59 protein-coding genes and 1 pseudogene (2 of these 60 only partly in view) are annotated in these 57671 nt (G+C 44.2%); 29 read left to right on the top strand and 31 right to left on the bottom strand.

What is annotated here, in order from left to right:
- From NMD08_RS08225 to NMD08_RS08135, 19 genes are all read right to left on the bottom strand, one after another.
- A protein-coding gene (locus tag NMD08_RS08225; RefSeq protein WP_187253479.1) for a CZB domain-containing protein crosses the window boundary here: on the bottom strand, nucleotides 1-339 show its 5' end (the start). Its footprint begins 399 nt before the window's first position; only the first 339 of its 738 coding nucleotides appear in the window; the start codon lies at nucleotides 337-339; its stop codon lies beyond the left edge, outside the window.
- A 143-nt stretch (nucleotides 340-482) separates the two neighbouring features.
- Nucleotides 483-2321 carry a hypothetical protein gene (locus tag NMD08_RS08220; protein WP_370619947.1) on the bottom strand — a complete coding sequence of 613 codons (1839 nt, stop codon included), beginning with the start codon at nucleotides 2319-2321 and terminating at the stop codon, nucleotides 483-485.
- 17 nt (nucleotides 2322-2338) lie between these two features.
- Entirely contained in the window at nucleotides 2339-2968 is a 630-nt protein-coding gene (gene tadF / locus NMD08_RS08215) for a tight adherence pilus pseudopilin TadF (RefSeq protein WP_187253481.1), read from the bottom strand.
- Entirely contained in the window at nucleotides 2943-3425 is a 483-nt protein-coding gene (locus NMD08_RS08210) for a TadE/TadG family type IV pilus assembly protein (protein WP_370619945.1), read from the bottom strand. The genes tadF and NMD08_RS08210 overlap by 26 nt, the downstream gene beginning before the upstream one ends.
- Nucleotides 3426-3435: 10 nt before the next feature.
- A complete protein-coding gene (locus NMD08_RS08205; protein WP_151219962.1) occupies nucleotides 3436-3861 on the bottom strand; it encodes a prepilin peptidase in 426 nt (141 codons plus the stop codon).
- Nucleotides 3858-4316, bottom strand: coding sequence for a hypothetical protein (locus NMD08_RS08200; RefSeq protein ID WP_151219963.1), 459 nt, complete (start codon nucleotides 4314-4316; stop codon nucleotides 3858-3860). The genes NMD08_RS08205 and NMD08_RS08200 overlap by 4 nt, the downstream gene beginning before the upstream one ends.
- 22 nt (nucleotides 4317-4338) lie before the next feature.
- Nucleotides 4339-4890 carry a hypothetical protein gene (locus NMD08_RS08195; RefSeq protein ID WP_151224781.1) on the bottom strand — a complete coding sequence of 184 codons (552 nt, stop codon included), beginning with the start codon at nucleotides 4888-4890 and terminating at the stop codon, nucleotides 4339-4341.
- Nucleotides 4891-4892: 2 nt separating this feature from the next.
- Nucleotides 4893-5432, bottom strand: a complete 540-nt coding sequence (locus tag NMD08_RS08190; RefSeq protein ID WP_151224782.1) for an ATP/GTP-binding protein — start codon at nucleotides 5430-5432, stop codon at nucleotides 4893-4895.
- Nucleotides 5433-5469: 37 nt separating this feature from the next.
- Nucleotides 5470-5832, bottom strand: a complete 363-nt coding sequence (locus NMD08_RS08185) for a hypothetical protein (RefSeq protein WP_151217495.1) — start codon at nucleotides 5830-5832, stop codon at nucleotides 5470-5472.
- 40 nt (nucleotides 5833-5872) lie between these two features.
- The gene (locus NMD08_RS08180) at nucleotides 5873-7084 is read right to left on the bottom strand and encodes a tetratricopeptide repeat protein (RefSeq protein ID WP_286538900.1); all 1212 of its coding nucleotides are present in this window, start codon (nucleotides 7082-7084) and stop codon (nucleotides 5873-5875) included.
- Complete coding sequence (locus tag NMD08_RS08175) at nucleotides 7072-7914, bottom strand: type II secretion system F family protein (RefSeq protein WP_210904520.1); 843 nt, start codon at nucleotides 7912-7914, stop codon at nucleotides 7072-7074. The genes NMD08_RS08180 and NMD08_RS08175 overlap by 13 nt, the downstream gene beginning before the upstream one ends.
- Before the next feature lie 19 nt (nucleotides 7915-7933).
- The gene (locus tag NMD08_RS08170; RefSeq protein WP_210904519.1) at nucleotides 7934-8839 is read right to left on the bottom strand and encodes a type II secretion system F family protein; all 906 of its coding nucleotides are present in this window, start codon (nucleotides 8837-8839) and stop codon (nucleotides 7934-7936) included.
- On the bottom strand, nucleotides 8836-10125 hold the full coding sequence (locus NMD08_RS08165) for a CpaF family protein (protein ID WP_151224787.1): 1290 nt from the start codon (nucleotides 10123-10125) through the stop codon (nucleotides 8836-8838). Before NMD08_RS08165 ends, NMD08_RS08170 begins: the two co-directional genes overlap by 4 nt.
- 16 nt (nucleotides 10126-10141) lie before the next feature.
- Nucleotides 10142-11290 carry a hypothetical protein gene (locus NMD08_RS08160; RefSeq protein WP_252837802.1) on the bottom strand — a complete coding sequence of 383 codons (1149 nt, stop codon included), beginning with the start codon at nucleotides 11288-11290 and terminating at the stop codon, nucleotides 10142-10144.
- Between the two features lie 11 nt (nucleotides 11291-11301).
- Nucleotides 11302-12732, bottom strand: coding sequence for a type II and III secretion system protein family protein (locus tag NMD08_RS08155; RefSeq protein WP_187253488.1), 1431 nt, complete (start codon nucleotides 12730-12732; stop codon nucleotides 11302-11304).
- Nucleotides 12733-12779: 47 nt separating this feature from the next.
- Entirely contained in the window at nucleotides 12780-13664 is an 885-nt protein-coding gene (locus tag NMD08_RS08150; RefSeq protein WP_210904516.1) for a hypothetical protein, read from the bottom strand.
- A gap of 96 nt (nucleotides 13665-13760) precedes the next feature.
- Nucleotides 13761-14012 (bottom strand): Flp family type IVb pilin, encoded by a 252-nt coding sequence (locus NMD08_RS08145; protein WP_151217512.1) that lies wholly within the window; start codon nucleotides 14010-14012, stop codon nucleotides 13761-13763.
- Nucleotides 14013-14433: 421 nt separating this feature from the next.
- Entirely contained in the window at nucleotides 14434-14730 is a 297-nt protein-coding gene (locus NMD08_RS08140) for a PapB/FocB family fimbrial expression transcriptional regulator (RefSeq protein ID WP_187253491.1), read from the bottom strand.
- Nucleotides 14731-14786: 56 nt separating this feature from the next.
- Nucleotides 14787-15548, bottom strand: coding sequence for a hypothetical protein (locus NMD08_RS08135; RefSeq protein WP_370619942.1), 762 nt, complete (start codon nucleotides 15546-15548; stop codon nucleotides 14787-14789).
- A 376-nt stretch (nucleotides 15549-15924) separates the two neighbouring features.
- On the opposite strand from NMD08_RS08135, the gene NMD08_RS08130 reads away from it, so the two are divergent.
- The gene (locus NMD08_RS08130) at nucleotides 15925-16893 is read left to right on the top strand and encodes an IS5-like element IS903B family transposase (protein ID WP_268956767.1); all 969 of its coding nucleotides are present in this window, start codon (nucleotides 15925-15927) and stop codon (nucleotides 16891-16893) included.
- A 631-nt stretch (nucleotides 16894-17524) separates the two neighbouring features.
- Here the strand turns inward: NMD08_RS08130 and NMD08_RS08125 are convergent.
- Nucleotides 17525-18154 (bottom strand): DNA-binding protein, encoded by a 630-nt coding sequence (locus tag NMD08_RS08125; protein ID WP_286544153.1) that lies wholly within the window; start codon nucleotides 18152-18154, stop codon nucleotides 17525-17527.
- 192 nt (nucleotides 18155-18346) lie between these two features.
- On the opposite strand from NMD08_RS08125, the pseudogene NMD08_RS08120 reads away from it, so the two are divergent.
- Nucleotides 18347-18733: pseudogene (locus NMD08_RS08120) on the top strand (DUF1062 domain-containing protein); the annotation flags it as partial.
- A gap of 76 nt (nucleotides 18734-18809) precedes the next feature.
- On the opposite strand, the gene NMD08_RS08115 reads toward NMD08_RS08120, so the two are convergent.
- Nucleotides 18810-20708 carry a methyl-accepting chemotaxis protein gene (locus tag NMD08_RS08115; protein ID WP_278237765.1) on the bottom strand — a complete coding sequence of 633 codons (1899 nt, stop codon included), beginning with the start codon at nucleotides 20706-20708 and terminating at the stop codon, nucleotides 18810-18812.
- Nucleotides 20709-21227: 519 nt separating this feature from the next.
- Between NMD08_RS08115 and NMD08_RS08110 the strand changes: the two genes are divergently transcribed.
- The 6 genes from NMD08_RS08110 (at nucleotide 21228) to NMD08_RS08085 (ending at nucleotide 28033) form a co-directional block, all read left to right on the top strand.
- A complete protein-coding gene (locus NMD08_RS08110; RefSeq protein WP_151217521.1) occupies nucleotides 21228-21482 on the top strand; it encodes a DUF1471 domain-containing protein in 255 nt (84 codons plus the stop codon).
- Nucleotides 21483-21605: 123 nt separating this feature from the next.
- The gene (locus NMD08_RS08105) at nucleotides 21606-22199 is read left to right on the top strand and encodes a Slp family lipoprotein (RefSeq protein WP_151217523.1); all 594 of its coding nucleotides are present in this window, start codon (nucleotides 21606-21608) and stop codon (nucleotides 22197-22199) included.
- Between the two features lie 530 nt (nucleotides 22200-22729).
- Nucleotides 22730-23260, top strand: coding sequence for a LuxR family transcriptional regulator (locus tag NMD08_RS08100; protein WP_187253495.1), 531 nt, complete (start codon nucleotides 22730-22732; stop codon nucleotides 23258-23260).
- A gap of 48 nt (nucleotides 23261-23308) precedes the next feature.
- Complete coding sequence (gene crcB / locus NMD08_RS08095; RefSeq protein WP_088903225.1) at nucleotides 23309-23698, top strand: fluoride efflux transporter CrcB; 390 nt, start codon at nucleotides 23309-23311, stop codon at nucleotides 23696-23698.
- A gap of 36 nt (nucleotides 23699-23734) precedes the next feature.
- Nucleotides 23735-24889, top strand: a complete 1155-nt coding sequence (locus tag NMD08_RS08090; RefSeq protein ID WP_370619938.1) for an efflux RND transporter periplasmic adaptor subunit — start codon at nucleotides 23735-23737, stop codon at nucleotides 24887-24889.
- Nucleotides 24890-24913: 24 nt separating this feature from the next.
- The gene (locus tag NMD08_RS08085) at nucleotides 24914-28033 is read left to right on the top strand and encodes an efflux RND transporter permease subunit (protein WP_210904514.1); all 3120 of its coding nucleotides are present in this window, start codon (nucleotides 24914-24916) and stop codon (nucleotides 28031-28033) included.
- Between the two features lie 214 nt (nucleotides 28034-28247).
- Here the strand turns inward: NMD08_RS08085 and NMD08_RS08080 are convergent, their stop codons facing one another.
- Nucleotides 28248-28817 (bottom strand): HdeD family acid-resistance protein, encoded by a 570-nt coding sequence (locus NMD08_RS08080; protein ID WP_187253498.1) that lies wholly within the window; start codon nucleotides 28815-28817, stop codon nucleotides 28248-28250.
- A gap of 262 nt (nucleotides 28818-29079) precedes the next feature.
- Between NMD08_RS08080 and hdeA the strand changes: the two genes are divergently transcribed.
- The 12 genes from hdeA to NMD08_RS08020 all read left to right on the top strand — a co-directional run bounded on the left by hdeA (nucleotide 29080) and on the right by NMD08_RS08020 (nucleotide 38221).
- Entirely contained in the window at nucleotides 29080-29394 is a 315-nt protein-coding gene (gene hdeA, locus NMD08_RS08075; protein ID WP_057102354.1) for an acid-activated periplasmic chaperone HdeA, read from the top strand.
- Nucleotides 29395-29503: 109 nt separating this feature from the next.
- A complete protein-coding gene (gene hdeB, locus NMD08_RS08070) occupies nucleotides 29504-29794 on the top strand; it encodes an acid-activated periplasmic chaperone HdeB (RefSeq protein ID WP_370619936.1) in 291 nt (96 codons plus the stop codon).
- A 95-nt stretch (nucleotides 29795-29889) separates the two neighbouring features.
- Nucleotides 29890-31149, top strand: a complete 1260-nt coding sequence (locus NMD08_RS08065) for an ammonium transporter (protein WP_151217531.1) — start codon at nucleotides 29890-29892, stop codon at nucleotides 31147-31149.
- Between the two features lie 3 nt (nucleotides 31150-31152).
- Nucleotides 31153-31455, top strand: a complete 303-nt coding sequence (locus NMD08_RS08060) for an urease subunit gamma (RefSeq protein WP_003845045.1) — start codon at nucleotides 31153-31155, stop codon at nucleotides 31453-31455.
- Between the two features lie 18 nt (nucleotides 31456-31473).
- Nucleotides 31474-31902 carry an urease subunit beta gene (locus tag NMD08_RS08055; protein ID WP_151224796.1) on the top strand — a complete coding sequence of 143 codons (429 nt, stop codon included), beginning with the start codon at nucleotides 31474-31476 and terminating at the stop codon, nucleotides 31900-31902.
- Between the two features lie 9 nt (nucleotides 31903-31911).
- Nucleotides 31912-33630 (top strand): urease subunit alpha, encoded by a 1719-nt coding sequence (locus NMD08_RS08050; protein ID WP_370619934.1) that lies wholly within the window; start codon nucleotides 31912-31914, stop codon nucleotides 33628-33630.
- Between the two features lie 13 nt (nucleotides 33631-33643).
- Complete coding sequence (ureE, locus tag NMD08_RS08045; RefSeq protein ID WP_151217538.1) at nucleotides 33644-34207, top strand: urease accessory protein UreE; 564 nt, start codon at nucleotides 33644-33646, stop codon at nucleotides 34205-34207.
- 19 nt (nucleotides 34208-34226) lie between these two features.
- Nucleotides 34227-34928: an urease accessory protein UreF gene (locus tag NMD08_RS08040; RefSeq protein ID WP_187253501.1), complete on the top strand. Its 702-nt coding sequence runs from the start codon at nucleotides 34227-34229 to the stop codon at nucleotides 34926-34928.
- Nucleotides 34929-34940: 12 nt separating this feature from the next.
- A complete protein-coding gene (gene ureG / locus NMD08_RS08035) occupies nucleotides 34941-35600 on the top strand; it encodes an urease accessory protein UreG (RefSeq protein ID WP_151217540.1) in 660 nt (219 codons plus the stop codon).
- Nucleotides 35575-36525, top strand: a complete 951-nt coding sequence (locus tag NMD08_RS08030) for an urease accessory protein UreD (protein ID WP_370619932.1) — start codon at nucleotides 35575-35577, stop codon at nucleotides 36523-36525. The genes ureG and NMD08_RS08030 overlap by 26 nt, the downstream gene beginning before the upstream one ends.
- Before the next feature lie 34 nt (nucleotides 36526-36559).
- Nucleotides 36560-37552 carry an urea transporter gene (gene yut / locus NMD08_RS08025; RefSeq protein ID WP_151217698.1) on the top strand — a complete coding sequence of 331 codons (993 nt, stop codon included), beginning with the start codon at nucleotides 36560-36562 and terminating at the stop codon, nucleotides 37550-37552.
- 18 nt (nucleotides 37553-37570) lie between these two features.
- Nucleotides 37571-38221, top strand: a complete 651-nt coding sequence (locus NMD08_RS08020) for an MgtC/SapB family protein (RefSeq protein ID WP_151217543.1) — start codon at nucleotides 37571-37573, stop codon at nucleotides 38219-38221.
- Nucleotides 38222-38413: 192 nt separating this feature from the next.
- Here NMD08_RS08020 and NMD08_RS08015 read toward each other — a convergent pair whose 3' ends face one another.
- A complete protein-coding gene (locus NMD08_RS08015) occupies nucleotides 38414-38917 on the bottom strand; it encodes a helix-turn-helix transcriptional regulator (protein ID WP_370620202.1) in 504 nt (167 codons plus the stop codon).
- A 139-nt stretch (nucleotides 38918-39056) separates the two neighbouring features.
- Here NMD08_RS08015 and NMD08_RS08010 point away from each other — a divergent pair, with 139 nt between their 5' ends.
- Nucleotides 39057-39947, top strand: coding sequence for an AraC family transcriptional regulator (locus NMD08_RS08010; protein WP_187253505.1), 891 nt, complete (start codon nucleotides 39057-39059; stop codon nucleotides 39945-39947).
- A 113-nt stretch (nucleotides 39948-40060) separates the two neighbouring features.
- A complete protein-coding gene (locus tag NMD08_RS08005; protein ID WP_187253506.1) occupies nucleotides 40061-40600 on the top strand; it encodes a DUF2058 domain-containing protein in 540 nt (179 codons plus the stop codon).
- Nucleotides 40601-40690: 90 nt separating this feature from the next.
- On the opposite strand, the gene pgtA is transcribed toward NMD08_RS08005, so the two are convergent.
- From pgtA to pgtC, 3 genes are read right to left on the bottom strand one after another with little or no spacing between them, the layout of a single operon-like run.
- Nucleotides 40691-41938, bottom strand: a complete 1248-nt coding sequence (gene pgtA / locus NMD08_RS08000; protein ID WP_151224058.1) for a two-component system response regulator PgtA — start codon at nucleotides 41936-41938, stop codon at nucleotides 40691-40693.
- Nucleotides 41928-43922: a two-component system sensor histidine kinase PgtB gene (gene pgtB / locus NMD08_RS07995; RefSeq protein ID WP_187258864.1), complete on the bottom strand. Its 1995-nt coding sequence runs from the start codon at nucleotides 43920-43922 to the stop codon at nucleotides 41928-41930. Before pgtB ends, pgtA begins: the two co-directional genes overlap by 11 nt.
- 11 nt (nucleotides 43923-43933) lie before the next feature.
- Complete coding sequence (gene pgtC, locus NMD08_RS07990) at nucleotides 43934-45133, bottom strand: phosphoglycerate transport regulator PgtC (protein WP_187253507.1); 1200 nt, start codon at nucleotides 45131-45133, stop codon at nucleotides 43934-43936.
- Between the two features lie 413 nt (nucleotides 45134-45546).
- On the opposite strand from pgtC, the gene pgtP reads away from it, so the two are divergent.
- Nucleotides 45547-46938, top strand: a complete 1392-nt coding sequence (gene pgtP / locus NMD08_RS07985) for a phosphoglycerate transporter PgtP (protein WP_187253508.1) — start codon at nucleotides 45547-45549, stop codon at nucleotides 46936-46938.
- Nucleotides 46939-47046: 108 nt separating this feature from the next.
- Here pgtP and NMD08_RS07980 read toward each other — a convergent pair whose 3' ends face one another.
- On the bottom strand, nucleotides 47047-47289 hold the full coding sequence (locus NMD08_RS07980) for a DUF2545 family protein (RefSeq protein WP_151217556.1): 243 nt from the start codon (nucleotides 47287-47289) through the stop codon (nucleotides 47047-47049).
- A gap of 437 nt (nucleotides 47290-47726) precedes the next feature.
- Between NMD08_RS07980 and lpxP the strand changes: the two genes are divergently transcribed.
- Nucleotides 47727-48647: a kdo(2)-lipid IV(A) palmitoleoyltransferase gene (gene lpxP / locus NMD08_RS07975; protein ID WP_370619929.1), complete on the top strand. Its 921-nt coding sequence runs from the start codon at nucleotides 47727-47729 to the stop codon at nucleotides 48645-48647.
- Nucleotides 48648-48688: 41 nt separating this feature from the next.
- On the opposite strand, the gene NMD08_RS07970 is transcribed toward lpxP, so the two are convergent.
- Nucleotides 48689-49306: a lysozyme inhibitor LprI family protein gene (locus NMD08_RS07970; protein ID WP_151217558.1), complete on the bottom strand. Its 618-nt coding sequence runs from the start codon at nucleotides 49304-49306 to the stop codon at nucleotides 48689-48691.
- A 343-nt stretch (nucleotides 49307-49649) separates the two neighbouring features.
- Between NMD08_RS07970 and ypdK the strand changes: the two genes are divergently transcribed.
- Nucleotides 49650-49721, top strand: a complete 72-nt coding sequence (gene ypdK / locus NMD08_RS07965; protein WP_010723117.1) for a membrane protein YpdK — start codon at nucleotides 49650-49652, stop codon at nucleotides 49719-49721.
- A 65-nt stretch (nucleotides 49722-49786) separates the two neighbouring features.
- Here ypdK and alaC read toward each other — a convergent pair whose 3' ends face one another.
- Nucleotides 49787-51025, bottom strand: coding sequence for an alanine transaminase (alaC, locus tag NMD08_RS07960; protein WP_151217560.1), 1239 nt, complete (start codon nucleotides 51023-51025; stop codon nucleotides 49787-49789).
- A 387-nt stretch (nucleotides 51026-51412) separates the two neighbouring features.
- On the opposite strand from alaC, the gene NMD08_RS07955 reads away from it, so the two are divergent.
- The 4 genes from NMD08_RS07955 to NMD08_RS07940 are packed head-to-tail and all read left to right on the top strand — an operon-like array spanning nucleotide 51413 to nucleotide 54977.
- The gene (locus tag NMD08_RS07955; RefSeq protein ID WP_151217562.1) at nucleotides 51413-53110 is read left to right on the top strand and encodes a sensor histidine kinase; all 1698 of its coding nucleotides are present in this window, start codon (nucleotides 51413-51415) and stop codon (nucleotides 53108-53110) included.
- Nucleotides 53111-53124: 14 nt separating this feature from the next.
- Nucleotides 53125-53859 carry a two-component system response regulator YpdB gene (gene ypdB, locus NMD08_RS07950; protein WP_151217563.1) on the top strand — a complete coding sequence of 245 codons (735 nt, stop codon included), beginning with the start codon at nucleotides 53125-53127 and terminating at the stop codon, nucleotides 53857-53859.
- Nucleotides 53860-53874: 15 nt separating this feature from the next.
- Nucleotides 53875-54738 carry a helix-turn-helix domain-containing protein gene (locus tag NMD08_RS07945; protein WP_370619927.1) on the top strand — a complete coding sequence of 288 codons (864 nt, stop codon included), beginning with the start codon at nucleotides 53875-53877 and terminating at the stop codon, nucleotides 54736-54738.
- Between the two features lie 59 nt (nucleotides 54739-54797).
- Complete coding sequence (locus NMD08_RS07940) at nucleotides 54798-54977, top strand: hypothetical protein (RefSeq protein ID WP_151217566.1); 180 nt, start codon at nucleotides 54798-54800, stop codon at nucleotides 54975-54977.
- 43 nt (nucleotides 54978-55020) lie between these two features.
- Here NMD08_RS07940 and ptsP read toward each other — a convergent pair whose 3' ends face one another.
- Nucleotides 55021-57516 carry a phosphoenolpyruvate--protein phosphotransferase gene (gene ptsP / locus NMD08_RS07935; RefSeq protein ID WP_370619925.1) on the bottom strand — a complete coding sequence of 832 codons (2496 nt, stop codon included), beginning with the start codon at nucleotides 57514-57516 and terminating at the stop codon, nucleotides 55021-55023.
- Between the two features lie 23 nt (nucleotides 57517-57539).
- On the bottom strand, nucleotides 57540-57671 hold the end of the coding sequence (gene ypdE / locus NMD08_RS07930; protein WP_370619923.1) for an aminopeptidase. It continues 909 nt past the right edge of the window; 132 of the gene's 1041 nt are visible here — the last part of the coding sequence; the start codon falls outside the window, past its right edge; its stop codon occupies nucleotides 57540-57542.

The raw sequence follows: 57671 nt of genomic DNA, 5'->3' as shown, positions 1-57671 counted from the left end.
AACATCAGAGATATTACGTTTAAGCAAAGCAAGATTTGCACGCTCACGGCTTGCTACCAGGTAAATGAAGATATCTTTCATCCCTCGGCAAGGATACAACAGTTGATATTCGTCATCAGTCGTAATGAGTATATCCAGCACATCATCGTTAACTTCTAATAGTTTGATTGTCTTAAGCTCTGCTCGCATCACCCGTATAGAACAGTCGATAAGCGCATCACCATCTTTTAATAAACCGACAGAAGCCAGTTTCATCCCACTATTCATATCAACAAATGCAACATAACTAACTGAACTATCAGGGCGCAATTGTTCTAAAACATTGTCAAATTTGTTCATAAATTCAGGCTCCTTTATAACACTTTTTGATGATGCAATTTCTTGTTTGATAAATATTCGACTCAAAAATTTTAAAATCATTATAATTGCCGTAAGCAGCCCTCAATTTATATACCCATAAACAAAAGATGCCGCTTAAATTATTAAGGCACGATCATGTCTGATTTATTGATGAATTTTAAACCACCCGGTTCATTACTAAATATACTGGTTATCGCATCCTTCAGAGCAGAGTAGTCAGTAGCAACAAAGGCGCCATCTTCTCCAACGCAGTTCTTCTTCCAATCATATATTATTGAACTAGTTTGAAAGTCATTTACAATTGAGACAAAATAGATTTTAACTTCTTTAGTATTTTTTGAGTTGTTTTTTACACCATCCATTATTTTTTGGCATACTGCAGGCGTTCGAAATTTAAAGGCAACAGTTTGCTGCTCACCATATTCCTCACCATCTGTTACAACAATTATAATTTTCCGCGGGTTTTCTCCCTTAGCCACCTCTCGGGCAGAATAAAGCAGTCCAGCAACTATATCTGTACCAGCACCATCCATTGGCCACATTGACTGAAACTTATCAATCTCTGATTTATCAGATGATAACCCTATAACATATGCATTTTGTCTCACTTCACTTAAGTATCTAGAATAATAATTATCCGGACGCCCATAGGGGTACCCTTGAGGGATACTTTTATCTGGCCCCCATGCAGGAATTACGCCTGCAAAATTAAATCCCGTCAAGCATATTTGTTTAAAGGGATTACCCATGTCAAAACTGGCAAAAGGTCTCTCAAATTTATTATCCTTTTTCTCATCGAATAAAAAAGACTCATCTACAGTACCAGCGTAATCAATAGTTGTATCATTGGCAAAAGATTGACTTTTCATATCATTTATCAAAGGATGGAAATAGTCTTGCATTATCTGACTATAATTTTGTATTTCAATATAATTAGATGATGAGACAGCACTTACTTCTTTAATAGCTTCACAAGATAATGGATTAGAGTGTAGTTTCCCTGAGGATACAGAACTATCATATGATGTGTTAGATGCGCAAAATTTTTTGTAATTGACTCCTGCTGCATTGATATAATTAGAATAATATTCATAACGTTTAAGATCAAGATAGCTTCTGATAACGTCTTCTCGATCTGGACCAGATGTATTATTCCCAGAAGAAGTCCAGTCTGTTTTTTTATTAGCCCAGAAAGCATGATCAATATCATACTTGTTTTTAAACTTATAGGGGGTAGCACATCCTATACGATCACCGCCAGCCTCATTTTTTTCTTCCAGTTTGACCGGTATCCCAATATCAAAGGGAACAATAGCAATTTTTGACTTTGACTTTTCATTAGCAATTTGGGATGACAAATCATTAACTACGTCCCGTAAAACCTGAATTCGTAACTTTCCATCGGGTGTCCGTCCAAGCATAGAACCAGAAAAATCGACTGCGAAAGCGATATCGCTCTCAATATTTACCTCACCGATTGTTTTACGCACAATGCCATTGTTTTCATCAGCAATGATAGGTACATCTTTATTAAATCCAGGCAATGCCCTGCTGATTCCATCAATGATGGGGTGTGCAATTATTTTTGCAGTAGCCACATATTCAATAGAGTTAACTTTTGTTGAATCATCCGGATCAACATCAATATTAGCTGAGACAGCAAGCGTTGATTCGTCGAGTTCTTTGCTCGGAATATAATAATTAATATAACTTTTCACCAATTCTTTACCTTCAATTTTTTCAGGTTCAGTGGTGAGGTTGGAATTTGTGGAAGCTACCGCAAAACTTCCCTGAGATAAGGCATCTGCAAGACGTGCTCTTTTAATCAAAAAGCGTGAACCATCAATGCCTAAGGAAAAAGTTGCAATCAGCACAGGAAGAATGATAGCAAACATTATTGAGACACCTGCGTTACCACCCCGGATAAAGCGGCGAATATGAAACTTATTATACATTTTCATCACTATCACCTGTATGCTTATCTTGGAATAACAATGTTACTAACTGAAATAGTGTCTGCAATAATGCCAGTACTGGACAACGCATTCAAAAACAGACTATTTCTTCCTTTTGTACATAATGTGACCTGATATAGCGGGGCCCACTTTCCTTTATCTTCAGTTTCCTGCATCCACGGTGACATCTTGTAAACCTCAGCACTATTAATATCAAATGCCCCTTTACAATTTTGTTGCGCCACCGCGCCACTATTGGCAGCCTCATAAATATCTCTCGACTTCGTGGCATCTAAAATTTTGCCCGTTTTTGTGGAGGTATCAGAGAAATGAACCGTTTGCACCCTGACGTTGACAGTGCCCTTTAAAGCATCGGAACCAAGTAATAAGTCCACCGTTTTTTGAATATTTTTCACATCTTCAGACTCAACAACAAGGTTATTGGCATATAACGTACTGCGTTCTCTCAACATGGATGACATAGAATTACTTAATCTGGCAAGTTTACTTTCAGCTGAGAAATGAAAAGTAAAATCAATCAGCATAAGGCCCAGTAAAACGATGATGGGAAATACAAAAGCAAACTCAACCGTGGCGCTTGCCTGGCTCTTCTGCCAAAAAAAACGCTTATACTCTGTTGGGCTCTTGTACATAAACTATATTCCGTTCAAATATTGATGAAAAAAAACCAGTGCCAAAAAAAAAGAAAACGGGATGATAATTATATTTAAATGAATATACTGACAAAAAATGGTCTGTAGTAGTCGCCCCCGTAATACAACTATCTCTTAACAGGTCAGGTATATTTTTACAATGCTTAACGGTTACGGATATTTCGCTCCCACTGTAGAGCAAAGGCCAATTGCGTGCACTTGTTTTTATGTTTTGTTCGAATGCTTCTGAATGATCAGTTACAGTACTATCCAACGAGATATATCGTCCAGATTCAGCAAGCACTACATCTAAAGCCGATGTCAAATACATAACACGACACAACTCTATGATAAATAATATAGACACAAGGAATGGAATAATGACTAATGACAGCTCAACGGCGATCGCGCCGTCTTCACCTTTAATTTTTTTTATCATGCGCATTAAGGTGTGCAATCAAGCCTCCTTAAAAGGTTAATAAGTTCATGAAGTAGCCACAACCTATTGCTATGCCATAAGGTAGCGTTTTATATTTTCCGTACAAGCGCGGAGTAATTAGCATCAGGATAGCCATCACTCCACCAATAACAGAGGTCAATAAGAGGAATGCAGGTAAATTCACCCCGGGAATTGATAGTGATAAAGCAAAACATAGTTTTGCATCACCTGCCCCCCATATATTAAACACACTTAAGACAAATCCAACTATCAGAATTAGAGATGCTGATACATAAGATACATTAATATCTGAAAACACATTCAAAAATAGACTAACAGCAATGATAATCAACGGCACGCTGTTATATATTTTCCTGACCTTGATATCAGTATAAATACCATACAGTATGGTGCATATAATGATTGAATATCCAATGCCTGTAATCACCATCATTTCCTACCTTTACGGGGAAATCTTTTAACATTTTTTCTCCCCATAACTTTTGGCTTTTCCATAATAATAGATACAGATTTTTCAGGAAGTTCATCAAACGAGGTCGACATCGGTATATTGAGTATATTCATGTATTTTATAACAGACTCAACAATCATAGTCATACGATCGCAAAGAACAGGCGAATGACCAATAAAGTTTGATGCAATATCAGACTTTACTAATAAAAATGCAAACTCAATCAATTGGTCAGTTTGTGCTGTAGTATATCCCTTTTGAGTTCCTATTTTCTGCCATGTGCTTAGATTATCAGAAACTAAAGAAATATAAGTCTGTATTTGGTCCTGAATTAATTCATTACGATTATCAAGCACAGGTTTTAACGGAATATATTCGGAGATAATATCTGCGGCGACTAATTCCATTGAGAGCCTGAAAACTAATACACTATTCATTTATTAAATCCTTAACTATCCGTTATTGAATCAACTCTTTAACTTCATCAACTAATTTTTGCATCATCCAAAGAGCCTGGCCCAAAGAATCAATCTCACCTGAAACGGCCATCAGAACAACATCCAGTTGATTACCAGAGATAAGATAGATAAATACCGAGCGTTTACCATTATTCAGATATAGATACTGATATCCTGGGGCACCAATCTCTCTTAATATTGCTGAACCTATAGATTGCAGAGAACTCGACATAGCTGAGACTTTTCGAATAATCTCTTCACCGCCCTGATCAAGCACAGAAGATATTTCAAAACCATCTACTGTTGAAAGCACGAGGTTCTGTATATCTGGGAATTTACTTACATAATTATTCAATGTCTTATCAATCTGTTCTTTAAGAGCAGAATCTACAAAACTTTTGTCGTTATCACTTATCTTCTCTTGCTTTTCATCAAGAGGTTGAAGAACGACCTCAGGCTCTATTATTTGCTCAGGATGGCCTTCTACACTTGCACTTTTATCCTTATCTGAGCTAACTGTAAACTTCAATGGAAAAGGAAGTCCATTCTTCATAACTACCTCCTGATTTGCTTTAATAACACACTTAATACTGATACAACGGCATCTTTATTTCTGGCATCTATCCAGAGTATTGGGGACAAAATATTTTCCTTTTGGATAGCCTCTTTTAATTTCGATAATGCCTCAAGATTCAGCAAATCACTTTTTACAACAGCAATAACTGTAGGAAGCATAATCCGCTCACAGTCAGAACTCGTAGCGGTTGTATAATAATGAATATCCTCAATAGCGAATTTATCAGTTGCATCTATCATTAAAATAAGACCAGAGCAACCTTGCTGTAGAATTTCCCATGAAAAGGAGAATCTGGATTGCCCAGGAACACCATATAAACGCAATCGGCACTGACCAGCACGATCTTCCACAAGTAGATCCCCATAATCCAGGCCCACTGTCGTTTCTTTTTTTTCGTCAGAGGCCATAAATGACATGGCCACATCCGTTGAAACGACATTAATCTGGCTTGCAGAATTTATGGCCGTTGTTTTTGCCGAACCACTACGGCCTATAAATAAAACTTTATAATCATCCATATCTTTTATATTCAGTATAGGGTACGTGAAGCGAGTATTAAATTGATTCTACAGAAGATTCAACATCCATAACCTTACGACGTGCTAATGCCAGGTTACTTTCGCGTTTGTCTAACACAAGATAAATAAATACAGATTCAACTTTCTGTAAAGGACGCAAAATGTGGTATTGTTTTTCCAGCGTAATAAGAATATCCTCAATCGTTTCATTCAAACCAAGGAGTTTGATTGTTTTGAGCTTCGCCTTCAACACATCGGTATTGCCTGCTGCTGCGATCTCAATATCAATACCTGTGCCCACATGACCTAAGATCATTCCATTACGCGTATCAACTACGGCAGCGCAAACTGCGCCATCAAGTTCCATTAGATTTTCAAGTGAATCACTTAACTTACTCATAAACAACTCCTACTTTGGTTTAACTACGCCTCAATAAGGCTTAGAAAATAATATCTAATACTAATCGATTACTAGATATGGATGATTTTGGTGAAATATAAGCCCTAACCTGTTTCACGACGCGCTTGGCATTAAATGTCAGATATAAGTCGTCACCGCGCTGCTGTATTGAAACATCATTTAATGACTTAGTGTATTTTTTAATATTACGAGTTAAATCGGCCATTTTTTTGTTTGTTTTTATATTTTTCAAAACAAACTCAACATGATTATCACGCCCACCAGTTACTTTCTCTCCCTTAATAAAAGAAGATGAAATAAACACCAGACGAACAAATTTACCATGTTCACCTATCACAATATTCTCCACCTGACCAGGGCCATCTGGTGATACGGCAACTTCTCGTGGAGCAATATTTTTATTTTCAGTTAGCACCTTAGTGTTATCTTCGCTCGCATTCAACAAACTTGAATTATTCTTTTTTGGTTGTTCGATAACACCTTGTGCTGAAACTTTCACACCGACGTCTGGCGACTTGCGTTCAGGAATCGTAGTCATAATACCATCAAGATCGGCAATTAAGCGTTGAGATGAGCCCTCCAGATTATTTTGCCGGATTAGCATATCTGCTGTGCTATAGTCGTTAAGCTTAACAAGTGTAAAAATCAGATTATGAACAATTTTTGGCGAATTATAACCTCTGGAATACAGGGGCATTAAATAAGATCTCGCGAGATTGTAATCCTTTTCTACAATAGCGATCATTGCCAGGTTATTATTTACAATATCCTCAGCAACAAACAAATTTCTTGCTTTTTCAAAACTTTCCTTCGCGTTTTCTAAATCGCCTAAATGTGCAAGGATTACACCTTTGAGGTTATAAGCCTCTCCCATTTTAGGATTTATTTTTATCGCTTCATCTATTTGCCTTAATGCGATCTCATCATGGCCAAGAGTGCTATTATTTTGTGCCGACAATAGCAAAGACTCATCCGTAGGAGAAGAACTTACCAACTCTTTAAGACAATTCTGCGAGGATTCATAATCTTCAATTTTGTTATAAACTTCACAGAGTTTCAGTCTAACTTCAGGTGTGTCATTCTTGCTAAGCTGTTCGCGATAAAATGCGATAAGTCCTTTATAGTTATTAACTTTTGTTAAGATAAATTCTCGTTCTTTATTATCAAGGTTGGTTTGTGAACTACACCCTACGAGTAACAAAGAAATTACTAAAACGCTTAACTTCCCCATATTGCCATCATCCTGATAAATCCGGGACCTGCTACGATCGCAAGTATCGGAAACATAATAAATAAAATCATCGGAGCCGCCATTTTAGCGGATAAACTAGCAACCTTTTCTTCAACGGATAAAAGCTGCATCTCTCGCATCTCCTTAGATAACTCAACAAGCACGGTACTGATTGATGCCCCATAAGTGATACTTTGTTGCAACGTGGTACAAAACATTCGTACCTCGGCGCTGGGAACTTCCTCATACAATTGGTCAAGCGCACTAACTATGCCACTCACCTCAATTTTAATAGCAGTTCTTTCTAATAAACTTGCGATATCGCTATTAATAAATTGGATGTTTTTCGAAATGTAAATTAAAGCATTCTCTATGGTCATTCCAGATTGAACACAGATAGACATAATATCTATAACATAAGGTAAATCGACATTTATTTTCTTTGTCTTTTTTTTCATTACATAATTCTTTATTCTTGGAGGAATAAGAATCACTAATACTAATGCCACACCAATAATTATAGCCTGTGTTTGTTTATCATATTTAAGTATACCAAGCGCACCGAGAATAAAAATAAGTAACGAAAAAGCAATCACTATACCGAATTTCAAAAAAATATTAGAATCTAAAAAATCAAAAAAAGTCACTGTCTTACTTGTTTTACGATAAATTTTTTCAATATTTGAAACTAACTCTTCATTTTTGGCGACGATATTACCCTGTCTTCCCAGTACAGAGGAAATTTTCTTTGTTTTTTTGTTTTTAGTCAACAAATACAAAAAAGCAAAAAATAAAGATACCACAAAAAAATACAGGACATATAAGGACATTTGTTATGTCTCCATAGTTTTAAACAGCTTTATTCATCATATTCCATATGATCGCAAGTCCAAGACAAACGCTTCCAACAGCATAATACAAAATATATTTCCCTGACTCATGATTTATTAATATATCAAAATTCTCAGGACTTAAAAAATTCAGGACAAAGATAAAACCGACAGGGATCATAGCCAATACTTTTACTGACATTCTGGCTTCAGACGTCATCGTCAGCTTCTTGCGGTCGGTAATTTTTGCATCCGATATCTGTTTAGCTAAACGAGTCATTACTTCCCTGACCTGGCCTCCCCCATTAATGTTTATCATTACAGCGAGAATGAAGAAATAATACTCACGATAGGGTAAACGTTCATATGAATCCATTAACACAGTATTGACATCCTCACCAATACTAAGTCTGCGAGATACAATCTTAAGCTCAGGGCCGACTACTTCACCACTTAACTTATTACCACACTGGGTAATCCCTACCACTATTGAATTTCCAGAGCTAATAGAGCTATTGATGATATTCAGCGCCTCCGAAAATTCAATTTCAAATAATGCCCTTTGTTTTTTTTGACTTGATTTGTAATGAACATAATTCAGCATTATGAGTAAGAGTAAGGACGCGATGATGATATTAAACTTTAAATAAACAAAGTTAATATAAACACCTGCCAAAAACAACCCGATAAACAAGAAAGCATCTTTTGGCTTCATGTTACGGTACGTTGATTTCACGCTTCTGACGTCCCCCGTTATAGCTTGCTTTAAGCGTTCAAACAGCTGGCTATTCCAGCTATTTTTTTTGGTGGTAATATGGAAACGTTGTTGACCGCCATCCAGTTTTTTTACTTTTTTGTAATAAATGAGCACCGCCAGAAAATTCACAGTACCAAGAACTACAAGTATAATAAAAAAAAGTGTCATTGAATCTGACTCCCAAATAATTCGTTCAAGGCATCAGTCATACCATAGATAACACCCTGACGGTAAACGACAGAGCGTTTCAAAAGACCATTAAACTTATAAACCCCCTGAATCCTACCGTTCGCATCTCTTTGAGATGAAGCTTCGAATGTGAATATATCCTGGATAATAATATTTTCCCCCTCCATCCCCATTACCTCAGATATATTCATAACCTTTCGCGAGCCATCCGGCATACGTGAAACCTGAATAATCAGATGTATCGCCGATGAAATATTTCTCCTGATAGCCATCAACGGCAAGGACGCACTTGCCATCATCACCATACTTTCCAGACGTGCTATGGCATCGCGCGGCGAGTTGGCGTGTAGAGTTGACATTGAACCATCGTGACCGGTGTTCATCGCCTGCAGCATCTCGAATGCCTCCTCACCACGACATTCGCCGACAATAATACGGTCGGGCCGCATACGGAGCGAGTTTATAACCAGTGAACGCATTGGGATCATCCCCTGCTGCTCCGCGCCGGCCATACGCGTTTCCATACGTACCACATGTGGTTTAATCAGACGGAGTTCAGCCGCATCTTCCAGAGTGATGATACGTTCTGTTTCACCAATATATTGCGATAATGCGTTCAGCAACGTTGTTTTTCCGGAACCGGTACCGCCGGATATAATAATATTGACTTTGCAACTGGCAGCAATAACCAGGAAGTTGGCCATCATTTCATCCATACTTCCATAGTTAATTAAGTCACCTAACGTTTTTTTGCCTTTACCAAATTTACGAATTGAAATCGATGTGCCATCAAGAGTAATTGGCGCAATAACAACGTTTAAACGACTACCATCAGGTAAACGGGCATCAACCAGTGGCTGCGAGTCATCAACGCGACGCCCAACCTTAGAAACCAGGCGCCGGGCAATCTCTGTCAACTGCTGGTTACTGAGAAAAAACGTACCAACCTTTTCCAGTCGCCCGCTGCGTTCGACAAATATCTGTTCTGGTCCATTAACGAGAATATCGCTAACGGAATCATCTTCCATTAAATCTCGTAATGGTCCATAGCCAGAAATTTCATCAGCCACGAGTTTAATGAGTTCCAGCCGAAGTTGAGTAGATAAATATTGACCTATCTCAGCAGATACCCGCTGTAAAATATCACTTATCTCTGTTTCCAGTGCTGTTCTATCATCCTTTATCGCATCAATACGATCCAGGTCCAGTTTCTTAAGAATATTTTCCCTAAATATTCTTAATGATGATAGTTCATTAGGTCCCATTTAGCCTCTACAACCTCTATTTTTTACTAAATCGATTGATAATACTGGACAAATTAAATGTTTTTTTATTTTGTTTAATTTCTATTTTTTCACGTCCCAGGATCGCTGCCGATAATTGAAGCGCACGCTGCGAGAAAATATCATTCTCTTTCCGACTTTGATAATAGGGGAGTATTGTACAAATCTCTTTACCCAAATAATCCACAATATCTTCATTAGAGAATTTTTGCTTGTTATCAGCAACATTATACTCATTAATGCTAATGATGATTTTTCGTTTTATAACATCATTCTTTTGTCGCTCAAACCTTGCATACTCATCCAGCACTCTTTTGGCTGTTCTGAAAGATGAAAAATTTCGGCCAAGAACTAAAACGATAGTATTCGAATTTTTAAATATTAACTCTAAATTTTCTGCGGAAATTGCACAAGCGTTATGGTCAAACAAAGCGATATTAAAGTGATTGAATACTGGGTCGCTATAATTTAATGTCTCATTTACTGATTCCATTTTTATCGAGCGATTATCAGAGATTTTTTGCACTTTACTATCTGAAGCATCAATTTCATTACCTGAGATTAAGTCGAAATCTTTACTACCAGTAGCCCCCTGAATCAAAAGACAAGGCGCAGTTGTGAAATTATTCAGTGACATCAAAACTTCGTTGCTGATAGTAGAGGTACCGCATCCCCCTTTACATCCCAGAATACTTATACGTAGCGTCGACTTATCGGCGCTTTGTACCTGAGATTTTAAGATAACATTTGGTAATTCATTAACTTGCGTATTGATGTAAAGATATTTACTGCCACTTTTTTCTAAGGTTTTGGCAAATGCAATGGAATCAGTATTACCGATCAGTACATAATAAACATCATAAGGAACAATCAAAGACGTTACTTCATTAATCACATTAATGTCGTTTTCATCTTCAATATCTAGGATCATCCAACCTGCATCTTTGGTATCCTGATCGTCAAGATATTCATTAACTGCAACTTCCTTTTGCACAATGCTGCTTATATTGTGCATCATCAGCACATTTTTAACATCGAGCTGGATCTTTTGATTCCGTGAAACTAAAACCACCTTGCTTCTGTCAAGAACCACCCGATTACTGTCTTCTTTAGTTTCTGTATCCGTTGTTGTGCTAAACAGTCTCATATTAAATCCCCTTATTTAGCAAAGCCAACTTGGTCAAGAAACTGAGCGGTATCCGTATTTAATCGATCGCTGCGCGTTTTTTCATCAACGCCAGTGTTAAAGAACAATCTGGTTGATGACGTTTTATTAAACTTAGGTAACGCTATTTTTTCACCAGATGACATAGGCTTCACCAAATTAACCGTTGCGAATACGACTAATTCTGTCTTGCTGCGCTCACTTCCAGCACGACGACCTAATGCCCCCAAAACCGGGATGTCACCAATGAAAGGTACCTTGGTTAAAGTTTCAAGATCGGATTCATTCAACAAACCACCAATTGCAAAACTATCCCCGTCACCTAATTCAATCGTTGAATTCGATTTACGCGTTTTCAGCGTTGGAATTTGGTAGGTATTGTAAGCATATGTACCCGTTACGCTACTAACTTCGTTAGAGATAAAAAGCTTAATTTTATTTTTTCTCTCAACCTTAGCAGCAATGTTAAGACGAATACCGTATTCTTTGTAAGTGACTGTTGTCGCATCACGATCCTGCATCAGGATCGGAATTTCCCCACCGACGAGAAAGTTAGCTGATTCTCCTGATAAAACAGTCAGGTTTGGTTGTGCAAGTACTCTGGCAATTTTATCATTATGCACTGCATTAATAAGAGTACTGATATTTCTGGCATCAAACCCGTTTTTGAAACCTAACAGATTGAACGTTCCTGCTGAGTTTGCCGTCGTCCCCCCGCCCATCATGCTGTCGAGAGTTAAACTACTCCATTCGATTCCCAGGTTATCGGTAAATTCTTTTGTCACCTCTACCACAGTCAATTTTACGTTGACCTGATTCGATGATGGCAGTTCGATACGATTAATAATATTGTCATAGGTTTTGTAGCTGGCAAAAGGAATCTTGTCACTTTTAACCATCATATTACTGCCACCAACACCGTTGCTACTGGTATCGTCTGCCTCAACTTTTTTCTCTTCTGCAGATGTCCCGACTAAACTTCCAACCAGTTGATATACACCATCTTTGATTTCTTCACTTGGTGCAGTACCTGATAAGATATAAGAAGCCTTGCCACCATTATCGTTAAAACGCTTAATGATAACATTACTACCCGGATATTCCTGTCTGATACGCTGGGAAAGCTCCGGTAATAATGGATCAACACCGAGACTGACGTTATAAATAACCTTCGAATTAGCGCCGTATACCGATATTTCAGCGGTACCTACCTTTTTACCATACAACACCACAGCCTTATTACTGATAACCTTATAGTCAGCAATCTCGGGCGATGAAATAAAAACAGTTTTAATAGGCTCACTGGTTTTAATCTGCTTTGACATGCCCGGCTTTATATACATTTGTTCTGCAAGGCTTATTGAACTTATAAAGACAGTTGAGAACAATACACTTACTTGCCATAAAAAAGTGGTCAGACGCATTAGATTATCCTTTTTCAATTTACAGAACTATCACATCGATTAAGCGCTTATCCGCGTAATTCAGTTACACCATCTCGGGCAGGACCATCGCTCAGGCCCGGTGCAGGATAATTGCCTTCAGGTAAGTAAGGAGCATCATCAGCCCAATTACTTTCTTGTAACAGCAACAAATTATCCAGTGTCAGTTCTTGTTGATCTTTATCACTCGCCGGGAATAAGACTAATTTAGTTCCTGTTTCTAACCCTTTCAGGATCTTCACATCATCGTTGTTCAGCTCAACGATTACCTGACTACCTTCGGCAATCGTATAAATGCCGTCTTTCTCTTTGCGTTTTGCTTTATTAATAGCAAGGACTCGTTTATTAGAAATAACTTTTTTTAAGCTACGACCAGTAACGGACGTGGGAGGTGAAACGATACTTTCCTTCATATCCCGACTAATTTCTCGACCATATATCAAATAGATATCTACGCCAGTTCCGGTTTTCACATTGTCGAGAAGATAATTTTCATTACTCTGTAAGGTAAATGTATAGACAACATTTCCAGGCAACAAGAAAAGCTCAAAGTATTCTGTCGTACCGGGTTTGGCAACATCATTAAGCGTAATCATCGTATCTTTACTGAGATCCGACTTCAACGCCCAACCAGTGATATTTTCCAGTCCTTCGATCGCTTTTTTCTCTGCAGCGGTGACTTCGCTTTCCTTTTTCCTTATCGCGTTAATGCGATAATCGTCAGTGGTTAAAATTTTACCACGAGTTAAATCTTTAATAACCTCGACGCGTTTAACTTCAATCGTTGGCTCTTCTGGCTTAGCTTGAGTTAATGGCTGGACCTCCGTGTCCGGCGCATTATTACTGAAAATAAAAATACCGACAATACCGACTAAAATCATCAAAATATAGATAATGACGAGTTTCCGCTTCATTCTAATCCCTTAATACTTAAATAATTAAAACCTTTCTAAAAAAGAAAGTTTAGTCAAATATTCTCAGTGTTCTTAAAATCTACTTATGCAAAAATTTTACGGAGTTGCTCCGCCACCATTTATCATTGATGTAATTTTTGTCTGAAGTGTAGTAAACGTAGTGTTTAACATCTCCCGCACAGGTCCACTTGAACCGAAGATAAACAGGACCACTGCAGCTACACCTGCCACCACAATTGCATACTCAACAGCGGTTACGCCTTCTTCTTTTTTGAAAAAGTCTTTTACGCTATTTTTTATGTATACTTCGGCACCACAATATGCCTTAAGTAAGGTATTATTTAACATATTTTTCTTCCTTTGAAAGAAATTTAAAAAACCAGTAAGAGCTTGCCCTTCTGGCGTTTACTGTAATCAGTCTCAGGCAACTGAGACTCTTTCCTACATTACCGCTTTCCCCTACAACCTTTTTTTAACAACGAAGCGATTTGCCATCTGCTTTTGATTGATATTGGGTTAAGAAGTATCCTTTGCTCACTATTGCCGTGTAAGTTACCTGCTGAATTTTTATAACATTTTTTCTTTTCATAGCTACCGCACGGATTTTGTATTTCACAGAATCCAATAACTTACTTTCTGAATAAAAGGTACAATCGCCCCTGGCATAAATGCCTTTTAAATACACTTAATAACTGAGGCTAAATAAAAATTTAACTTTACTAACAGTTTTAATACAGCCATCCCTATCAAATTAATGACTTCTGTCCTGTTATCCCGAACTGCATTCGAGTTCATCCTGTACATACGGGTAAATTCGTAACACAATCTGGTTTACGTCCTGCAGCCTGCGGTATTTCACCGACAAATGACTCTGAGATACACCGTTGCGTTCACATGCTTCCCGCCGCGACAGCCCATTAACCAGTACTTCTTCCAGCGCCAGCACCATTCGTGGATTACTGATGCTGCACAACACCATCAGCAATCGCAAATGACGAATATCCACCATCCCTGGCTGTAAATTACCTGGAATGGAATAACGCCTCTGATAATATTCATTACGCATCAGCATCCCCATAATCTTCTAACCCTGCTTCCCATTCTTTGATGAATTACTGGTGACTACGCGACAACTCTCATCTGGCATGTCATCGGGCGGTCTGAAGGTACCGGCCCCTCTTTCAAAGATAATGAGGCGATAAAGTCCCGCGGATGACCGGAAATTCTCAGTTCTTGTATAATCCGACTGCGATAGTGATATACCAATTTGTCGCTGCGGTTCAGACGCTTCCCCACCTCTTGTGCGGAGATCCCTCGTGACAACCATTCAGTCGCAACCTGCGCGCAGAGCCCTGAACCAATTCTTTCTGTCAGACGCCCGCACAACCATCGTTCCACGTGATTAAGGAGTATTGCATCACTCATTCGTCCCGGACATTCTGTCGAACAGGCCGCGGAGCTATATGTGCCCGCAAATTGCAGATCTGTCATGCAAGAACCGATCAACGCCCCCGGATATCCGGCCAATAGGCTGTCGTATTCACGTAGCCAAATATTGCCAAACCAAGAGGCTACCGCCCGGTCAGAGAATAATATTCGTGACTGTGTGATAACCACCGGCAATGCCGGATGCAAGCGACGAATATGGCATAGCAGACCGACATAATCCCTGGCAGGGATATCCAGAACAATAATATCGGGAACTTCAGTGCTTTTCGTACTTAAACAAGAAAATAAAGTTCTAAGATCTCCTGTAGTCTCTACATAAATTTCTTTTCCGCAAGCAGAATGCCCGCACAAATATTTCAATGCGATTGTTTTTGCCCACTCCGTGGAATAAACAATTGCACGTTGCAGAGCTTTTGATGTTTTCTCAGCACACATCCCAGGCAACCTCCTGTTGTCATGTACAAAAATACTGACAGGCCAGTTCTTTGTTACAAATATTCTTAAACAAATACTTAATGGGTAAAAATCAATAAAATCGATCGATAAGATCTTGAAAACTAATCAATACTACAAAACATTAGTCATACACTCAAATACAAAACTTTAAATAAGTGATGTTTCTATTTTTTTGTTTTTTGTCAAAAGCCATACAATTCATGTAATTAAGAATAATAATTACAATTTTTATATAATTTATATAAAATAAATAAAAAACCATTATTACAGCAAGTTAAATTATGTACTTCCCCCTCCTGTAAATCGAAGCTTAAGATATTACGGGCTTTGTTGAATAAATCGAACTTTTGCTGAGTTGAAGGATCAGATCACGTATCTTCCCGACAACGCAGACCGTTCCGTGGCAAAGCAAAAGTTCAAAATCACCAACTGGCCCACCTACAATAAAGCCCTCATCAACCGTGGCTCCATAACTTTCTGGCTGGATGATGAAGCTATTCAGGCCTGGTATGAGTCAGCAACACCTTCTTCACGAGGCAGACCTCAGCGCTATTCTGACCTTGCCATCACTACTGTGCTGGTCATTAAACGCGTATTCAGGCTGACCCTGCGGGCTGCGCAGGGCTTTATTGATTCCATTTTTTCTCTGATGAACGTTCCGCTACGCTGCCCGGATTACAGCTGTGTCAGCAGGCGGGCAAAGTCGGTTAATGTCAGTTTCAAAACGCCCACCCGGGGTGAAATCGCACACCTGGTAATTGATTCCACCGGGCTGAAGGTCTTCGGTGAAGGCGAGTGGAAAGTCAAAAAGCATGGCCAGGAACGCCGCCGTATCTGGCGTAAGCTGCATCTCGCCGTTGACAGTAAAACACATGAAATCATCTGCGCTGACCTGTCGCTGAACAACGTTACGGACTCAGAGGCCTTCCCCGGGTTAATCCGGCAAACCCACCGGAAAATCAGGTCAGCCGCCGCCGATGGCGCTTACGATACCCGGCTATGTCACGATGAACTGCGGCGTAAGAAAATCAGCGCGCTTATCCCGCCCCGAAAAGGTGCGGGTTACTGGCCCGGTGAATATGCAGACCGTAACCGTGCAGTGGCTAATCAGCGAATGACCGGGAGTAATACGCGGTGGAAATGGACAACAGATTACAACCGTCGCTCGATAGCGGAAACGGCGATGTACCGGGTAAAACAGCTGTTCGGGGGTTCACTGACGCTGCGTGACTACGATGGTCAGGTTGCGGAGGCTATGGCCCTGGTACGAGCGCTGAACAAAATGACGAAAGCAGGTATGCCTGAAAGCGTGCGTATTGCCTGAAAACACAACCCGCTACGGGGGAGACTTAGCCGAAATCTGATTTATTCAACAAAGCCGATATTACGCTTAGGATTAATTAATCAAACTTATGTATTAGCAATCGCATACATTTCGTTAATGTCTTAACTTTGACTTTTTTCAGACAATTTCAAACAGCATGGCCGTTCAATGAAGTGGGATTTCATCCAGGTCATCCGATGAGATACTTAAAATTAAGGAAAAAATTGTTACAAGCTAGAGAAAATTGCAGAGATCCCTGCAAGGTTTGAGTTGATAGCGGACTCAGTACACTATAGATGTCGCCTGTTCGCACACCTCGACTCTTACATAGCGTGTAGCCAACCAACATCAGGGTGGGACGGTTTGATGAATTACGACATCGCCTATTACTATGTCCAAAAAGTAAAACGGTGCGTCATCGCAGGGTTAGCAGTAGAGCGTAGATCCAGTAAAGCAAGGCAATTTTGCCCTCAGATCACAATGGCACTCATAGCCTGCATACGTTAATATCATTATTTATCATATAGTTAATATGCTTTTGAGATGAGCCATAACTTTTAATGTCTATACCTAAGTACTCTGCAGCCCCCCCTGGAAAGGGTCTGTCAGACAAGTCGCTCATGTTCATTCATTAATTAGCCAGGCGATAAAACGGCACGTTTCTCACGGTTGCAGTCAGGTTATCGGACACACTCTTCTGTCCTGTAGCTATCCGCATCCCTGCTTTTCTTAGCCTCAGTACATCAGCAGCAATACGTTGGCTGCCAAACCAGAAGAGTCCATCCAGAGCAGTGACATCTAGACCCGATTCCAGCGCCAGCTTCAGACGTTCACGCGGTGCTTTCACTACTTTAGCAATCTGCTGATACGGCGCTTCGTTTAAGCCTGTGGGATCAATGCGCCGGATACGATGCGAGAGACGGTATTGGAATTCATCCGGTATTCCGCCAAGGCTCGCTTTCAGACTGTATACGCAGCCAAAGCGTTTGCCGTTAAAGAGGACGTTTTTCTGGCTAAGCTGTAGCTCATCACGCACGCTGGCGATCAGTTGTGGGGTGCGGAGTAGCAACAAGCGAAAGGGCAGCTCAAAGCTGGTCACATAGTCCACATTCAATAAAGCAATACGCAGACGCTCTTCCGAACCTGCCTTCATTTCCCGACATTCAGCAATAACATCAGCCCACTGACCGGTAAGACGAGAACTCTCAGCAGCCTCAGTAAAGCTGTACTTTTCAGTCTGATAATCAATACGTTCGGTCACACGGAATTCCTTTCTGGTCAAATATCGGTAAGGGTTGCTCACTTTACCAGCGACAGAATGCAACCGGAAGCCTGCTGGTAGAAGTCACCAGAGTGCCCGGCATCCGCAGTGACTTCAACCGTGACAACATAATGAATATTGATTGAACTCATATACTTAAAGGCTGCCACACTGGTAATCTCGCAAGATTCATTGTTTCATCGATTTATCACCAACGATGCCAGTACGGTTCACTATTTTGCCAATGATAAAGCGACCCTGAGCCGTAACAAGGCTGAACTTGCAGGTAAACCTGATTTTCGTATTCAGGAACAGTGGCAGGTCAGCATCAAAACCGGCCAGAAAGTCACCGTAACCATCAGACTTTCCCACTCTTTTCAGATTAGTGTGCTATCGATCTTGAAGCGCCAGCTTTTACTCAGCACCGCGGAGATAAAGAAACTGATAGATGAAGGCCATATTAGTGGTATTACGATGAAAGAACTCAAATCCCGAAAACGAATGACAGGATATTTGGATTTTCAGCTGTCAGCAGTCACATTATATGCTCGGCGAAAAGTTGTTCTGGGCCAACGTTAACAGTATGAAGCTCACAATAAGATTGTGAGATTTAACCGGCCCGGGATGTTGTCTGGGTCGGTTAAACGGTGTCATGTCAAACCACAAAACGGTTAACTAAATCCTTCATAGTCACCGACAGATTGTCCAGACGCTGGCTGTCGCTCGCGGCCTGAGAAACCAACGCCGCGTTTTGCTGCGTGACCTGCTCCATAGGCCGTAATGCCAGGTTTATCTGGGATACTCCTTGCGACTGTTCCGTCGCCACGCGAGCAATATCCGCAATATATTGCTTCATACTGGTGGTATTGTCTGCAGCAGCTTCCAGTGCGGTAGCAGATGCCGTAACCCGCTCAACGCCCTCACTGATTTTGACCATATTTTGCGCAACGAGCTCGCGGATCTGGTTAGCTTCTTTGGCGCAACGCTGCGAAAGATTCCGCACCTCACTGGCCACGACCGCAAATCCCCTCCCCATCTCTCCTGCGCGAGCAGCTTCCACTGCGGCATTCAGCGCCAGCAAGTTAGTCTGAAACGAAATATCGTCAATTGACGTCACAATATTCGAGATTTTCTCACTGGAAGCGCGAATATCTCCCATACTTTGATTTGCCGCGCTGGCGACGTAACTGGCCTGCCGAACCTCTTTTTCCAACCTGACTGTCAGATGCTCTGCTTCCCGGGCATTATCCGCCGTTTGCGTTATCGAGGTAGATAGTTGTTCCATGCTGGCTACAGCCTGTACGATTGATGCAGCCTGTTCATCTGTACGTTGGGCAAGATCCTGATTACCGGCCGTAATACTGCTGCTGGCATCAGACAAAACTACGGAGCCTTGTTTAATCTCCTGGACTATATGCTGAATACTTTCCAGCATCGTGTTGTAGGCGCGATTAAGTGACGAAAGCTCATCTTTCCCCGGGGTCGAAAGTCGTTGAGTCAGATCGCCGTTCATGCCCGCAATCTTGCGTAGCGTTTCACTGAATTGACGATGCATATTGATTGCGATTGCCCCAGCGAACGTCAGTGATGTCAGTAATGCTAACATGCTGACAATCATATACGTTTGCCAGTTTTTTCGTGCGTCCTGTGCAAGTTTTTCCGCATTCGCCAACAGAAGATTCGCCGTGACATTTTCTATCTGCCGCATCACTTCAATACGCTGGGTTTGTACCTTAAACCAGACGGTAGGATCGACATCAAATCCACCGTTCACTGCATGGTTAAACGCGGTTTCGCGCAATGAGAGCGCTTTTGACGCTTCTGGTGACTGCAGGCGGCTTTGCAACATGGCCGCCTGTTCAGGTGTGCTCAGGCGTAACGATTGTGCCAACCAGACATTCTGTTTACTGACGACATCACTGAGTTGATGTAACTGCCCTACGGCAAAATGACCGGAAGAAAAGATATTTGACAACAACGCGCGTTCAATACCTGCTTGTTCTTTTAAATTCAGCAAGTTGTAGTAGGCGGCAAATGCGTTCGCCATCTCGCCTGAATCCGTCAACTGCCCCAGTCGGCCCACAAAACTCAACACATCAGCAATGACATTAGTATAAAACGCAACCACATCGGATGCCGGAAGACCTAATTGCGTGACGTTTTCCCGGACAGTGGCAAGGGATAGAATGTTTTTCTTAAACGTGGCAACAGAAGCAGCGACATCCCCTTCAGGCAAAGCAGTATCGGACAGTGTACGCACAAAGACCTCGATCTCGCGATCGGTTAAAGCCCGCTGTACGTTTAATTCATCTTTAAACGTCTTCCCTCTAGCCCCCAGAAATCCGACGCTCATTCCGCGTTCTTTTTGCAATTCATGCACCACATTTCCAGCACTTCGTGCAAGCGCTGTTAGCTGGGCAATATTCTCCATCTGTCGTTCTGTTTCTATACGCGCCAATATTCCCGAACCTGCAAACCAACATAACGCCAATAACAGTGGTTGTAGCGCGATAATTAACTTCATTTTCATCGGCATTCGATAAACCCACCACATGTCACATCCCTCCATTAACCATATTTTCATCATGGTTATCGGCATCAAACAGCCTCTCTTTAAAATCCCCTATGAGGCAAGTGATTGTTTTTAGGCCTAATATTCACTAACATACCTCTATTGGACTATATTGATCAGAATTAATGTTTGATTTATGTGGATAATGCAAAATTATATATCAGCATTGAGTGTAATATAGATTATTATTTTATTCTTGTTGCGCGGTTATCCTTTCGATACAGGCACAGACATCCGGTTTATCTCGTGTTCCCTTAACCAATGATCAAAAGAGCAGTAATTTAATTGATGCAATACACAATACACTTTGCAAAGTGCTATTATCATTCTGCATTAAGATTATTATATTAAATATTCAACAAGAGAAAAATACATTCAAATCAACTAATTATTAGCATAATGAATTACTATTGGCAAATCCGAACAACATTTATATTGAATTAAAAAATAAGTTATCTAACATAATTATTGCTTATCACTAATCTATAAGAGAATAAACTTATGAAAAAACTCAGTATTATTGCACTGTTAGGTTCAGCATTAGCATTTTCAGCATATGCCGCTGAACAAATCTCACCAGAGCAAGCCAGCAAATATACAAAAATAGGAGAACTTAGCGTAACTGAAGACGGCTTTACAATGACAGATGACGGGCTCAGCAAAAAGGTGGATGAAAAGGGTGGCAAATACTATGTAATTACCTCAATTGAAGGGCAATCGGAACACAAAACGATCAATGCTGATATTTATAAATAAACCATAATAGAAATAAGTCATTACCAATTTGCACCGCCATGATTACTTGACCCTCCCTAAACAGGAGAGTCAAGTAATTGCATGTAATTATTGTTTTTGGTTGAATATATTTAAGGAGATAATATGCCCAGAATTTATATCTCTGGAAAACTGACGTATATCGCCTTCTGCGCGATGACACTCTTGCTATCAGGCTGTACCTCCATTCCTTCATCAATTAAAGGTAATGGCCAACCAGACCTGCAGAAAGATTTTCTAAAACTGAAGCAAACTCCCAATCTCTATGTAGGACAGCAAGCGCGACTGGGTGGACTGGTTATCAATGTCGTTAACCAACCGCATGAAACGTTGCTCGAAATAGCGGTACTACCGCTTAATTATAATGCGAAACCAGAAATCGGGACACCATATCAAGGACGATTATTAGCCCGGAGTTCAACTTTTCTCGACCCTGTTAATTTCCGCAATCACTATGTTACCGTTTTGGGTAACCTGACCGGGAGCCGTTCTGGTCGGGTCGGTAATTCCAGTTACCCATTTGTTACAATGAATATTCTTGGGTATCAGGTATGGCAGGAAGAAACACGTATTATGCCAGCACCGGGTTTTGATTACGGTATTGGACCCGTTTGGCCTGCCGACTGGAATGGTATGATGTATCCTGGCTGGGGATGGTACGATCCGCCGCTGCAAGTGGAAAAGACGCTATCTCCTTAAGTTTCGGTACCTCCCCCTTCATAACCTCGTCTCCATTCAATGCCTGGATGGCCCACGTTTCCGGGCATTATCAGTAATCATCCATTAATTATCTTGTTAAAGATGAATAAAAAAAGCTGGCGAATCCATCGCCAGCAAAAGTCTGTAAAGGAGTCTCGAGTTTGTCACCAATACAAGTGACATAGTAATCCTAATACTCTGGCAGATACACAACAAGTTACTCTTATATAAATTAATCCTGGATAAGATAAAACATAATATCTCATAGTAATACCTAAGGAGTATTTGTAACACCAGGATTATTCTTATACTAAAAACAAAAAACTATATATTTTTCAGGATTAAGAATTTTACTTAGGATTATTATATAGGTACATCTCTGGATAAATCATAAAAATAGATTATGTTTATATTATTATCTAAGCATAACACGGGATAATTACCCCTACACATCAAACTCGATCACCAATGTTAAAACTCTGTTTTCTACAAACATTATAACTAGACATCTGCACCAAAGGAGCATTTTTATGATTTTCATTATCACAAAGGATTTTTTCCTTTTCCAGGGTGTTTTTAACCTACAGGAAAAGGAAAAAACCATCAAAATCAATCAACTTTCAGACATTAACTTTAATGATCTGGATCACGATGTAAAAATCATTATTGACACTTATCATAATAATATTATTGATGAAACTACGGTCAAGCTACTCAATGACATCAATGTTGAAAGGATCATCATCCTGGCTCCCTTTCACATTAGCAAATTAAAAAGCCAGTCGCCTTTACTGTTCGTAAGCAGAAAAGAGCAGATATTAAATTTACTCTCCCTCATCATAGATGAAAAAATTTCATATCAAAAACCTAACGTGGCACTCTCGCACAACCAACTTAAACTTGTCAACTCCATAATTAACCAACATAACATACATGAAATCACTCAGTCCCTGAACATTTCAGAGCAAACAATGCGCATTCAAAAATTTAATATCATGCTCAAGCTAAAACTTAGAAGAATAAGCGATCTTGTTACCCTGAAGATATCACCTTATTTTTAGCATACAAGTGATTGACATTCAAAAACATCCATTAGAAAAGAAGGTTTTATGCTCGCATCTTTAATTGCCATTATGGTTGGTGGTGGTGTCGGCAGTGCTTTACGTTGGGGCATTTCCCAGCGATTGAATGCACTATTCCCTTTATTACCCCCCGGAACGCTCGTTTCAAATATAATTGCCGGATTTATTATTGGATTTGCTACAGTTTTTTTTACCCGACTAACATCATTTTCTCCGGCAGTGAAGCTGATGGTCACCACAGGGCTATGTGGTGGTTTATCGACATTCTCTACTTTTTCAGAGGAGGTATTTTCGCATTTGCAAAATGAAGATTACATTTGGGCCGGTACTGAAATTGCGGTTCACGTGCTGTTCTCCTTACTCGCCGTGTATACCGGCTTCTTAATTGCGTCATTTATTACCTATTGGTACCGATGAACCGTAAACCTTCGTAACGTATATGTGAGGGATATAATGCAGATAAAAAGAAAATTTGCGGTAATTGGCCTGGTTAATATTCTATTCGTTGTGGGGTGTGATGATAGTAAGAATGCCCCGCCACATACCGTAATACCGGATGTCGGTATTATTACGCTTAAAGAAGAATCCGTGAATATCACCAGTAAATTACCCGGGCGAATTGTACCTTATGAAGTTGCTGAGATACGTCCGCAGGTTGGGGGGATTATTCTCAGCCGTCAGTTTAAAGAAGGCAGCACGGTTAATGCCGGAGAACCGCTGTACCAGATTGACCCTGCCCCTTTACTGGTAGAACTGGATCGGGCGAAGGGAAGTCTGGCTAAGGCTCAATCAGCAGCAGATAACAGCCGCTTAACGTTGAATCGTTTTACGTCACTGCTTAAATCACATTATGTCAGCCAACAAGACTACGACGAGGCCCAGACTAACGCGAAGGAAGCGCAGGCAAACCTGCAAGTGGCGAAAGCGGCGGTTGAAAGTGCCAGAATCAACCTGAACTATGCCAGCGTCACCTCGCCGCTGAGTGGATTAAGCGGCAAATCAACTGTCACCATCGGCGCACTTGTCACCGCCAATCAGGGGCAAGCACTGGTCACAGTTCAACGTCTTGATCCTATATACGTGGATGTTACCCAGTCCGCCAATGATTTTCTCCGGCTAAAAACAGATATGGAGCAAGGCATAATAGAGCAAAGCCAGGGCCAGGCAACGGCCATATTAGAGCTTGATAACGGTAAGCAATATGCTCACACAGGGAAATTACAGTTTTCCGACCTCACAGTGGATGAAACAACGGGGTCTGTTACGCTCAGAGCAATTTTTCCTAATCCAGATAACACGCTATTACCTGGCATGTACGTTACTGCTGTGCTCAGTGAGGGTATCCAGCGCAATGTATTGTTGGTTCCACAAGAAGCGGTAACTCGCAATGCCAGCGGCAAAGCCACAACGCTTATTCTTGATCCGGAAAACATCGTCCAGTCGCGTGAAATTATTGCCACTAAAGCAATAGGAGATAAGTGGCTGGTAACTTCCGGTTTGCACCCTGGCGATAGGGTCATTATTTCTGGGCTCCAACAGATTCGGCCTGGCATTAAAGCTCATGCACTCCCCTCCCCTTTAGATTCAAATCCCCCTTTACCTCAGTAAGGCCGGGTAACAGGAGTTTTTTCTATGGCTAATTTTTTTATTGAGCGCCCGGTCTTCGCCTGGGTTCTTGCTATTATCATGATGTTAAGCGGCGTCATTGCTATTACTCAGTTGCCCATTGCTCAATACCCCAACATTGCCCCACCAGCGGTAACTATCAGCGCATCATACCCAGGAGCCGATGCACAGACTGTACAAAACTCGGTGACGCAGATTATTGAACAGAATATGAATGGTCTGGATGGATTAATGTATATGTCCTCAACCAGCGACGCCTCTGGCAATGCCGCCCTGACCCTCACGTTCGAGTCGGGGACCAACCCGGATATCGCTCAGGTACAGGTGCAGAATAAATTACAGTTGGCGATGCCGTCATTACCGCAGCAAGTACAACAGCAAGGCATTAGTGTTGATAAAGCCAGCAGCAATATTTTACTGGTTGCCGCATTTATTTCAGAGGATGGGGCGCTTAACCAGTACGATATTGCCGACTATGTTGCGTCCAATATCAAAGATCCGCTTAGCAGAATCGCAGGGGTGGGCAGCATTCAACTATTTGGTTCACAGCATGCCATGCGAATTTGGCTTGATCCGGTCAAACTCAACCAATATCAGCTTGTCCCTCAGGATGTCATTCAGAAAGTCAAAATACAGAATAATCAAATATCGGGAGGACAGTTAGGCGGCGCACCGCAGGCAAATAACCAGCAGTTGAATGCTTCAATTATCGTCCAGACCCGATTACAAAATACACAGGAGTTTGGAAATATTCTACTGAAAGTTCAACAAGATGGCTCACACGTTACATTGAACGACGTTGCTCACATTGAACTGGGTGCTGAAAGTTATGGCACTGTAGCAAAATACAATGGGAACCCTGCAGCAGGGATAGCGATTAAGTTGGCCACAGGTGCCAATGCCCTGGATACCGCAAAGTTAGTCAAAGAGGAAATAGCCCGGCTTTCGCCCTGGTTCCCGCCAGGTCTCAAAACCGTCTATCCCTATGACACAACGCCCTTCATTAAGATATCCATACAAGAAGTCGTTAAAACGCTGGTTGAGGCCATTGTTTTAGTTTTCATTGTTATGTATTTATTCTTACAAAATTTTCGGGCAACACTTATTCCAACAATAGCAGTCCCGGTTGTCATACTAGGCACATTTGCCGTTCTCTCCGTTGCTGGCTTTACCATCAATACTCTGACAATGTTTGGCCTTGTCCTGGCCATTGGTCTGCTCGTTGATGATGCTATTGTGGTGGTGGAAAATGTTGAGCGCGTGATTGCAGAGGAACACCTTTCCCCCAAAGAAGCTACGCATAAATCAATGTCACAAATACAAGGGGCGCTGTTGGGGATTGTGCTGGTCCTGTCGGCTGTATTTGTACCGATGGCGTTACTCGGCGGCTCTACCGGAGAGATATACCGGCAATTCTCAGTAACGATTGTCGCCGCCATGGCGCTTTCTTTATTAACCGCATTATCGTTAACACCCGCATTATGTGCCACGCTGCTCAAACCAGCGCATCATGATACCTCCCATTCTGCACCTCGTTTTTTCACACTGTTTAACCAGCACTTTGAGCGTTTTACCCAGCATTACAGCGACAGTACGCGCAAGATTCTGCGAGTCACTTCTCGATATATGATTCTGTATTTACTGATCATTATTGCCATGGTGCTACTGTTTCTACGCATTCCGACCTCATTTTTACCTGAGGAGGATCAGGGCGTTTTGCTGACCATGGCCCAACTGCCGCCGGGTGCTACGCTGGTTAAAACTAATAAAGTACTTGAAGACGTCAGCCACTATTACCTGACACAAGAAAAAAGTAATGTGGAATCAGTCTTTACTGTCAGCGGTTTTGGATTTAGCGGGCAAGGTCAGAACAACGGGTTGGCCTTTGTAAGCCTGAAACCCTGGTCTGAACGCACGGCAAGTGCCGATGGTATTAATGCGATCATTCAACGTGCCACCAGAGGTCTGGCTACAATAAATCAGGCTATTGTTTATCCCTTCAATTTACCCGCCGTCCCGGAACTTGGCACGGCCTCAGGTTTTGATCTGGAACTTATAGATAAAGCCAATCTGGGTCACCAAAAGCTCACTCAGGCAAGAAATCAGCTCCTCGGTATGGCAAAACAGCATCCCGAACAGGTGGTCGGCGTTCGCCCCAATGGACTGGAAGATACGCCCATGTTTCGGGTGCATGTCAATGCGGCAAAAGCAGAATCTATGGGCGTATCTCTCAACGATATAAATCAGACGATCTCAACCGCTTTTGGTAGCAGCTACGTTAACGACTTCCTGGATAATGGACGCGTCAAAAAGGTCTTCGTACAGGCAGCCATTCCTTATCGCATGCTTCCGGAAAGTATTGATAGCTGGTATGTCCGTAACGCTTCTGGGGACATGGTACCGTTTAGCGCATTTGCCTATACAGATTGGACTTATGGTTCACCGCGTCTTGAACGCTATAACGGCTCTCCTTCAATGGAGATTCTTGGCGAAGCCGCACCGGGAAAAAGCACCGGAGATGCCATGGCATTTATGGTCTCACTCATCGAAAAACTGCCAGCTGGCATCGGATATGACTGGACAGGAATGTCGTACCAGGAGCGTTTATCCACCGACCAGGCCCCTATGCTGTACCTTATTTCAATCGTCGTTGTTTTTCTGTGTCTGGCAGCGCTCTATGAAAGCTGGTCAATTCCCTTTGCCGTAATGCTGGTTGTTCCACTTGGCGTTGTTGGCGCCTTATCAGCGACCTGGTTGCGTGGGTTATCCAACGATGTCTATTTTCAGGTCGGTCTACTAACAACAATTGGGTTATCGGCTAAAAACGCGATTTTGATTGTAGAATTTGCCGTTGAAATTATGCAAAAACAGGGTAAAAGCGATATTGAAGCGACATTAGACGCAGCCAGAATGCGCTTAAGACCGATTCTGATGACCTCTTTGGCATTCATTCTTGGTGTGCTTCCATTAGTCATTAGCAACGGCGCGGGTTCAGGCGCACAAAACGCAGTAGGCACAGGCGTGATGGGCGGAATGATTGCCGCAACGGTCCTGGCGATATTCTTTGTTCCCGTATTCTTTATTGTTGTACATCGCTTTTTTACAAAAATAGCGATAAGAAAATAAACAATGTTAGTTAGGATTTATTTATTAAAAATACGTACTGGAGGTTTTGCAACATATCGCAAGAGTGTTTACGATAATACCGGTATCAGTGCAGACTGATCCCCTGAGAAAACATTTGGTATGCTTCCGATTTTAACTGCCCGCAAGGGCAGTTTTTTTATGTAATGACCCCACTACCAGTGGCCAGATAATAGTAACAGCTAACTACTCAGTTTCAGGTTTTACGAAATTGATTAGCAATATATGCGCAACTAATACCGCTCAGCATAAGTTCAATTCCCGTCACCATTGATACCATATAAATTGATGCCTGTGGAGTGGCAGTAATAAAACACCATGCGATAAAGAGATCCAATATACCGATAACTCCCTGTAACCATACCTTTTTCTCTTTTCTGTGCTTAAAAAAGGTAGTCAGTCGGATAACCCCACCAAAACAAAATAAACATGCCAAAAAAGTTGCAATTGCAAAAACACCTAATTCGGGTGCAGTAATAAAAAAATACCCCATCAAAAAATATGCAATACTGACGACTACCCCAGAAACAACTGGCCAAAAATTATGCACCCTGTTTTTAAACATACCCACTGCTAACGCTACACCACTGCACATCAAAATCCCGCCGACAATGATACTGAGCACGCCTCCAGACACATAAGGGAAAAGGATAAAAAGCACCCCACCCAAGAACATCAGGCATGCCAAGAACTTAAGAAACCGCCGCTGTTTGACCAGCACATCATCGTCAAGCTTAGATAGAATATCTCGTGTTACATTTAACATTTGCTTCTCCTGTAAGTCAGAGTACTACTGACAACATTAATTTATTCTAAATATCATCAATAAATACTACGTCATTAATAATATAGTCCGATGATTTCTTCTTAAACGCCTTACAACTATCTAATAACAAAAGAAAATATTGAACATATTAAAAACCCCATTCAATTCAAAATATGACATCCAGGCTGTTCCAGGATATATATTTAATGTCGCAATCAGACTTTTCACCCATAGATATTAATTGATACACGAGGTACGTTAGATGAATAAAACATTAAGCATGATCGTTGGGTCCCTACTCATGATCCCTGCTCTGGGTCAGGCGGCAGAAAATCACAAACCCGTCAGTCAATGGACGTGTGAAGATTTTCTTGCCACAGATACCACATTCCAACCCACAGTGGTTGGCTTTGCCGAAGCGTTGAATAAAAAGGACAAACCAGAAGACGCGGTATTGGATGTTAAAGGGGTTGAAACAGTGACCCCTGCACTGGTGCAGGCATGTATGCAGGATAAAAAAGCCAATTTTAAGAAAAAAGCTGACAGTGAGTGGGACAAAATCAAAAAAGATCTGTAATTAAACCAACACCAGTAATTTTTTTATTGATATCACTGAAGCGAGAACTGTACCCCAACAGTTCCCGCTTCAGTAAATTAATTGTATTAAAGACACCATGAGGTTATATATGAAACGCGCACTTATCACACTTACTCCCCTGTTATCCTTATTTATGCTAAACGTCCCTGTTACGCATGCGGCAGACAACAGTCCTGATAAAATGACCTGTCAGGAGTTTATCAATCTGAATCCTAAGGCCATGCTTCCAGTTGCATGGTGGATGCTCAATGAAGAAACGGTTTATAAGGGTGGTGATTCTGTTTCTCTGAATGAAACAGACCTTACCAGCATCCCGCAAGTCATTGAATATTGTAAACACAACCCACAATCAAAATTATATTCATTCAAAGACAAGTAATTATCCATTAATAAATTAAGTAGTAATTTATCTTTCGTATGGAAAATAGCCAAGTTACATCTTTTTATAAACCTTAAGCAAGGGGCACAGGGTATATGGGAATATTACCTGTACAATTTCAAATACTGGATCCAGCGAATACAGCATTTATGCTGTTATGCACCAGTCTGGTCATGTTAATGACACCGGGGCTTGCTTTTTTTTACGGTGGTTTAGTCCAGCGTAAAGGCATACTTACCATTATGTTTCAGAGTTTTGTCTCTATGAGCTGGGTAGCCATATTATGGTTTGCTGTGGGTTATTCCCTGGCCTTCGGTCCCAGCCTCAATGGCATTATTGGCAATCCGCTTCACTATGCGTTTTTACAAAATATCAATGCGAACACGCTGTTCACCGGCAATGATGCAGGGATCCCCATCCTGGTACATTTTGTTTACCAAATGATGTTTGCCATTATCACTCCGGCGCTAATCACTGGCGCATTTGTCGGACGGGTGAAATTCAAGGCGTACCTGATTTTTATTACCCTTTGGACATTATTCGTTTACTGCCCGTTTGTGCATATGGTCTGGAGTCCACAGGGCGTGATGGCTAAATGGGGAGTGGTTGATTTTGCCGGTGGTATTGTCGTCCACGCGACAGCAGGTTTCGCTGCGCTTGCTTCCGCTTTATACGTCGGGCGTCGAGTTATTCAGCCTGATGGTAGCCACAACATTCCTTATATTGCTCTGGGTGCGGGGTTACTGTGGTTTGGCTGGTATGGCTTTAACGCAGGCTCTGAATTACAGGTTAACACAATTACTGTCTCTGCGTTTGTTACCACCGACATTGCTGCTGCTTTTGCCGGTGCGACATGGCTATTCATTGAGAAAATGCATACCGGTAAACCAAAGTTTGTTGGCTTCCTGACAGGAGCCGTCGCAGGCCTCGCCACCATAACTCCTGCTGCAGGGTATGTTTCAATTCAATCCGCCGCATTAATTGGTGTTGTTGCCGGTTTTGTCTGCTACTACTGCGCACTGTTCGTTAAAAAGTATGTCGATGATGCGTTGGACGTTTTTGGCGTACATGGTATGGGAGGAATTACTGGCTCAATCCTGCTTGGTGTTTTCGCATCACAGGCATGGAATAGCAAAGGACCTTCAGGTTTGCTTGAAGGTGGTGGCATTTTGCAAGTTGCAAAACAACTCGCCGCTGTACTTATTACCAGCATATGGTCTTTTATTTTTACCCTTCTGATTTTATGGATAATTAACAAATTTACCCCGGTACGAATTTCAACCAATGACGCCCGCCAATCTCCTGATTATTCAGCATTTGGCGAAGATGCCTATACCCCTTCAGGTAAGGAGTAATTTATGAAACTTAGCCCCAGAGAAATAGAGAAAATAATGATTTACTCACTTGCCAGCGTGGCTCAAAGTCGGAAAGAAAAAGGAATTAAACTTAATTATCCGGAAGCCGTTTCTATTATTGCGTCAACGGCCATGGAAAGTGCCAGAGAAGGAAATGATCTGGAAACGGTCATGAATAAATCTAGAGATGTTTTGACTAAAGATGACGTCATGGAGGGCGTCGCTGACCTTATCCCACAAATACAGGTTGAAGCTATTTTCACCGATGGCAGCAGACTGGTAACCGTGCACGATCCTATTCGTTAAGAGCAGGAGAAATAGACTATGTCGCAGAACAAAGAAACAGAAAATGTACCCTATGGTGGCTACCTTTTAGATGCCTCCCCTATTTCATTTAATACAGAAAAACCTGTAACCAAAGTACGTGTCAAAAATACAGGGGATCGGCCGGTGCAGGTAGGATCACACTTCCATTTCTTCGAAGTTAATAAAGAACTGGAGTTTGATCGTGAAAGCGCACTGGGTAAACGCTTAAATATTACTGCCACAACAGCGATACGCTTTGAACCCGGTGATGAGATAGAAATAGAACTTATTCCCTATAGCGGTGATAACGATATTTTTGGTTTTAATAACCTTGTTGACATGACCGGTAAACAACTCGCTGAAGTGATCAACGATCCAATAAAGTTAAAAGCACTCATTGATAACGCCCGGCAAGCCGGTTTCAAAATGTCTAACAATCCTAGCTGAGGACCTTTTATGCCATCAATATCCAGAAAGGAATATGCCAGTCTGTTTGGTCCAACGACCGGTGATAAAATTCGTTTAGGTGAAACTGATTTATATATTGAAATCGAACAAGATCTACGTGGTTATGGTGATGAAGCGGTATATGGCGGTGGAAAATCGTTACGCGATGGTATGGGGGCTAATAATCAGTGTTCCCGCGACCAGGGCGTTCTCGATCTGGTCATTACCAATGTCACGATAGTGGATGCCAAACTTGGGGTTATTAAAGCAGATGTTGGTATTAAGGATGGATTAATATCGGGTATTGGTAAAAGCGGTAACCCTGCAATCATGTCTGGTATCACGCCAGGGATGACGGTCGGGCTTAGTACCGATGCCATTTCAGGTGAGCATTTGATTCTGACTGCGGCAGGTATCGACTCCCATATTCATCTGATCTCTCCCCAGCAAGCTTATGCCGCATTGTCTAACGGTATCACCACCTTTTTCGGCGGAGGAATTGGACCGACTGATGGCACTAATGGCACTACAGTGACCGCTGGGCCTAAGAATATGCGCGCCATGCTACGGGCATGGGAAGGTATTCCAGTCAATATTGGCCTGCTGGGCAAAGGCAATGCCTACAGTAAAGCCCCACTCGAAGAGCAAATTATTGCCGGTGCCGTTGGGCTAAAAGTGCATGAGGACTGGGGTGCCACGCCTAACTCGCTCCGCCACGCCTTGCGCACCGCAGATGATATGGATATTCAGGTCTCCGTACACACTGACAGCCTCAATGAAGCCGGATATGTTGAGAATACGATTGCAGCCTTTGAAGGAAGGACAATTCACACCTTTCATACAGAAGGCGCTGGCGGTGGTCATGCCCCGGATATTATCAAGGTCGCAAGCCAACCAAACGTCCTGCCGAGCTCGACCAATCCAACATTACCGTTTGGCATTAACAGCCAGGCAGAACTGTTCGATATGATTATGGTATGCCATAACCTGAATCCTAACGTTGCTGCCGATGTTTCATTTGCAGAAAGCCGTGTTCGTCCTGAGACGATTGCAGCAGAAAACATTCTTCATGATATGGGCGTTATATCCATGTTCTCCAGCGATTCTCAGGCAATGGGTCGCGTGGGAGAAAACTGGTTGCGCCTGGTGCAAACTGCGCATGCGATGAAAGTCGCACGCGGGAAATTACCGGAAGACAATCCGAACAATGACAATTTTCGCGTTCTACGATACGTTGCCAAAATTACGATTAACCCAGCTATTACACAAGGTGTTAGCCATATTCTTGGTTCTGTTGAAGTGGGTAAAATGGCTGACCTTGTACTCTGGGAACCTCAATTTTTTGGGGCCAAGCCGAAACTTATTATTAAAGGGGGAATGATTAACTGGTCTTTAATGGGTGATCCTAACGCTTCTCTGCCTACTCCTCAGCCCGTTTTTTATCGTCCAATGTTTGGTGCCATGGGAAAAACGTTGCAGGATACTTGCATTACCTTCGTATCGCAGGCCGCCCTTGAGGATGGCGTTAAAGAAAAGGCCGGACTTGAGAGACAGGTGGTTGCAGTTAATAACTGTCGTAGCATTAGCAAACATGACCTTATCAGAAATAATGCAACCCCACATATTGATGTGAACCCAGAAACATTTGCCGTAAAAGTTGATGGTGTGCATGCAACCTGCCAGCCTATTCAAACTGCCGTTATGAATCAAAAATATTTCTTTGGTTAAAAGGAAAGCTGTTATGTATTTAATCGAAAAAACCCTCGGAAATATAAATTCCTGCGGCGAACCTGATCTATCCACTGAAGGTATCAACCATGATGTACTGATACTGGAGCAATGGGAAGCACAAAAAAGCCGTTGCCGTAAAAAAAGTCAACTCGGCTACGATATTGGTTTATCGCTTGATCGTCATATCCGTCTTAATGATGGCGATATTCTTTTATATGATAAAACCAATCGATATTTACTTACGGTAAAAATACAGCTACGACGCGTGATGGTTGTCGATCTTGGATTATTTGGCGTGGAGAAAATCACCGACCTTCTGACTCGAGCGTTTGAACTAGGTCACGCCTTAGGAAATCAGCACTGGAAAGCTGTTATAAAAGGATACTGTGTTTTTATTCCTATTGTTGTAGCCGACAAAATGTTGGCTTCAGTCATGAAATCTCATGGTTACATTGAAGGGCAATACTATTTTACGGAAGGTGAAAAAGTCATCCCGCTCTTAACGCCGTCTGAATCCCGACTTCTTTTTGGTGGCGCGGAAGAAGCACATACGCATGTACACATTGACCACTAACGTAATGAGGTTGCCGATCATGCAAGAGAGTTCACATAGGTTACTTAATATCGCTCGGATACTGCAATTTGGCGATTCAGTTCTTCCTGTTGGGGCATTTACCTTTTCCTGTGGAGTTGAATCTGCCATTTCTTGCGGTATTGTCTACGATCGGCAAACCCTCAAACAATATGTTTGTACCGCCTTATTGCAGGCCGCTAAGTGCGATGCTGTCGCGCAAATACAAACCCTGCGCGCCTGCCGCAGTAACAGGTTAAATGACCTTATCTCAATTGATAAGGATGTGATCAGTAGAAAACTATCACCAGAATCCCGAGTGATGACCCAAAGAATGGGGAAAAAATTAACTGAGCTTTCGACAGCTATTTACCATGATCCGGTATTTAACTGGTGGCTTGAGCAAATTCGCCAGGGAACGGTTATTGGCACCTACCCTGTTTCCCATGGGCTACTCATGAGCCATTTGGATCTTGATGAAGATGCGATGCTGGCCATGCATTTTTATGGCGTAGCAATGACTATTCTCAGTGCCGCGCAAAGACTGATGCGGATCACGCATCTGGATAGCCAAAAAATTCTGGCCGAAGTCACGTCACTTTTTCCTGATTACGCTGAAATGGCGCTCAACACCCGACCGGAAGAAATGTCTTCTTTTTCTCCGGTGATCGACATTCTGGCTGCTGTTCATGTCGATGCCCATGTACGTTTATTTATGAATTAACTGAGGTTAGAAATGAAAAAAATTACCCGAATTGGCATTGGTGGTCCCGTAGGTTCAGGAAAAACGGCCATTATTGAGGTTATTACTCCTGTTCTTATTCGTCGGGGATATAAACCTCTGATTGTGACCAATGATGTTGTCACAACGGAGGATGCAAAGCAGGTTAAAAGAACACTAAAAGGAATATTAGCAGAAGAAAAAATCATTGGCGTTGAAACGGGGGCATGTCCACACACTGCTGTGCGCGAAGATCCCAGTATGAATATTGCTGCTGTGGAAGAAATGGAAGATAAATTCCCGGATAGCGATTTAATTATGATTGAAAGCGGTGGCGATAACCTTACCCTCACTTTCAGTCCTGCATTGGCTGATTTTTATATTTATGTCATTGACGTAGCTGAAGGCGAAAAAATCCCACGTAAAAATGGCCCAGGCCTGGTTCAGGCTGATATTTTAATCATCAATAAAATTGATCTAGCGCCCTATGTAGGTGCCAGTCTGGAAGTAATGGAAGCGGATACCCGTTATGTCAGAAACAATCGCCCTTATATTTTAACTAACTGTAAAACAGGCGAAGGTATTGAGCAGCTTGTGGACATGATTGAACGCGATTTTTTATTTGGTCACACTATTGAAGGAAAACAAGATGACGCATTCACAGAATATAAATGACCAGGTAGAGAAGAGCCGGAAACGTTGGGACACGCAAATCCCCATAGAGTATCGTCAGGAGCCGGAGCAAATGCCCAGTGGGGCAATCGGTAAAGATGGTTTTTTGTACCTGGGTTTTACGCGTACCGGGAGAAAAAGCATTCTTCATCGTATGGAAAAGCGAACCCCATTATTTGCGCAAAAGGCATTGTATCATGATGAGGCACTGCCGGATCTTCCCTGCGTGACCATGATATCGACTTCAGGCTGTGTGCTGCAGGGGGATCGCATGGTGTTATCCATCAACGTGGGTGAAAATGCTTTCGCCAGCGTTAACACTCAATCAGCAACCAAAGTACACTCGATGGATAAAAACTATGGAGCGCAGATTCAATTCATCCAACTACACGATAACTCCTATCTGGAATACCTACCCGATCCTTTAATCCTACATCGCAATGCAAGATTTGTTAACGATACCGTCATCAATTATAAAAGAAACGCAACACTTATTTATTCCGAAGTCATTATACCGGGACGTCGTTACCATCATGAAAACGAGCTAAATGGTTTTGATTATTATTCCTCAACAGTATCTGCAAAAGATGAGTCTGGAAATATTGTTTTCAAAGAACAGATTGTGCTGAAACCCAAGGAGCATCCCATGACTGAACTCGGGGTAATGGGAGGTTTTCAAATTATCGGCACTATTTTTATATTAACTCCAGTAGAAAACATATCATCCATTCAGGCGGCCTTCAAAGCTTATTATGGCAAAGATTGTTGCTACGGAATGTCAACACTTCCCGCCGAATCCGGCCTTATATTTAAGATATTAGCTAATGACAGTAGTATTATTAAAAAACATATCCGTAAAGTGTGGGCCATGACCAGAAAAGTCGTTCTGAATGCAGAGTTACCGCCCCCATTTATCTGGAAACAATAATACCTCCTTATTACTTTTACGCTGGTAAATAATGATGATAACACACTCAATCCCAGTATTATGGAAAAATAATATTGATAAGCACTACATTCTCAAAATTATTGATATATCATTACGTGGTTGTGCTCAGGTAATGTTTCAAAACAATCCCATCACTGGGTTATTGTTTTTTATTGCTATATTTATCGCTGCTTATAGCAATAATAATCCATTGGCTGCATGGGGGTGCGTAATTGGAACTGTCCTGGCTTCAATTACGGGAGCCATAACTCATGATGTAAAAGGTTGGCGGGATGGCCTCTATAGTTATAATGGCTGTCTGGTCGGCATTGCTATTCCTGTGTTTATCACTGCAACGCCGTTAATGTGGTTCTGCCTGATCGTTGGTAGTGTCGTATCAGTTATTGCTACGGTTTGCATTGCCGATATTTTAAAAACGTGGAAAGTTGCTGCGTTAACAGCGCCGTTTGTGCTAACAACATGGGTCATTCTACTGGCCAGCTATGCATTTCATAATATCTATGGTTCGGGTTTACCCTCCCCAGAGTTATCCCAACATTATATCCCAACAACGCCTGGCGATTACTCTCTTAGCTTTTTTATCGACGGCACCCTACATGGGATATCACAGGTATTTTTGTTTCCAGGGATTCTTGCTAGTTTATTCTTCATTGCAGGTCTGGCAGTAGAATCTGTTGTATGCGCCTGCTATGCCATCGTCGGCTCTCTAATCGCGACACTGCTTGCGTATTATCTGGGTGCTAATGCTCATGACATTTCTACAGGACTGTATGCCTTTAGTGCCGTGTTGACATCAGTTGCCCTGGGTACAGTATTTAATCAACCTGGCTGGCGAGTATTTATTTATACTATCTCAGGTATCATTTTTACAGTTTTTATTCAGGCTGCCATGAATGTGCTTTTAATGCCTTTTGGTATACCAACATTAACCATGCCATTTGTTATTTCATCATGGTTATTCCTGGTGCCGAATAAAGAATTTATGCCAGAGCATCGTCACTCCTGAATCAATGAGAGAATCATTATGACTGAAGAATTTCTTTTCCGACTTATATTAGCCAGTCTGCTCGGCGGCGTAATTGGTCTGGAGCGTCAAATTCGCGCTAAAGAAGCAGGTGTACGCACACATATCTTGATTGGTATTGGCAGTGCCATGTTCATGATTGTTTCTAAATACGGTTTCTATGATGTTATTGAACATACCCATATAGGATTAGATCCCAGCAGAATCGCAGCTCAGGTTGTCACTGGCGTAGGATTTCTCGGTGCGGGGAATATTCTGGTACAAAAACAAACCATCAGAGGATTAACAACAGCTGCGGATGTGTGGGTCACCGCAGCAATAGGTTTGGTTATCGGCAGTGGAATGTATGAAGTTGGCATCATAGGTACGATTATGGCGCTCATTGTGCTGGAGTTTTTCCGTCAGCTTACCTACCGCTTTTTAAATCGCCATCTACAACTACGTATGCGTATTGCAGCCGGGACTGCGCAAGTTGTTCTGACCTCGCTTAATGAACAGGGATATCGCATCCAACTGCGTTCGCTGGCTAATGATACATCCGACTCTCATGTTCTCACGGCAAACATTGAGTATACGGACGCAACCTCGGTGAATCAGATTCTTTCTTCACTTAAAGAAAACCCTGCTATTAAAGAGGTTTCTGTCGTATAGCTACTATTCAGATATTAATTATATTAAATGCGATAGTAACATTATTTATCATTAATTATTTCTACATCGAAAATAGGATTTAACTATTAAACTAAGAGCTACATATTTTGAAGACTGTGTTATATAATATTTGCCCTCCTCTGCACTTTAACAACTTAATTCTGGTCTTGAACAATGACCTACGATACCTTTTCACAATAGATAACATGAAATCTTATGTCGTACTAAGTCACTCATTTTTCTGAGTTTAAGCAACAACATTATATTATACTTATGGCAATTATAGGTCTTCAATGAGATGTGCATTCGCTCAGCAATTGAAGAACATGACTTTTGCTGCAGAATATAAGTAAGAATCTGATGCTGTCGGCGAGAAAGCGATAATTCCGGAGTGATAGCATTATTTTCATTGCAATTTAGCAAAGTAATGAAGCCACTCAGCGAAACGTTTCGATTAACAAAAAAAACGGGGATATTACCGAAGCACCGTTTGATTCTAAACGGTGAAAGTATATAAATTTTTGAAGGCTTAATTTTCTCTAATTGATACGCTAATCGAGTATGGAAAATATTGTTATTTAATGTATCAATGATCACTTTCGCATTATGATTTTCTAAAGCGCATAGCTCATGTGCATGCTGGACATGAATGATCACATCATTTTTAAAAAGATGGTAAATAGCCTGTAACAACATAATATCTTTAGTAAAGATCAAAAACACTATCCTCTCCTGCAATGTGTATTTTAATTAACAAATATTATAGTCACCAATTGCAACTATCTATACGCCATCGTTTCAAAATCAGTCTATTAATGACAATATTGGGGAAAACATGAATACTTCTGGCTGGCTTCTTAAGGGTGGAGAAGCAAAAACATCCGTCTTCCACCTCGGCAGGTATTGTAGCGAATGGAAAGCATCAACATACTCCTATGGTGAACCGAGTTTTCATATCGTCCTGAGCGGGGAGTGCTGGCTGGATTTACTTAACCAACAACCACGTATCAAACTGGAAAAGGGAGATATTCTCTTCTTTTTTAATAATTTTCCTTTTTTTCTGGCCTCATCTCCTGATACAAGTCTTGATGATTTACCACGTAAACAGATGAGTAAGATTGAAGAATCATCTTCAGAATCCACCGATCTGCTTTGTGGTTTCATCCAACCCAGATCTATCGCTAGCCAATTGCTATTTGCCTTACTTCCGGACATTTTTGTGATCAAACAAAAAGACGACGTCAGCAATAAAATACACACTCTCTTTGAGTTACTACTGACTGAAGTAAACGCATCTGCCGATGAAAATAATTGCATTATTGCGCACCTGACCGATGCTATATTGCATTATGTCATTAGCGAATCCTCTTCCTTATATGATATTGACGTAAACCTCTTGAATGCGGCAAATGATGAAGCCTTAGCCAAATTAATCATTGCAATAATAGACAACCCACAGTATTCATGGTCGCTGGATGATATGGCTCGCTTCACCTATATGTCGCGTTCGACATTTATTCGCCGTATATTGAAAGCGACAAGCTACACACCGAACCAGGTATTAAGCAAATTAAGGATTTATGTATCATTAAACCTGCTCAGAAGAGGTATAAAAAATGAGGTCATTTACAGCAGAGTAGGATATGAATCATTATCTGGATTCTATCAGGCATTTAAACGTGTTATGGGGACAGCACCAGGAGACTATCTCTCATCTGGTAAATAAACTACCCACGGAGTGAATCCGTGGGCTATCTGGAGAACGTTTCCCCATTCTGGCATCCCGTCGAACGTTAAGGTTATAATCCTTACAACGATTTTATTGGATTAGAAGCGACAATGACAAAACTTACCCTACAAGAACAGATGCTTAAAGCAGGTCTGGTCAGCAGCAAAAAAATGGCCAAAGTGCAAAGAACGGCGAAGAAGTCACGCGTTCAGGCTCGTGAAGCCAGAGAAGCGGTTGAAGAGAATAAAAAAGCGCAAATTGAGCGCGACAAACAGCTCAGTGAGCAGCAGAAGCAAGCCGTTCAATCTAAAGAGTATAAAGCGCAGATCAAGCAACTGATTGAGATGAACAAAATCACCATTACCAGTGGCGATATTGGGTACAACTTCACTGATAATAATCTGATCAAAAAAGTCTATGTTGATAAAGTGACGCAGTCTCAGCTGATTAAAGGCCGTCTGGCCATAGCCCGACTGACGGCGGAAAACGGCAGCGAGAGCGAATACGCCATCATTCCGGCTGTCGTTGCCGACAAGATTGCACAGCGTGACGCAAGCTATATTGTTTTAAATTGCGAGCTGAGTCAGGAAGCGAAGGACGAAGACGATCCATATGCTGATTTCGTCATCCCTGATGATTTAATGTGGTAAGAAAAAAACAGATATTCGTTATGTATTTCGGTGAACGCCAACGCCGCCACCGAAATACTATCGACGTCACTTATCCCCTGACACTGTCGACTAAAACTTGTAGTGCTCTTTGCTCAGCCCGTATTTTCTCATGCGTAAATACAGTTTTTTACGCGGGATTTGTAAATACTCCGCTACTTCATTAATTCGCCCCTGGTGAATATTCAGCGCTTCAGTAATGATCTGTCGCTCGTACTCTTCAACCCGACGATCGAGCGGTGTCGGTTCCAGCAAATGCAATTGCGGATTCGCGGTTTCAGCCAGCGGAAGTAGCCCAACGGCAAAAAGTTCAGCGGCATTCGCCAGTTCCCGGACATTACTTAACCACACGCGACGCCGCATGCCTTTCAATAAATCGCCTTCAACGTCGGGCACGGGATGGTTCAGGCGCAGACAGGCTTTCTGCAGATAGTGACGAAACAGCGGCTCAATATCATCCGGTCGCTGAGACAGCGGCAGGCAACCAATCTGTGTCATCGCGAAACAGTAATAAAGTTCAGCCGCAATTTGATTGGTTGCTGCCAGTTCCACCAACGATGCGCCGCCAATGCCTATCAGACGAAACGGGCGCCGCTCCAGGCTTTGCAAGTGCACCAGATGGTGCTGCTGTTCGCTCGTCAGGCACTCAATATGGCTGAGAACCAGCGTTCCTCCTTGCGCCTGTGCAATAAGGTCATTGAGTTGTCCCGTATTCCCGGGCGTCAGTTCACCGCGGATGAACGGTCCCTCCGCGCTACGTCCAAACTGATGCAAATAACGGGCTCCGGTCATGCGCCCCGTTCCCGGCTCGCCATAAAACCAGACGGCGATATCCGTTTCCGCCAGTTGCTGCAGGCGCCGACGATACTGATTAACCCAGTCACTGTAACCGAGCAATTCCACCTGGAGCTTTTGTTGGCAATAATGGCGACGAGCAATCACGGATTTTCTCTGACGCAGCGCATCATCAACCAGCGACAGCAGTTTGCCGGGATCGACCGGCTTTTGCAGAAAGTCCCATGCGCCTTTCTTTACGGCTTCCACCGCCATCGGAACGTCGCCATGCCCGGTAATAAGCAGGATTGGCAGCTGATTATCATCCTGATGGAACAGCGTCATCAGATCGATCCCATTGCACCCGGGCATACATACATCACTCAGAACAATCCCCGGCCAGTCAGCCTGCAGCCAGTTTCGGGCATCAAAAGGATTACTGCATGCGTAGACACGATACCCCTCCTGTTCAAGCAACAGCGTGTAAGCGTCGAGAACATCGGCATCATCATCAATCAACAGAACAGAATATTCATCACTCAACATCGTTTACATCCGTCAGATTAAATTGCAGAACGACGCAGGCATTACGCCCCAGTGTCGACGCAAGGCGCAGCTCGCCATTCATTTGCCCCATTAACGATACACAAATCGATAAGCCGATACCGAGACCCACATCCTTACTGGTAGTAAACGGCTTTAACAGCGATGGCAATAATGCCTCAGGCCAGCCGGGACCGTTATCACTGACAAAGACGCACAATCGGCTACCCTCAGCCTGCCAGTAGACCTCTATTTGTGCGGCAGTTGGGCAGGCGTCCAGCGCATTTGCCAGTACGTTTACCAGCACCTGCTGAATACGCACTTCATCACCTGTCACCCATACGCTGTGGTCGGGAAGCGTCAGCGTACCCTGCTGCGGCTTATGTCGCATGGCCAACAGTTCCCAGGCAGCGCTGAATGTTTGTCGGAGATCGACCGGATGCAAAGGTGCGCCCGGTTCGGCCCGACGAGCAAACTGACGCAGTGAGCGGATAATGGCGTCAATACGGGTAACCAGCCCCTCAGCTTTGGTTAATGTACTTCTGGCCTGAACGGATTGCCCTTGTTCAATTGCCCTTCCCGCCGTAAACAGGTACATCGACAGCGCGTTCAGCGGTTGGTTAATCTCGTGTGCCAGCGTGGTCATGGTCTGGCCAACCACCGCCAATTTTGCCGTCTGGATCAGTTCATCCTGCGTTGCCCGGAGATCGGACTCAATCTCCTTGCGCTCTGCCACCTCCAGCTCAAGCTGATTTTTCTGCGCACTCAACTGACCCAGAGTATGGCGCAGCAATCTTGCGATACGCCCCAGCTCATCGCGCCCATAAACCGGGATAGTGGCATCCGTTCTGCCAAGGCCAATTTGCACCACAGCCTGGTTGAGCGCGGTAAAACGCTTCACCAGACGTGAACGAATAAAATAGTGGTTAAGCCCCCAGGCAAGAAGTAGCGCCAGCAGCGTCGCCAGTAGAATAAGTCCCCCGCTGACACGAACAATTTGTTCCAGCCGTTGGTTAAACATCTGCATTTGCTGATGGCTGCTTCCCAACTGCGCCTCAAGCAGCGTTCGAAAGCGCCCGAGCGTTGCTTCTCGGACACGGTTGGCATCAACGAGCGCTTTTTGTGCGGCGACATAATCACGCATCGTATCGGGCATTTTATTTTTCATCATCCCGATTTCCAGCAGCTCATCAATGGTTTGCCGCAAGGTGATTGTGCTGGGCCAGTCATCGAGGGTACGGATATTTTCATCCGCCGTTTTCTTCAGATTCTCCAGATAGCGGATGTGATTCTCCACCAACATGCCGTCGTCACTACCCGACTTCAGTTCATTGAGCCTGTCGCGTAAATCATCCACGATCTGATTTTCAATTCTTGCCAGGGTGTAGACCTGTTGCTGCTCGTTTTGCACCTCTCTGGCACGCTTGAGATACAGCGCCGCATCGCCGTTTTTGGCCTCGATTTGATCCAGCAACGTTCCCTGCTGCCAGGTAAAATCCTGCACCAGCGAATTCAGCTCGGTAGTAAAATCATCGTGGAGCCAGTCGATACGCGCAGAGAGTTCGCTGACTTTTTCGCGTACGAGAAACATGTTGTAGAGCACCCGGTCCAGCTCCGCCATCAGCGCCCGACTATCTTGCAACATCACCGCCAGCTGCTGCTGTTCTGTCGACTGAAGCCCGCGGCTCAACCCTTCAATTTTGTCCAGGTGTGCAATAATTTGATTGCGCAGTTGCAATCTCACCGTCGTGTTGGGGGCTAACAGAAACTCATTCAGTTGATCCACAACCAGGTTCAGATTCCCTTCAATCAAAAAAGCAGAATGCACTCGTGGGAAGTAATCATCGAGCGAATAGCGTATCTGCGAGCTCTGCTCATGCCAGGAGTACAAACTGACGCAACTTACGCTCAGCGTCAGTAGTGCGCCCATCAGAAACGCGCCTCGCAGGCTGCTGCTGATGCTGAGCTGACGCAGGCGCTGCAGTATCGAGCCACCTTTCATTTTAACTCTTCCAGTTTGGATATCGCCTGACGCTGATTGTTAAGAAACCAGAGCTGCCACTCCATCATCTGCTGTTCGGCCACGCTTTTATTGTCAAATTGCGCCAGCCAGGCCTCATCTTCACTACTTCTGGCGTCTATCGGGACGCTGGTCAGCAGTGCTCTTATTTCAGGTAGCGGCCGTTTCAGGCGCGCTTCCGCACTGTATAGCGCCCGCCAGGCATCCTTCAGCTGTGCGAGTCGAAAACTGATGGCAGTATCAAACATCCTCTGCACCAGTTGTTGCCGCTTCAGGATCAGTCGGTAATTAAGCGCAGGCTGGTTCATCAAAATAGCCTGCTGAGCGGCACGTGGATTATCTGGCGCGAGCTGCGTGACCGGATATTTACCCGTGTTAGCATCCGCAAGGATCCGTTGTCCTTCCGGGCTTAACAGATAGCGAATAAACCGACGCGCTTCATTGCCGTGCTGGCTATTCTTAAGAACGGCAACATAGGTCGGCGACACCGCCGAGCGAGGAAAATAGGTAAAAGCCAGGTGCGGATCGTTAAGCAACAGGTTGGCATAGTTATCAATGACCGGCCCCGCAACGCCTAAACCGCTCTTAATTTTATCGGCCACGCCAAAACTGCGTGATGAAATCGTTACAAGATTACCGGCGCTGGCCAACAACGTCGCCCAGCCCTCTTCCCACCCTTTTTGCTGCAACAACGACTCAACCATCAGATGATTGGTGTCGGAACGCGACGGGCTACTCATCAGCAGCGCGTTCTGATATTTAGGCTGCGTTAAATCTCCCCAGTCGGCAGGAGGCGACAGATGCCTTGCCGCCAGCGCAGAACGATTTATCAACAGGCCAAAACCAGATATCGCCACAGCCACGGAGGTCGAACGAATCGAATCAGGCACCAGCCGCTGACTTTCCGGCAACACATTATCGAAAGGTGCCAGCTTCTGATGCTCCTGAAGATGCTGCAACAGCATGGGCGATGAGGTCAAAATCAGATCGACGTTTTCCGCATTCGCATTATCCAGCAGTTGTTCCAGCGAACTGCTGGTCCGGTTTAGCGTGCGAATCATCACTGACCCCGGCTCCGTTTGCCAGCGCTGGATAATCCAGGCCGTTGCCCCTGGGGAAAAGGTTGTCGCCATCACCAGCTCTTTACTCTGGCCCAGACAGCTCGCTGACAGTGACATAAAACAAAGCGAGATCGCCCAAAAATGCCCCCATCCTAAAAGTCTGTTTGTGATCCCGTTCATAAATACCAACATGTGCAAAAAATAATATTGAGACAAAATTTACCCGTTTATCACGACAGGGGAAGAATAAGGTTATTCTCAGAATAACCAAACAGAAAGTAACAACATGCGTAAAGATTACCCGAAAATGCAGCCTGAATTTGTTAATATCCGCACACACCGATGATAAAAACGACCATAAAAGAATGATCTTTAAAATTCATTATTAAAAAAGAGTCAAAATAAGCCATGCCGTGCATAAATTGTGTCAATAGTGACACATATCATCAACTTGAGTTTCTTTGCCGTCTATTCCACTCTACCCAGCGAAAAACCCTGATATTCACATCAATAAAAATTTAGGTGATGATATGTTATCAATATTTAAGGCAGGGACAGCGGCAAATAAAGTCCCGGCGGAGAAAGTCCAGGAAACTTATGGCCGATACCGCATTCAGGCATTACTCAGCGTATTTCTTGGCTATCTTGCGTACTATATTGTGCGCAATAACTTTACCCTCTCGACTCCGTACCTGAAGGAACATCTGGATCTCAGCGCCACGCAGATCGGTTTACTCAGCAGCTGTATGCTGATTGCCTATGGGATCAGTAAAGGTGTTATGAGCAGTCTGGCGGACAAGGCCAGCCCGAAAGTGTTCATGGCATGCGGCCTGATACTGTGTGCTATCGTCAACGTAGGCCTGGGATTCAGTACCGGGTTCTGGATTTTTGCCGCTCTGGTCGTTTTCAACGGTTTGTTCCAGGGGATGGGCGTTGGCCCCTCATTTATTACCATCGCTAACTGGTTTCCACGTAAAGAGCGTGGACGTGTCGGCGCATTCTGGAATATCTCACACAACGTTGGCGGTGGTATTGTCGCCCCGATTGTGGGTGCTGCCTTTGCCATTTTGGGAAGTGAACACTGGCAAAGCGCCAGCTATATTGTCCCGGCCGGTGTTGCCGTACTGTTTGCTTTTATTGTGCTGATGCTGGGGAAAGGTTCACCGCGCCAGGAAGGCTTACCGGCTCTGGAACAAATGATGCCAGAAGAAAAAGTCGTATTAAATTCCCGACACGCTGACCAGGCGCCAGAAAATATGAGCGCCTTCCAGATCTTCTGTACTTATGTATTGCGGAATAAAAATGCCTGGTATGTTTCACTGGTAGACGTCTTTGTCTATATGGTGCGTTTTGGCATGATTAGCTGGCTGCCAATTTATTTATTAACCGAAAAACATTTCTCCAAAGAGCAAATGAGCATAGCGTTTCTGTTTTTCGAATGGGCGGCAATTCCTTCCACATTACTGGCGGGCTGGCTCACCGATAAACTGTTTAAAGGCCGTCGCATGCCGCTGGCTATGATTTGTATGGCGCTGATTTTTGTCTGCCTGATCGGCTACTGGAAAAGCGAGTCGCTGCTGATGGTCACAATTTTTGCCGCCATCGTGGGTTGCCTGATTTATGTTCCGCAGTTCCTCGCTTCCGTTCAGACGATGGAAATCGTGCCCAGCTTCGCAGTAGGTTCTGCGGTAGGACTACGCGGATTTATGAGCTACATTTTTGGCGCATCGCTGGGGACCAGCCTGTTTGGTGTCATGGTCGACAAAATGGGATGGCATGGTGGCTTCTATCTGCTGATGGGTGGGATTGTCTGCTGCATCCTGTTCTGCTACCTCTCTCATCGTGGCGCTCTGGAGCTCGAACAACAACGAAAAAATGCTCAGCAAGAGGAAGCATCACTGCAGTTGGCCGATGCCCGCTAATCAATTTCAGTCTCGCAAAAAAGTGCCAGCGATGCTGGCACTTCAATAAATTCAGATAAAGAATAAATATCTCAACGTGATATTTATTGCTAATCGTAACATTCAAAATTATTGCTTACCGTAACCCACCATGAAGCGAATAATCAAACCGCATGCAGGAGCAATAAAAAGAAATAATCCGGTTACCATTTCGTTACCATTGGTCAACCGCATAGTTAAAATGTAAATTAATGCCGCAAGGATGGCCATGCCGAGGAAAGCGCTGATCGACGCCGCAGCGCCCATAACCTGCCAGATATAACAACTGACGCCCAAAATACTTAGTACAAGAAAGATCCAGAAATAGAGCATAGCGATACCTCCTGTCTGCCGTAAACTTAACGTAAGTCCTTACGCTTCCTTAACTTTATATTCTAAGACAAGTCCCATTTCCGCGCAATTTAAGCAACATCTTAGTTACAAAATCATTGACCTGCGCACTATTCAACTGTCTGAAAGATTTTTTTATCTGCATAAAAACAACGAATTATAAATAGGTTAATTTTTACGCTTAATCGCCGTAAAAACATTTACGAATCTTGAGTAATTATTTCTGGCTGACATTAATCTTCGGGTGTACATTGTGCGTCCGATCATTCATGCCCCCTCGTGGTTTTGTCCTGACTCAGTTTTACACTCTTTACAGGAACCAATGTCGTTCATGGCGGCCTAACGATCAGTATCAGAGAGTAACGCTGTAGACAAAGAATCTTCGCGATACATTTATTCCGTATCAACAACAGGTGCTTATGTTCCCCCAATGTAAATTTTCACGCGCGTTTTTGCATCCGCGCTATTGGCTCACGTGGTTTGGTGTCGGCGTGCTCTGGTTACTGGTGCAACTTCCTTATCCAATATTATGTTTTCTTGGTACTCGTACAGGAACGCTGGCGCGACCATTTTTAAAACGTCGCGAATCTATTGCCCATAAAAATCTTGAGCTCTGCTTTCCCAATCTGTCGCAGGAAGAGAGAGACAAACTGGTTGACGAAAATTTTCGCTCACTCGGCATGGCGCTTCTTGAAACGGGTATGGCCTGGTTCTGGTCAGACCACAGGGTTCGCAAATGGTTTGATGTAGAAGGATTAGACAACCTGAAACGTGCGCAGAGGCACAACCGTGGCGTGATGGTGGTCGGCGTACACTTTATGTCTCTCGAGCTGGGCGGTCGTGTTATGGGGCTTTGCCAACCGATGATGGCAACCTATCGCCCGCACAACAATAAGTTGATGGAGTGGATCCAAACCCGCGGTCGTATGCGCTCGAACAAGGCCATGATCGGCAGAAATAATCTGCGCGGTATTGTCGGTGCATTGAAAAAAGGAGAAGCCGTATGGTTTGCTCCCGATCAGGACTACGGCCGTAAAGGAAGCTCATTTGCTCCCTTCTTTGCCGTCAAAGATGTGGCAACCACCAACGGTACCTACGTGCTGTCGCGTTTGTCGGGTGCAGCGATGCTGACCGTAACCATGGTGAGAAAAGCAGATAACTCTGGTTATCGCCTGTTCATCACGCCTGAAATGGAAGGTTACCCGGCTGATGAGTGCCAGGCCGCAGCCTATATGAACAAAATTATCGAAAAAGAGATCATGCGCGCCCCCGAACAGTATCTCTGGATCCACCGTCGCTTCAAAACGCGCCCGATGGGTGAAGCCTCGTTGTATATCTGAAAAGAAAGGCCGCAAGGCCTTTCTTTTTTTCTCCAGCTGAATTACTTCACGCCCCACTTATTGTGGAGTTCAGTCATTCGTTCGTTATAGCTTCGGGCAATGCAGGCTGGCTCATTATCCTTCTCCTTCCAGCATTCGTTGCGTCCTTTGATCCAACCGCGCTGCTCTGCTTTTAACATCGGATCATTGTTCGATTTAGCCAGTGCCTGTTTAAAAATTTCGTTCAATTTCAGGTCCATTGCAGAGAGCGATGGGCTCTGGCAAATAATATCTTCCGCACTTCCCTTTTGAACAGCAGAGCAGGAGTAAGACGGACCAGCGTTGGTCGATTTTTTCGCTGGAGAATAATCAATATTGTCCTCCGGCAGGCAAACCCCGTGCTGACGATTAGGTCCAGTCCATGATACATCCGGATTTCCGTCATCGTTGCGGGAGATAGAAACGGTATTCTTACCACTTGTCGCCTCCCAATAGTTTTCATTGAAAGCCTTCACCGTCGCCTTCGCGCCATCAATCCAGACATTACCTTTACCATCACTATTCACACCACCAATACTTGCGCAGCTGAAATTGAACGCCAGCGGCGAGGCCGCCATCGACGTCAACGGCGTAAGAGCAAGTGCTAACATCATTAACCTGGTCATTTTTAACCTTTTCATTATTAAATTCCGCGAAAAATTAACCGCATTAACATCATGGCGATATGAGAATTATCCGAGTAAGCATTCCGTCGCTCAATAGCAATTTATTACCGAAAGAAATTAAACTGTCGCCGAATCACGACACTTGTAAGTTATTAAAATTAAATAAAAAAATGCCTCTTGTCTCACCTCATTTTTAGGCGTACATTAGCGCCGTCTGGAGCATTAAAGCTCAGAATTCTGAGGTGATGCAGCCAAGCAAACGAGGGGAATTCTTCATTTCGTTTATGCGTGCATCAGCTCTCTGTCAGGTAAGCATATGTTCATTCAGACGTACCTCAGGTACGCGGAGAGATGAAAAGTGAAATATTTCTTTATGGGCATTTCTTTTATGGTCATCGTTTGGGCCGGTACTTTCGCCCTGATGATCTAAATATAAAGACGCAGCAAAAAAACAGGAGCCCTCAGGCTCCTGTTTGCTTTTGGAGAAACGTGTTGTTAGTCGGTACTTTCGGTGGTCGATTTCGCACTGGCAGGCAGCAAACCATCCGCGCGAAACATTGCTTTGATGCCACGAATGGCCTGGCGAGTACGGTCGCGGTTCTCAATAAGCGCAAAACGTACATGCGTATCGCCATAGTCACCAAACCCAATCCCCGGCGAAACGCATACCTTCGCTTCATTCAGCAGTTTCTTGGCAAATTCAAGTGACCCCATCCCGGCGTATTGCTCAGGAATTTTCGCCCACACGTACATTGAGGCCTTGGGCATCTCAACCATCCAGCCCGCTTCATGCAGCCCTTTGACCAGGACATCACGACGACGTTTATATTGCTCTGCAATATCTCGCACGCACTGCTGATCGCCTTCCAGCGCGGCGATGGCCGCAACTTGCAACGGTGTAAAGGTTCCGTAATCGTGATAGCTCTTAATTCGCGCCAGCGCGTTTACCAGCGTTTTGTTACCTACCATAAATCCGATACGCCAGCCCGCCATATTGTAGCTTTTCGACAGGGTAAAAAATTCAACAGCGACATCGCGAGCCCCCGGTACCTGCATAATTGAGGGTGCTTTCCAGCCGTCGTAGACGATATCGGCATAGGCCAGATCATGAACCACCAGCACGTCATAGCGTTTAGCCAGAGCCACAACTTTTTCGAAGAATTCCAGCTCGACGCACTGCGCAGTCGGGTTCGACGGGAAACCTAAGATCATCATCTTCGGTTTCGGGTAGCTTTCGCGAATCGCGCGCTCCAGCTCATTAAAGAAATCGACGCCTTCGACCAGCGGCACAGATCGTACCTGCGCGCCAGCAATCACCGCGCCATAAATATGGATCGGATAGCTCGGGTTCGGGACAAGAACAGTATCGCCGTGATCCAGCGTGGCCAGCATCAGGTGCGCCAGCCCTTCTTTGGAACCAATCGTCACAATTGCTTCAGATTCAGGATCAATCTCAACGTCATAGCGTTCATGATACCAGCGGGAAATCGCCCGACGCAGACGCGGTATGCCTCGCGAGGTGGAATAACCGTGCGTATCCGGGCGCTGCGCCACGGTACAGAGTTTTTCGACAATGTGAGGAGGCGTGGCCCCATCCGGGTTCCCCATGCTGAAATCGATAATATCTTCGCCGCGCCGACGCGCAGCCATCTTCAGTTCAGCAGTAATGTTAAAAACGTAAGGGGGAAGGCGATCAATACGCGTAAAGCGACGTTCAGGGCGGGTGTCAGCCATAATATCCTCAGATTAACGTTAGCGCCCGGACCGTCCGAGCGACGCTGCCACGATGGTGGCACGTTTAGAAAATAGCCTGAATAATTTCCTTCTGTCGAGAGGCAAAACAAAATATTTTTAATTGACACAAAAGAGGAACAACCAGTAAAAATGAGGAAATAACCATTTTCACACCTCGCTTAAAATTACCTTCATTTAACATTTTGTTGTTAATTACATTACTTTGAGCGCAGCGCTGACAGGACAGGTATTGTAAATACAACAATCACGCAACAATCCCCTTTTAATATTATGGTTTTTCCTCATTAGATACATGCTGCGTGGACGCTGGTCATCCTGGCTCAGGTTACCTATCATAGAGGTTTAACCCTTGCGCAAGAGTCATCCGTGCACGAAATATTCAATATGCTGCTGGCGGTATTTGACCGGGCAGCACTGATGCTGTTTTGTCTGTTTTTCCTGATTCGTATCCGCCTGTTTCGCGAACTGTTGCACAAATCAGCCCACTCTCCGAAAGAGCTACTCGCTGTTACCGCGATTTTCTCAATGTTTGCCCTGTTCAGTACCTGGTCCGGCGTACCGGTTGAAGGCTCGCTGGTTAACGTGCGTATTATCGCGGTCATGTCAGGGGGAATTCTGTTTGGTCCATGGGTCGGTATCATTACGGGCCTCATCGCGGGCACTCACCGCTACCTGATCGACATCGGCGGCGTCACCGCCCTGCCCTGTTTTATCACCAGTATTCTGGCTGGCTGTATTGCAGGGTGGATCAACCGTAAGATCCCCAAAACGCAGCACTGGCGCGCGGGCATTTTAGGCGGAATGCTGTGCGAATCCCTGACGATGATCCTCGTCGTCGCCTGGGCCCCCTCTACAGCACTGGGACTGGATATTGTCTCGAAAATCGGCATCCCAATGATCCTGGGCAGCGTCTGCATTGGCTTTATCGTCATGCTGGTGCAAAGCGTGGAAGGTGAGAAAGAAGCCAGCGCCGCGAAGCAGGCCAAACTGGCGTTGGATATTGCCAACAAAACCTTACCGCTTTTTCGGCAGGTTAACAGCGAGTCGCTCCGCCAGGTGTGCGAAATTATTCGCCATGACATCCATGCGGACGCCGTCGCAATTACCAATACCCAGCACGTTCTGGCCTACGTTGGCGTGGGGGAACTTAACTACCGCGATAACGATGATTTCGTCAGTCCGACCACGCAGCAGGCGATCAATTACGGAAAAATCATCATTAAAAACAATGATGAAGCGCATCGCACGCCGGAAATACACTCCATGCTGGTTATCCCGCTTTGGGAGAAAGGTGTTGTCACCGGTACGCTAAAAATCTACTACTGTCACGCCCACCAGATAACCTCCTCGCTGCAGGAAATGGCCATCGGCCTGTCGCAAATTATCTCGACGCAGCTTGAAGTTTCCCGGGCGGAACAGCTACGCGAAATGGCAAATAAGGCAGAGCTACGCGCACTACAAAGTAAAATAAATCCCCATTTCCTGTTTAACGCCCTGAACGCGATTTCATCCTCGGTACGGCTTAACCCAGACACCGCACGCCAGCTCATTTTTAATTTGTCGCGTTATCTTCGCTACAATATCGAATTAAAAGACGATGAGCAGATCGACATCAAAAAAGAGCTGTATCAAATCAAAGATTACATCGCCATCGAACAGGCACGTTTTGGCGACAAACTCACGGTTATTTATGATATCGATGAAGAGGTAAGCTGTTATATTCCCAGCCTGCTGATTCAGCCGCTGGTAGAAAACGCTATCGTCCATGGGATTCAGCCCTGCAAAGGGAAAGGCGTGGTTACCATCAGCGTTGCAGAGTGCGGCAATCGGGTTCGTATTGCTGTGCGGGATACCGGCCACGGTATCGATCCAAAAGTGATTGAACGGGTCGAATCCAATGAAATGCCGGGCAATAAAATTGGTCTGCTGAATGTGCATCATCGCGTTAAGCTACTCTACGGTGAAGGCTTACATATCCGCCGTCTGGAACCAGGCACTGAGATTGCCTTTTATGTGCCGAATCAGCATTCGCCCACAGCCGCACCGGCTACATTATTGCTTTAACCAGGAGTGAAGTCGTGAAAGTCATCATTGTCGAAGATGAATTCCTGGCCCAACAGGAACTGAGCTGGCTGATAAAAGAGCACAGCCAGATGGAGATTGTCGGCACATTTGACGACGGTCTGGACGTGCTGAAATATCTCCAGCACAACCGCGTGGACGCCATTTTTCTGGATATCAATATTCCCTCGCTGGATGGCGTACTGTTGGCGCAAAATATCAGTCAGTTCGCGCACAAGCCTTTTATTGTCTTTATTACCGCGTGGAAAGAGCACGCCGTCGAAGCCTTTGAACTGGAAGCCTTCGACTACATTCTGAAGCCGTATCAGGAATCACGCATCGTCGGGATGTTGCAAAAACTGCAAGCCGCCTGGCAGCAACAGCAAACGGGAACCTTGCCCGCCAGTCCGGTGGCCCGCGAGAACGACACGATCAATCTCATCAAAGATGAGCGGATCATCGTCACTCCGATCAACGACATCTACTACGCAGAAGCCCATGAAAAGATGACGTTTGTCTACACCCGACGTGAATCATACGTAATGCCGATGAACATCACCGAATTTTGCAGTAAATTGCCCGCCTCGCATTTCTTTCGCTGCCACCGCTCGTTTTGCGTGAATCTGAATAAAATCCGCGAGATTGAACCCTGGTTTAACAACACCTACATTTTGCGCTTAAAAGATCTGGAATTTGAAATCCCGGTTAGTCGGAGTAAAGTGAAAGAGTTCAGACAGTTAATGCATTTATAGCGCAGAGAAAGAGCGATGAAAGAGCCAGGCCTACCCGCAGACCAACAGTTTTTCGCCGATCTGTTCAGTGGCCTGGTATTAAACCCGCAGCGCCTGGGGCGCGTATGGTTCGCGACCCATCCCACTGCGCTACCAGGTGGTAGTTTATGTATTGATCTTCCGCGCCTCGATATCGTTTTACGTGGCGAATACAGCAACCGACTGGAAAAAAAGCAATACAGTCTGCCAGAAGGCGACATGCTGTTTATCCCGGCGAAAGCGGCGAATCAGCCTGGCAGCGATAAGCCCGTGATGCTGCTGAGCCTGGTTTTTTCTCCGGCCTGGCTGGGGCTCTCATTTTACGATAACCGAACCGCATCGCTGTTGCGCCCGCTACGCCGGATTGAGTTACCGCATCCGCAGCGCGGTGAAGGCGAGGCGATGCTAACTGCATTAACCCATTTAAGCCGCTCTCCTCAGGCTCAGGATATCATTCAACCGCTGGTGCTTAGCCTGCTGCATCTGTGTCGTAGCGTGGTGAATACGCGCCCTGAAACTGAGCGTCCACGCACTGAATTTCTCTATCACAGTATGTGTAATTGGGTACAGGATAACTATGCCCAACCGCTGACCCGGGAAAGTGTGGCCCAATTTTTCAATATCACTCCCAATCACCTGTCAAAAGTGTTTGCCCAGCACGGCACTATGGGATTTGTCGAGTATCTGCGGTGGGTCAGAATGGCGAAGGCACGCATCATATTACAGAAATACCATCTGTCGATTAGCGAAGTCGCACAACGGTGTGGATATCAGGACAGTGATTATTTCTGCCGCCTGTTCCGGCGTCAGTTTGGTCTGACGCCGGGTGAGTATGGCGCACGTTTTCAATCTGCACGTTGATTGAGACAGCATCAACGGGTTTAATACCCCGCAGACTTAATCAATACAGTGAATATGCAATGAAAAACAGACGTGCACTCTCCCTGATGTGTTATCAGATGCTGGAATCAGGTACGGATCGTCGGACCGTGAAAAGAGCTCTCACCTCTCATCGTGTAAAGGGTCGCGAAGCGGTAGTGCTGCTCTGCAAACAAGAGATGACGTTGTTGAGGGCCGGGAAACTACCGTTCTCTGATTGATAATTTCCCTTTCTGACCCTCTTATCCACTCTTGCTGTCAAACTTAAAACGTCAGTTCCGCCTCCAGCAGCGCCAGAATACTGTCAGCATTTTCAGCGGCAAACAGCGACTGGCGGAACTGCTTGTTCACAAGCTTGCGCGCCAACTGTGAGAAGACCTTCACGTGATTAATGCCTTCATCGGCACCCAGCGTCAGCATGATCACCAGTTCCACTTCACCCATCTCAGACTGCCAGTCAACGGGTTGCAAAAGTCGGGCAATGCTGATGCTGGAGTGGAGGATCCACTGAGATTTTGTGTGCGGGATAGCCACGCCAAAACCGACGGCGGTGGTGACGATCTCTTCGCGCTGCCAGACATCCTCTTCCAGCTCAAACGGATGTTCAGTTCGCCCATTAACGCCAAGATTGCCGCACAGAAACTGAATCACCTGCTCTTTGTTGGTCAGTGGCTCACCAACGAAAATATTCTCCAGCGCCAGCAGCGGACGCACATCTTTCTGCGGTGCAAACTGGTTGAGCAGATCTTCTATCTCCTGAGCGCTACGGCGCTCACAGGCCTGCATGGCGAGTTCACGGCATGCGTGGCTGCCCAGTTGACGAAGCTGGCTTTTCACCGCCGGAATGCGTGGACTGCTCATGCTCAGCTCGTCGAGCCCTAAGCCCAGCAGCAGGGGTAAATAGCGTCCTTCCCCGCCCAGTTCCCCACAAATACCCACCCATTTACCGCGCTCGTGCGCCACGCGGATAATCTGCTGTAACATACGCAGGAACGAGGGCGTAATCGGGTTGTACAGCGGCGAAACGCGCGGGTTATTACGATCGACGGCGTACAGGTACTGGGTCATATCGTTTGAACCAATACTGAAGAAATCCACCTCATCGCAGAAATGGTCGATGATGTAACACACCGATGGCACTTCAACCATAATCCCCAGCGGGATGGTTGAGGCATGGCGTAAACCGTCGGTTTTCAGCTCAACCATCGCTTTCTGCAGTTCGTTTTTTACCCATAAAATCTGGTCGAGACTGTGTACCATCGGGATCATCAGTTGTGCATTACCGAAGGTCGCCGCACGTAAAATGGCGCGTAACTGCGTGCGAAACAGTCCAGCAAACTCCGGATAAATCCGCACCGCACGGTAGCCCAGGAACGGATTCTCTTCTTGCGGAATATTGAGATAGCGAATGTTCTTATCACCGCCAATATCCATGGTGCGAAAGATAACCGGCTTGTCGCCCGCGGCCAATAAGACCTGCTGGTAGGCTTCAAACTGTTCCTGCTCATCAGGCGCGCTGTCGCGGTCCATAAACAGCATTTCAGTCCGAAACAGACCAATCCCTTCCGCGCCATTAGCAAACGCTCCCGGCGCTTCCAACGCGGTACCAATATTCGCCGCAACGTCAATACGCTGATTATCTTTGGTCAGCGCGGATTGGGCAGCATCAAGCGCCTGGCGTCGCTGGCATTCATCAGCGAGCCTCTGCGCAATCGCGTAATAGCCGCGAACCGCCTCGTCCGGATTGATGGACATCACCCCACAACGCGCATCCAGTACTGCCTGCTGTCCTGCATAGCGGCTGATAGCCTCCAGCGGCAAGCCGCTAAGCACTGGAATAGCCGACGCACGGGCGAGGATCAGGGTATGCGAGGTGCGCCCTGTTTTCTCGAGGATCATGCCAGACAGATGTTGCAAATCAAGGCTTAAAAACTGGCTGGGCGTCAAATCCTCAGCAACCAGAATTGTCGGTTTATTTAGCACCAGCGCATTACGCGGTCGTCTTTCAGGCCAGGTGATGTGCAGCAACTGTTCGCTGATATCACGGATATCGCTGACGCGCTCGCGCAGATAATCGCTACCGGAGGCCGACAGCCTGGCGCATACCTGCTCCATATTGACGATAATCGCCGCGCCTAGCCCCAGATGCTGCTCCAGCATTAAGCGGCGAATGTTCCCGGCAAACTCGTCGTCCTGAATCAGCGACAGATGCGCGCTAAGGATGGTTTTACTCTCACCATCGCGCTCGCGCAGCTGCTGATTGAGCTGTTCGGCTAGCGTCGCCAGACTGTGCTCAAGTCGGGTATTGTCTTCAGCACTCGCCGCTATCACGCGATAGCTTTCCAGATTATTGCTCTGCCAAAGCGTGAGCGTCCCCGCCCCCACGCCCCCTGCCAGCACAGTACCATAAAGAAGGTCTGGATTTAGGCGAATCAACGAACGCGGCAACGGATGCGCCGCCAGTTCCGCCTGCGTCGGCTGAACGCTGTCGCTGTCAATAAACCGATGCTGGAGATACTCCTCCAGCGCTCGCCGGGCCTGTTCTTCATCGCGACCAGTGATGGCCAGGCTACAGCTGTCGTTAAACAGCGTCCCGGTGCCAATCAGCGCCAGCGAACTTTTCGCATCCGCCCTCACATTCTGGCGATGGTTAATAAATATCACCTCACTTTGCCACTGGTTGCACTGCTCTTTCAGCTCCCATGCAGGGCGCGCATGCAGGCCGTTGGGTAACGGGCAAAGAAATTGAATCGTAAGCATAACAACTCCTGATTAGCGCGAAATCAGCATCTGAAATCCGTCAGATGAGCCACGGTTTCGCACGTAAGATGTGAAATAAGAGCCGATAACAACTGCTGCGTCTGAATGATGTCATGACAGTCGGCAATCGATGCAGCGCAGTGCCCATGCCGCGT

This window comes from Citrobacter meridianamericanus (assembly GCF_041320245.1).
Taxonomy (GTDB): Bacteria; Pseudomonadota; Gammaproteobacteria; order Enterobacterales; family Enterobacteriaceae; genus Citrobacter; species Citrobacter meridianamericanus.
Note: the sequence above shows the minus strand (reverse complement) of the source record. Positions and strands in the feature narration are given on the sequence as shown.

What these genes read in the sequence shown, in the direction of transcription:
- NMD08_RS08220 (WP_370619947.1), bottom strand. Translation starts at nt 2,321, where the DNA reads ATGAAAATGTATAATAAGTTTCATATTCGCCGCTTTATCCGGGGTGGT.
- tadF (WP_187253481.1), bottom strand. Translation starts at nt 2,968, where the DNA reads ATGTACAAGAGCCCAACAGAGTATAAGCGTTTTTTTTGGCAGAAGAGC.
- NMD08_RS08205 (WP_151219962.1), bottom strand. Translation starts at nt 3,861, where the DNA reads ATGATGGTGATTACAGGCATTGGATATTCAATCATTATATGCACCATA.
- NMD08_RS08200 (WP_151219963.1), bottom strand. Translation starts at nt 4,316, where the DNA reads ATGAATAGTGTATTAGTTTTCAGGCTCTCAATGGAATTAGTCGCCGCA.
- NMD08_RS08195 (WP_151224781.1), bottom strand. Translation starts at nt 4,890, where the DNA reads ATGAAGAATGGACTTCCTTTTCCATTGAAGTTTACAGTTAGCTCAGAT.
- NMD08_RS08190 (WP_151224782.1), bottom strand. Translation starts at nt 5,432, where the DNA reads ATGGATGATTATAAAGTTTTATTTATAGGCCGTAGTGGTTCGGCAAAA.
- NMD08_RS08185 (WP_151217495.1), bottom strand. Translation starts at nt 5,832, where the DNA reads ATGAGTAAGTTAAGTGATTCACTTGAAAATCTAATGGAACTTGATGGC.
- NMD08_RS08180 (WP_286538900.1), bottom strand. Translation starts at nt 7,084, where the DNA reads ATGGGGAAGTTAAGCGTTTTAGTAATTTCTTTGTTACTCGTAGGGTGT.
- NMD08_RS08175 (WP_210904520.1), bottom strand. Translation starts at nt 7,914, where the DNA reads ATGTCCTTATATGTCCTGTATTTTTTTGTGGTATCTTTATTTTTTGCT.
- NMD08_RS08170 (WP_210904519.1), bottom strand. Translation starts at nt 8,839, where the DNA reads ATGACACTTTTTTTTATTATACTTGTAGTTCTTGGTACTGTGAATTTT.
- NMD08_RS08165 (WP_151224787.1), bottom strand. Translation starts at nt 10,125, where the DNA reads ATGGGACCTAATGAACTATCATCATTAAGAATATTTAGGGAAAATATT.
- NMD08_RS08160 (WP_252837802.1), bottom strand. Translation starts at nt 11,290, where the DNA reads ATGAGACTGTTTAGCACAACAACGGATACAGAAACTAAAGAAGACAGT.
- NMD08_RS08155 (WP_187253488.1), bottom strand. Translation starts at nt 12,732, where the DNA reads ATGCGTCTGACCACTTTTTTATGGCAAGTAAGTGTATTGTTCTCAACT.
- NMD08_RS08150 (WP_210904516.1), bottom strand. Translation starts at nt 13,664, where the DNA reads ATGAAGCGGAAACTCGTCATTATCTATATTTTGATGATTTTAGTCGGT.
- NMD08_RS08145 (WP_151217512.1), bottom strand. Translation starts at nt 14,012, where the DNA reads ATGTTAAATAATACCTTACTTAAGGCATATTGTGGTGCCGAAGTATAC.
- NMD08_RS08140 (WP_187253491.1), bottom strand. Translation starts at nt 14,730, where the DNA reads ATGCGTAATGAATATTATCAGAGGCGTTATTCCATTCCAGGTAATTTA.
- NMD08_RS08135 (WP_370619942.1), bottom strand. Translation starts at nt 15,548, where the DNA reads ATGTGTGCTGAGAAAACATCAAAAGCTCTGCAACGTGCAATTGTTTAT.
- NMD08_RS08115 (WP_278237765.1), bottom strand. Translation starts at nt 20,708, where the DNA reads ATGTGGTGGGTTTATCGAATGCCGATGAAAATGAAGTTAATTATCGCG.
- NMD08_RS08110 (WP_151217521.1), top strand. Translation starts at nt 21,228, where the DNA reads ATGAAAAAACTCAGTATTATTGCACTGTTAGGTTCAGCATTAGCATTT.
- NMD08_RS08105 (WP_151217523.1), top strand. Translation starts at nt 21,606, where the DNA reads ATGCCCAGAATTTATATCTCTGGAAAACTGACGTATATCGCCTTCTGC.
- NMD08_RS08100 (WP_187253495.1), top strand. Translation starts at nt 22,730, where the DNA reads ATGATTTTCATTATCACAAAGGATTTTTTCCTTTTCCAGGGTGTTTTT.
- crcB (WP_088903225.1), top strand. Translation starts at nt 23,309, where the DNA reads ATGCTCGCATCTTTAATTGCCATTATGGTTGGTGGTGGTGTCGGCAGT.
- NMD08_RS08090 (WP_370619938.1), top strand. Translation starts at nt 23,735, where the DNA reads ATGCAGATAAAAAGAAAATTTGCGGTAATTGGCCTGGTTAATATTCTA.
- NMD08_RS08085 (WP_210904514.1), top strand. Translation starts at nt 24,914, where the DNA reads ATGGCTAATTTTTTTATTGAGCGCCCGGTCTTCGCCTGGGTTCTTGCT.
- NMD08_RS08080 (WP_187253498.1), bottom strand. Translation starts at nt 28,817, where the DNA reads ATGTTAAATGTAACACGAGATATTCTATCTAAGCTTGACGATGATGTG.
- hdeA (WP_057102354.1), top strand. Translation starts at nt 29,080, where the DNA reads ATGAATAAAACATTAAGCATGATCGTTGGGTCCCTACTCATGATCCCT.
- hdeB (WP_370619936.1), top strand. Translation starts at nt 29,504, where the DNA reads ATGAAACGCGCACTTATCACACTTACTCCCCTGTTATCCTTATTTATG.
- NMD08_RS08065 (WP_151217531.1), top strand. Translation starts at nt 29,890, where the DNA reads ATGGGAATATTACCTGTACAATTTCAAATACTGGATCCAGCGAATACA.
- NMD08_RS08060 (WP_003845045.1), top strand. Translation starts at nt 31,153, where the DNA reads ATGAAACTTAGCCCCAGAGAAATAGAGAAAATAATGATTTACTCACTT.
- NMD08_RS08055 (WP_151224796.1), top strand. Translation starts at nt 31,474, where the DNA reads ATGTCGCAGAACAAAGAAACAGAAAATGTACCCTATGGTGGCTACCTT.
- NMD08_RS08050 (WP_370619934.1), top strand. Translation starts at nt 31,912, where the DNA reads ATGCCATCAATATCCAGAAAGGAATATGCCAGTCTGTTTGGTCCAACG.
- ureE (WP_151217538.1), top strand. Translation starts at nt 33,644, where the DNA reads ATGTATTTAATCGAAAAAACCCTCGGAAATATAAATTCCTGCGGCGAA.
- NMD08_RS08040 (WP_187253501.1), top strand. Translation starts at nt 34,227, where the DNA reads ATGCAAGAGAGTTCACATAGGTTACTTAATATCGCTCGGATACTGCAA.
- ureG (WP_151217540.1), top strand. Translation starts at nt 34,941, where the DNA reads ATGAAAAAAATTACCCGAATTGGCATTGGTGGTCCCGTAGGTTCAGGA.
- NMD08_RS08030 (WP_370619932.1), top strand. Translation starts at nt 35,575, where the DNA reads ATGACGCATTCACAGAATATAAATGACCAGGTAGAGAAGAGCCGGAAA.
- yut (WP_151217698.1), top strand. Translation starts at nt 36,560, where the DNA reads ATGATAACACACTCAATCCCAGTATTATGGAAAAATAATATTGATAAG.
- NMD08_RS08020 (WP_151217543.1), top strand. Translation starts at nt 37,571, where the DNA reads ATGACTGAAGAATTTCTTTTCCGACTTATATTAGCCAGTCTGCTCGGC.
- NMD08_RS08015 (WP_370620202.1), bottom strand. Translation starts at nt 38,917, where the DNA reads ATGTTGTTACAGGCTATTTACCATCTTTTTAAAAATGATGTGATCATT.
- NMD08_RS08010 (WP_187253505.1), top strand. Translation starts at nt 39,057, where the DNA reads ATGAATACTTCTGGCTGGCTTCTTAAGGGTGGAGAAGCAAAAACATCC.
- NMD08_RS08005 (WP_187253506.1), top strand. Translation starts at nt 40,061, where the DNA reads ATGACAAAACTTACCCTACAAGAACAGATGCTTAAAGCAGGTCTGGTC.
- pgtA (WP_151224058.1), bottom strand. Translation starts at nt 41,938, where the DNA reads ATGTTGAGTGATGAATATTCTGTTCTGTTGATTGATGATGATGCCGAT.
- pgtC (WP_187253507.1), bottom strand. Translation starts at nt 45,133, where the DNA reads ATGTCACTGTCAGCGAGCTGTCTGGGCCAGAGTAAAGAGCTGGTGATG.
- pgtP (WP_187253508.1), top strand. Translation starts at nt 45,547, where the DNA reads ATGTTATCAATATTTAAGGCAGGGACAGCGGCAAATAAAGTCCCGGCG.
- NMD08_RS07980 (WP_151217556.1), bottom strand. Translation starts at nt 47,289, where the DNA reads ATGCTCTATTTCTGGATCTTTCTTGTACTAAGTATTTTGGGCGTCAGT.
- lpxP (WP_370619929.1), top strand. Translation starts at nt 47,727, where the DNA reads ATGTTCCCCCAATGTAAATTTTCACGCGCGTTTTTGCATCCGCGCTAT.
- NMD08_RS07970 (WP_151217558.1), bottom strand. Translation starts at nt 49,306, where the DNA reads ATGAAAAGGTTAAAAATGACCAGGTTAATGATGTTAGCACTTGCTCTT.
- alaC (WP_151217560.1), bottom strand. Translation starts at nt 51,025, where the DNA reads ATGGCTGACACCCGCCCTGAACGTCGCTTTACGCGTATTGATCGCCTT.
- NMD08_RS07945 (WP_370619927.1), top strand. Translation starts at nt 53,875, where the DNA reads ATGAAAGAGCCAGGCCTACCCGCAGACCAACAGTTTTTCGCCGATCTG.
- NMD08_RS07940 (WP_151217566.1), top strand. Translation starts at nt 54,798, where the DNA reads ATGAAAAACAGACGTGCACTCTCCCTGATGTGTTATCAGATGCTGGAA.
- ptsP (WP_370619925.1), bottom strand. Translation starts at nt 57,516, where the DNA reads ATGCTTACGATTCAATTTCTTTGCCCGTTACCCAACGGCCTGCATGCG.